Below are 55,703 nucleotides of genomic sequence, written 5' to 3' on the forward strand. Positions count from 1 at the left end.
CTTCGCGGACGTGGACGAAATCCACCTGCGTAACCTGAAGGTGGGCGGCAAGGTCGAGTTCACGTTCCAGGGCAGCCGCACCGTCCATGTCGGCACGATCGCGCGCACGCCGCTCACGGTGAAGCGCACCAAGCGCTCCGAGGCGGACCTGGGTGAATCCAACGCGCGGCTGGTCGAGGTCGAGATCAAGCCCGACGACGCCCAGAGCATCCCGCAGATGCTGGGCCGCGAAGCCCGCGTGATCTTTCAGTAGTGGGCTGAGCGAAGCTCAGCCCAATGAGCGACAGGACATTGCCGTGCAATGTCCGAGAGCGCCGAAGGCCGGGCGAACAGTACTTCGCCCGGAAGGAACGCCAGCGCGCCGCCGTCAGGCGGCGGCTGCCTTCTGCCGGGGCTGCCTGTACTCATAGACGATCACGGCGGCCAGCACGGCAAGACCGATTATGCGCGCGGCGACGAGGCCGCCCACCCAATCGTCGATGATGTCCGGGAAGGTGAGCGCGATACCGGCCAGGCCGCAGAGGACGCGCGTGCCGATCCCCAGGGGCCGCCACAGATGCCCCTGCGCGGCCACCGCGAGCGCCACGATGCCGCCCGCGGCGCCCAGCGTCACCCACGGAATCCACATCCAGCTCATGTCCTTCGGCGTCTCGAGCAGCAGGCCGATGCCGATCGGATCGAGCACGAAGATGAACGGCACCAGGAAGGCAGGTAGCGCATATTTCCAGCTCTGCAGCGTGGTCACGTACGGATCGGCGCGCGTGATCGTGGCGGCAGCGAACGGCGCCAGCGCGGTCGGCGGCGAAACCTCCGAGAGCACGGCGTAGTAGAAGATGAACATGTGCGCGGCATAATCGGGGATGCCGAGCTTGATCAGCGCCGGTGCCGCGATGACGGCGCACATGATGTAGGATGCCGTGACGGGCACGGCGAGGCCGACCACCCAGACGATCAGCGCCGTGTACATCGCCGTCCAGAAGACCGAGCCGCCGGCCAGGTCGATGACGATCGACGAGAACTTGAGGGCGAGACCGGTCTTGGTGATGACGCCGACGATCAGGCCGGCGCAGGCGCAGGTCGCCGCAACGCCCAGCGCCTGGATCGAGCCATCGGCCAGGGCGCGGAAGAGACGGCTGGGCCAAAGGGCGGTATCAGCGCGGATGTAGCTCACCAGGATGGCGAGCAGGATCGACCAGAACACGGCATAGGTCGCCGAGAAGCCCCAGACCATCAGCACCACGACCGAGATCAGCGACGTGAAGTGGAAGCCATAGCGGGTGATCAGTTCCCGCATCGTGAGGTCGACCGTGGGATCGACGGCGCGCAGACCGTACTTGCGCGAATCGATCTCGGTCATGATCAGCAGGCCGAAGTAGTAGAGGCAGGTGGGGATGAGCGCCATCCGCACGATGTCGAGGTACGACATCTTCAGGTATTCGGCGATCAGGAACGCCGCGGCGCCCAGTACCGGCGGCGACAGGATGGCGCCGAGGCCGCCCGCCGCGAGCAGGCCGCCCGCCGCCGACTTGCCGTAGCCCGCCTCCTTCATGATCGGCCAGGCGACGGTGCCGATGGTCACCGTGGTGGCCACGCCGGAACCCGACGGGCCGCCCAGCAGGAACGACGACAGCACGACCGCGCGGCCGGCCGCGTTGGGCTGGCCCTTCATGGCGCGCAGCGAGAAATCGATGAAGAATTGGCCGGCGCCGGAGGCCTGCAGGATGGCGCCGAAGATCGTGAACAGGATGATCAGCGTGGCCGAGACGTCGATGGCCGAGCCGAAGATGCCGTTCAAGGTCATGTATTCTTCGGCGATCATGTCGGACAGCGGATAGCCCTTGTGCTTCCACGGCGACGGCAGGTAGTTGCCCCATAGCGCATAGGCGAAGAACACCATCGACAGGATCGGCATAATCCAGCCGGTCGCGCGGCGCGTCGCTTCGAGAACCAGCAGGATCAGGAGGCCGCCGATCACCAGATCGGTCTGGGTCGGCGAAACGTAGCGGTCGAGGAAATTGTCGGACTCGGCAAAGTCCGTCCAGCTGCCGCCCGTCATCATGTACCAGATGACGGCGACCGACACGACGGCGGCCGCAATGTCCCAGGGGGCGACCCTGTTGCGCCAGCTCTTCACCGCCGGGAACAGCAGGAACACCAGCGCCAGTGCGTAGGCGACATGGATTTCGCGCAACGACTGCGTGTCGACGGTCGAAGCCGCGGCATAGAGATGGAAGATCGTCATCGTGAAGGCGATGAAGGTGAGGAACTTGCCCCACCAGCCCAGGAATTTATGGACGCCGCCCTCTTCCTGCTCGACGAGCTCCTCGATCTTGCGCTTTTCCTCGTCGCTCAGCAGTTCGGCCTGGACCGTCATCGTTCTTCCCATCCCCAAAATGGAAACGGGGCCCTCCTGTTGGAGAGCCCCGCCAGTCTTGCTTGTCGTTACGACAGCTTGATGCCCTTCTCAGCGAAGAACTTCACAGCGCCCGGATGGAACGGGACCGACGAGTTGGCGGCCTTCTGGTTCTCCGGGGTCATGTCGATCGCCGCCTTGTGCGTCGCGACCAGGTCGGCCTGGTTGTCCCACAGCGTCTTGGTGATCGTGTAGGCCTGGTCGTCGGTCATCGAGGCCGGCACGACCAGGATGTTCCAGATGGCGATGACCGGCACCGCCGCGTCCTGGTTCGGATAGGCCTTGGCCGGCACCTGGCTGGCGGCGAAGACCGGGCCGTACTTCTTGTTCAGCGCCGGCACCAATTCGGCCGTCGAGATCAGCTTCATCTTGATGCCCTGCGTGGCGGCAAGATCGGTGATCGCCGCAACCGGCGGGCCACCGTTGAAGAAGTAGCCGTCGAGCTTGCCGTCCTTCATGGCGTTCGTGCTCTCGGCCGGCGACAGGCGCTCGCGCTTGATGTCGCTGAGCTTGAGGCCCAGTTCCTCGATGATGCGCAGCGCGGTGACTTCCGAGCCGCTGACCGGAGCGCTGGTCGAGATGCGCTTGCCCTTGATGTCGGACAGCTTGTTGATGCCCGTGCCTTCCATGGTCACGAAGTGGACCAGGTTCGGATAGACGACCGCCAGGGTGCGCGAGTCGACCGGCTTGCCGACGAACTTGTCGAGGCCCTTGATGCCGTCATAGGCGGTGTCGCACTGGGTCAGCGCCATCTGGGCCTTGCCGTCGCGAATCATGTGCATGTTGGCGACCGAGCCGGCCGTGGCCTCGGCGGTGACCGCCCAGCCCGGAACCTTCTTGCTCAGGATGTTCGCCATCGCGCCACCCAGCGGGTAGTAGACGGCGCCCGTGGTGCCCGTGGCGATCGAGAACTGGGCCTGGGCCGCGGCCGGCAGCGACCCGCCGACCAGACCGAAAGCGCCCGCCGCCGAGCCGGCAGCGATAAACTGACGTCGATTCATATTGAAGCTCCCTATTGGTTCGTTTCACTCCCCGAACTGGCGCGGAAGAAACCACGACTGCAGCAAGAGGGCAACACGCACAAAAGCGCGCTATTTCGGAACTTCGGCTTCGCTTGCCGGAATCGCCCGGGAACTAGGCAGATGGCCCCGCCGCCACGCGCGGCACGGTGAACTGCAGCCGGCAGCGCAGGCCCGCCGGGGCGAAATCCATCTCCAGCCGGGCATCGAGCTGCCGCGCACTCGCCTTCAGCAGCCGCGACCCGAAACCGGTGCTGGCCGGCGCCACGACCGGCGGCCCCCCGCTCTCCTGCCAGACGAGATCGACGTCCGCCGCAACAAGGTCGCTGCCGATGGTCCAGCCGATCGAAAGCCGGCCGTCGGCAGCCGCCAGGGCGCCGTACTTGGCGGAGTTGGCGGCCAGTTCGTGGAGCATCAGGCTGAGCGTGATGGTGGCACCCGCCGGAATGACGACCGGATCGCCGGCAATGTCGATGACGCGGCCGCCATCGGCGAACGGCGCCATCGCGGCATCGACGATGTCGCGGAGCGACGCCCCCGTCCACGATTCGCGCGTGAGCAGATTGTGGGCACGCGCGAGGGATCCCAGCCGGTCCTCGAAGGCGCGGGCGAATTCCTTCGGATCGCTGCGCGTGCGCAACGTCTGCTGGGCCAGCGACTGGACGATCGCCAGCGTGTTCTTCACGCGATGGTTCAGCTCGTCGAACAGCAGGCGCTGGCGCTGCTCGGCCTCCTTGAGGTCGGTGATGTCGAGCAGCACACCCACGACACGCGCGATCGCGCCGGTGGCGGGATCGGCCACGGCCTGTCCCCGGTCCATCACCCAGCGCACGGCGCCGTCGGGGCGGCGAATCCGGTATTCGAGCTGATAGGGACCTTGCGCATCGGCGAGGATCTGCCGCTTCCGCCGGCCAATCTCGTCGCGGTCCTCGGGATGGACGAAGGCAAGGCCCGACTCGAAGGGCGGCGATACATCGGATTCACCGGCGCCGAGGATACGCCGAAGCTGCGGCGAGCGAATCACGCGATCGGCCGCCACATCGTATTCATGGGCGCCGAACTGCGCCGCCTCCGCGGCCGAGCGGAGTTGCTGTTCGCTCCGGCGCAACGCGCCTGAGCGGGCGGCCAGCTCATCCCTTGCCGCACTCAGCGCCTCATTCACCGCATTGATCTCGACGACCCGCGACGGACGGACCTCGAATGGTTCCTCCCGACCGAGCGCCCGCGCCGCCGCGGTCGCCGCCGCCAGGGGCTGGGTGAGCCGCCGACCGAACAGCGTCGCCAGCCCGAGTACCAGAATGGCCACGGCCACGATGGTGCCGCCCCATAGCCAGAGCGATCGCAACACCTGGCCCTGGATGGTCCCGGCCGGTGCGTTGACGCCGACGCCCCAACCCGAGAACCGGCTGCGGGCAAAAGCATGCAGCACGTCGACGCCGTCGAGGCTGGTCGTTTCATAGGCCTGGAGCACACGGGCTTCGTCGCGTAATCGCGACGGCACCCTCGTCCCGATCATGCGTCCGTCATCGCGCGATCGCGCGACCACCAGCCCGTTGCCGTCCCAGATCGTGGTGTTCCATTGCGCCGGCAGTCCCTGCCCGGCCAGCAGAGGCTGGAAGGCGGACGGGCGCAGGCTGAGGCTCAGCACATAGCGTAGCTGGTCGTCCTCGAGGATCGGGATGGCGATGCTGAACACGACTTCGCGCGAGGCGAGGCCGGTGAAGAGATTGGAGACGACGGGCCGATGCGTACGCCGGATCGTCTCCAGCATCTCCGGATTGCCAGTCAGACGAGGCGCATGTCCGAACGGCAGGTAGGTGTTCACCAGTTGCCGCCCCTGCGGATCGATCAGGACGACACCTCCCTTGTCCCGCAGGCTGAGCGTCGCGCGGGCATGGAAGCCGGCATAATCCTCGCCGGCCAGGGACCGCGAACTGATCAGGGTCTGGAGGATCGTGAAATGCCGGTCGATGTCGCGATCGAGATCGGCGACGAGATCTTCCGCCACCTGCACCAGCCGCTGTTCGATCTGCTGCCGTTCGGCGGTGACCGTGCGGTAGAGCAGCACGCCCAGCAGGGCCAGTAGCGGCAGAGCAATGATCGAGGCCAGGAGCGCGAGGTGAATCGCGGCCGGCCAGATGCCTGTGGAGAAATGAACCGGACGGGAGGCCATATACCGATGATGTCGCCGCAGAATGCTGTCCCACGACAGTTGTAGCCGGGACACAGCCGCCCCGATACCGCCCCATTCCGGAACAGAATATCCCGGAGAGCGTTACCCAACGCATGTTGGCTGTGTGGGCCAACTGCAATAATTGCAGTGTAAGTCTAGAGCGTGATTCACAATCTGACCTTGGTCCATTTGCTGCTGGTCGCCGCCGCCGGCGGCTGCATCTACCTTTCTCTACGCGAGGTGCGTCGCCGCTATATTTCGACGTGGCGTCTTTTTGCCCCTGCCTTCCTCGCCGTCTTCGTCGGGATCGTCCTCTCCCTTCTCCAGTTCTCCGAGCATCAACCGCCCTGGCTCTTCGGGTCGGCCATCGCTGCCGGGTTCGCGATCGGCAGTGTTCGCGGCATGACGATCGGCATCCAGCACGACATGTACCGGCCGCAGGTGAACCTCACCCATGCCTCCAAGCTCCTTCTCCTGTGGGTCGCCATCGTCGTCGGTGCGGCGGTTGGCGTGGAGTGTGTGGGCGCCTTCTTCGACCGGCCGGAACTGGAGGTCTTCCGCCTGCTGGCGGCCCTCACGGCCATGTTCTGCGGCGGCGCCATGCTGGGCCGGGCCTTGCTCCTCACCATCCGGCTGCATCGCGCCAACCGCGGGGCCGCCTGAGGCTGTCCGGCGAAAGGTTGCACGCCCCCTCTCACAAAGAGGGGGATGGATCGGTGGAGAGCGGGGAAAAACCCCGACCTGCCAGCCCTACTTCGGCGCCAGGCTGAAGGAATCGAAGAACCGACGGGTTGCCGGCGCGGTCTGGACGCCGGCCTTCCCCACCACGATGAGCTGGTAGAGCGTGTCGCCCGCATAGATGGCGCGGGTCGCCAGGATCCAACCGTCCTCCTCGTGCACATAGTCGCGCGCCGGGGCGCCGGAGACGGTGAGCGAGCGATCCGACAGGAGATGGCCCGGCCGGCCATCCCGGCTGTTCAGCAGCATTTAGGAAGGTGACAAGTGTACATCATTTTCCCAAACGTGCCCGAGGATTGCTCGCGCGGCGATAAATACGGGCCAAGTATTCCGTGTAATTCACTTCTCCGCAGTCACGATCAGCAAGGGAAGCGGAGCTTTAGCTCAACTGTTAGTCTATGTGCCGCGCAGAAGAAAATTCAGGCTGCACTACAGGAACAGATAACCAAGAAAGTAGCGAGCCTCTAGCCAGTTTCATCGATGATGGGAACGCTTGAGCGTCGCCGACGGCGTAATTCCAAAGCGACCAGCACAAATATAAATGATGCAAGCGCCACCCCGGCCAAGTTTGCCAGAAATATTGCTAGCTCATTTATGTTCCCCCAAGGCCGGAGAATTCCGTACCAGACCTGAAGAAGCACGAGTGCTATGGGAGCCAAAGCAAACAATGTCGAGAAAGCACAAGCAGCAATTTCTATCGAAATACTAGTCGCATCGGCACCAGTGCGACTGACCAGGGTCCATGTAGACGTGGAAGGCATCTCCCTGAAGGCGACGAGTTTGCGAAGAGGCCCAACCATTGCAAAGCTCAAGAACACAACCACCGCGCCAAATACAGAAGCAAAAAGCTGCAAATCAGCGCTTAAACCAAAAACTGTCACTTTTGGCGCATTGGCGAGGCGTTCAGAAAGCCACTTGTCAATTTCCTCGAACTGCTTCGCTCTTCCTTCAGGCGTGAACCTAGGAGCCAGTAACTCCCGCTTTTGGGCTCTCCAAAGAACACGATCATCGTGTCCAAAATTACTCGTGCCTGGCATGGGAAGGACGTTCGGGGATTGAACATTGCGCAATAGATCTATTGTGCCTGCGATGGGCAATGTAATTGGCGTGGGCCGCGAATCAGGTTGGCGCATCATTGCCAGAGTGTACTGAGCTATCGGCACAGGAAGCAGGTGCGAACCAGAAATACAGCCTTTGGAATTTGTATCCAAGGCTACGAAGTAAGGAACTAAAAGCTGCTCCGCAGTAGGCAGTTGGGCGACATCGATCGAGTAGAGCAAAAGCAGATGTCCAATTTCTTCCCCCGGTAACCGAGCATCCAAGATTACATCGGGGCACTCGTTTCGATATTTTACGTTCGGCATTCCTTCTACATGGGTCCTTTTCCATTCCGGCAAACAAGCCGAGTGGCGATCGGTAAGAAGCACTGAGGACTGTGCAGAATTTGCAGCGCCAACACATGGCATGGAAAATCTGCCGACTTTCCCCTGTTCTGTAGCGACACGGGACATCATGCTTTCGAGGCCCGCCCAAATCTTGAGATGCGGGATTGTCTGCTCTTCGTCAGAAACCTGTATCAGCTTTGGGAATGCCAATATCAAAACTAACAGAGCAATGAGGCAGCTGCTTGTCGTTGTGCGCAGCGATGAAATAGCATCCTCAAGTGACTTTGCATCGTCAGCTGGATTGGTCATCGCCATCTATTCCACGGCGTTCCGCCTGCTCTCATCCAGCCCGCATAGATCGCGTCCATGCGTTTTGGCGAATCAGGATGCGACTCACTTCCGACTAAATCGAACATAAGTCTTGTGGCCCGCAAGGCATCATCAGGACTGGCGCGGAGCCTTGCCAAAGCAAAGCCAGATACAAAGTCGGCACCTAGTTCCCTTTCCCAAGGATGGCTATTAGCGCTCCGCCACGATGTATCACCATTAGCGTGATGTCCGACTTCGTGGGCAATCACACTGAGAGAGGCATAAGGCCCGCCTTGATAGTCGAGTGCATTGAGAAAGTCAGGATTATACCCAATAACAAAGTGTGTTCTAGTACCCTGCTGGTCTCTGAAAGCCATTGCATTTCCCACAGGGATTCGCACAACATCCAGAGGAAGCTCTAAATTAATAGCTTGCCGAACTCTTTGAACTTCACTCATTGCTCTTGGCGAGGGTGGACTAAACATCGAGTGCTGGAAAGGCGGCACGCCTCCTCCAAAAACACAGATTGCACTAATCTGTGCAGAAGATGGTCGCGAAGTAGTGATTGCTCCGGCACCCGCAGCAACTGCGGCAATGACTTGCATGAAACCACGCCGCGAGAGACGCCGATCGGGATGGAAACAAAGGTTGCACATCTACAATTCTTCCGGGAAATATTTATACTATCACCATCAACGCATATTTATCAATAAGCGACTTTGTTTGAGTTAGCTCGGACCGAGTGTGCGTCACATTGCGGGGGAGGAATGGTTCTGTGGAGAGTCGCGACAAGTTGGAACCGTCGTCGTCTATTTCGGCGCCAGGCTGAAGGAATCGAAGAACCGACGGGTTGCCGGCGCGGTCTGGACGCCGGCCTTCCCCACCACGATGAGCTGGTAGAGCGTGTCGCCCGCATAGATGGCGCGGGTCGCCAGGATCCAACCGTCCTCCTCGTGCACATAGTCGCGCGCCGGGGCGCCGGAGACGGTGAGCGAGCGATCCGACAGGAGATGGCCCGGCCGGCCATCGCGGCTGTTCAGCAGCATCTGCGACGGCGACAGATCGGCCGGCATCTTCCGGTAAGGCGTGTGCGAGAAGAAGTACTCGGTGGCGCCCAGGGTGACGCTGCGTTCGATCTGGTCGACGACTTCGCCGGTGCCGTTGACCGTGACTTCCTGGACCGATTCCTCGGGCGCTCCCGGCATCTCGACCTTGAAGCCGTTCTCCTTCACCTGGACCCATTGCTGCGCCATCGCGGACGTCGCAACGCCCACGACAAACGCCAGACCCGTCAGCGCGGCGCAAACCGCCCGCGCGAAGCCCAACGACGCCATTCCATCCCCCGCTCTCCCCAGAGCTGAAGACCAGTTTCACACGATCATGCCCGTCCGCGCAAAAAAGCCCTGCTTTTCAGTGGAAAATCCGCTGTCCGTCTTCAGGGGTGCGGACTTCAGGGCGCGGCGTTGAGGAGTTTCACGGCTTCGCCCATCTTGCCGACGTAGAGCGTGCAGGTGCGCAGTTCGTAGAGCGCCATGAGCGTGCCCTTCCCTGTTGTGTTGGCGAACTCTATTCGACAGGCTCACGGAATGGATGTCGAACTGAACCGTGATGCGAAACATATCGTCGGCGACTGGCTCGCCGGCCTGAACGCGGCCCTCCAGGCACACGACGCCGAACGGGTCGGCGCCCTGTTCCGCCCCGATGGCGACTGGCGCGACATCATCGCGCTCACCGGCACGATCGAGACCGTGAGCGATCGCGCCGAGATCGCGCAACGTCTGATCGAGGCCGTCGCAACGAGCGGCGCGCACGGCTTCGCCATCGACCCGGAACGCTATCCGCCGCGTGACGTCGAGCGCGCGGGCGAAGCCTGCGTCGAGGCGATCGTGACCTTCGAGACCAAGATCGGCACCGGCGCCGGCATCCTGCGGTTGAAGCGCAGCGACTGCCGCGTCGGCGACGCGCAGGCCTGGACTCTGCTGACGTCGCTCGAGACGCTGCGCGGCTACGAGGAAGAGACGACCATCGAGAGCACCGAGGAGTCGGCCTTCGAACGCGATTTCCACGGCCCCAACTGGCTCGACCGCCGGCGCGAATCCTCACGCTACGCCGATCGCGATCCGGCGGTGCTGATCGTCGGCGGCGGCCATGCCGGCATCACCGCGGCGGCGCGACTCAAGGCGCTAGGCGTCGAGGCTCTCGTCGTCGATCGCATGACGCGCATCGGCGACAACTGGCGCAAGCGCTATCACGGGCTGAAGCTGCACAACCAGAAGCACTCGAACCACTTCCCGTACCTGCCCTTTCCGAAGACCTGGCCGAAGTACATTCCCAAGGACAAGATCGCGAACTGGCTCGAATCGTACGTCGAGACCATGGAGATCGATTTCTGGACCGGCACCAGCTTCGGGGGCGCGACCTGGAATGCGGCCGAGAAGCGCTGGACGGCCGAGCTCGACATCGATGTGGCCGACGGCGTCCATCGCACGCTCCATCCGCGCCACATCATCATGGCGACCAGCGTCAGCGGCACGCCGAACATTCCCGAGATCCCGACCCTGGAGAACTTCAAGGGCACGGTCGTCCATTCGAGCAAGTTCGCCAGCGGTGCGGAGTGGAAGGGACGCGACGTCTATGTCTTCGGTACGGGCACCAGCGCGCACGACATCGCGCAGGACCTTCACGGCAACGGCGCCCACGTCACCATCGTGCAGCGCAGCCCGACCCTCATCGTCAACGTCGAGCCGGGTGCCCAGCTCTACGACGGCATCTACTACGGCAAGGGCCCGACGCTCGAGGACCGCGACCTGATCAATGTCTCGGTGCCGCTCAGGGTCATGAAGCAGGCGCACAAGATCCTCACCGACCAGGCACGCGCGCACGACGCGCCACTGCTCGAGGCGCTGGAACGTGTCGGCTTCCGTCTCGAATTCGGCGAGGACGGCACGGGCTGGCCGCTCAAGTATCGCGGCCGCGGCGGCGGCTACTACTTCAACGTGGGCGCGTCGGATCTGATCGCGAAGGGCGAGATCGGCCTGATCCAGTACGCCGACATCGCCTCCTTCACCCCGACCGGCTTCACGATGAAGGACGGCAATGAACGGCCCGCCGACCTGATCGTGCTGGCGACCGGCTACAAGGGCCAGGACCACCTGGTGGCCCAGCTCTTTGGGGCCGACATCGCCCGCAAGGTCGGGCCGGTCTGGGGCTTCGACGACCGTACTCAGGAGCTGCGCAACATGTGGCTCCCCACCGCCCAACAGGGGCTGTGGTTCCAGGGCGGTTCCTTCGCCCAGTGTCGCATGTACTCGAAATACCTGGCTTTGCAGATCAAGGCAGCAGAGGTCGGCCTGCACTGACGGCGGCAGGCGGGTACCGGCGAACTTAGAGCCGGAACCCGGTCTAGGGGGTCCCGTTGCATGCTCAGCCGGTGCCTGAAGGGGCCGGCCATGCCCCTCCACCACCGGATTCAAGGAGCCGCGAGTCATGCCGACCGCACAAGTGCGGATCAGCGCAGAGGAGCAACGTCTTCTCAGGGCGCTTTCCGTCGGCCAAACCGTGAAGCTGCCCTCGGCGCACCGGCTGCGCCTCGAATTGCTGGGTCTCCTGCATGACGGCCCCAATGGCCCGCGCTTGACTCCATTGGGCCGACGCCACGCGGAATCCGCCGTCACCGACGAGGAAACCAAAGCCCGAAACTCCGACACGGACGCGGCGGTCAAACGCGACCGCTTGGGCCGGCGGATGCCGCACGGCCGTGCGCTCCCTTTCTGAGTTTATGTCATGCCAATGAGACCTGCCCCCTCATCTGCGTTCGTTAGGGAACAGACCGACAAACGCGCACCTGCGTACAGTCATGCTCTTCCCAAGGCCGATCAACAGGCTGCTCGTAAGAGTCACCGCGGTGTCCCGGCGAACGAGGAAACAAACGCAGTGACGTCTGTCTTCGAGCCGAAGAACCTTTTCCTGTCCGCTCTGCCCGCCGCCGAACAAACCCGGTTGCGGCCCTTTCTCGCCTTCCATCGCTTGCCCCAGGGTCTGGTCCTGCAGGAGCCGGAGCAGCGGATCGAGCACGTCTACTTCGTCGAAAGCGGCATGATCTCGCTGGTCGCGATGATGCAGGACGGCGCTGCCATCGAAACGGCGACGCTCGGTCGGGAAGCCATCCTGGGATCGCTCTCGGCCCTCGGCAATCATCGCGCCGGGACGCGTGCGATCATCCAGATCGACGCCACCGCATGGCGGATGACGGTCGCGGATTTCCGCACCGCCGTCGGGCAAAGCCCGGTGCTGCGCAAGATGGCGCTGCTCAGCAGCGAACTCACGCTGGCCCAGATGCAGCAGACCGCGGCCTGCAACGCCCTGCATACGGCGGACAGGCGGCTGTGTCGGTGGATCGTCCAGGTGCGCGACCGCATCGACGACGATGTCATCCGCCTCACTCACGATTTCCTGGCGCAGATGCTCGCCGTCAGGCGGCCGACGGTCAGCCTGATCGCCTATGGTCTCCAGCAGGCGGGCCTGATCCGCTACCAGCGCGGCAAGATCACGATCGTGGATCGCGCCGGCCTCGAGCGCGGCGCCTGCGAATGCGTGGGCGCATTGCGAGAGAAGACGAACCGGATCATCGCCGAGCTACCCTGACTGAACCTGACCGGTACGACGCGCCGCGCTATCAGCGATCGCGGTTGGTGAACCGCGCATTGCCCAGTCCCGTCCCGATGGTCAGGACACCCCAGCGACCGACATCCTGCATGTGAGGGACTTCGCTCAGTCCCTGCACGACGGCATCGTTGTGGAGCACGATCGCGGGCTCGTGGCCCTCGATCCTCGGCAGACGGCCGGCCAGCGCCGACAGGAGGTTGAAGCCGTCTTCCTGCCAGTTGCCGGGCAGGTTCTGTCCGCCATTGAGGATCGTCCCATGCTCGTCGATCAGGCCGGGGCAACCGATTCCCATGAAGGGCGCGAGCTTGAGCTTCTCGGCGACGGCACGCTCCATCAGGCTGCCGGTCATCTCCGCCAGCCGCGTGATGGCCTCGTCACGTGACGGCTCGTCGTCGCGATGGCGCCAATGCTGGAGTTTCCAGACGGCCGCCTTCGACACATCGCCCTTCTTCATCCTGAGCTCGACGATTCCCACCCGCAGGTTGGTGCCGCCGATATCGGCGGCGATGATCGCGTCATGACCGGCCAGCACCCAGCTCGGAGCGAGCTGCACGGCGCCGATCAGACCCGCTTCATCGGGATGGTTGCCGATCGGGCGCAGCTCGATGGCAATGCTTTCGCCGGCAAGCAGGACCTGCGCGCGGCCCATTGCGAGCTGGCCGAGATGGCTCGAACTCAAGCCACCGCCGATCACGATGCGCTCGGTGCCGCGCCAATCCTCGAGACGCAGGAAGCGACGCACCACGGTGGCGAGCTCGTGAGCGAACTCTTCAATGGCGGTGTGGACCAGTCCCGCCGCCACCGTGTCGGTGCCGGCAAGCACCTTGTCGAGCTTCGATTTCGAGATCTGATTGGTCGGCGTGTCGCCGAACGGATCCTCATCCAGCGACGAGGAGACGCGCTCGCGCCAGTCGTCGAGGATCGCACGAAAGGCTCGGCCGCTGGCGCGATCGCCAACGAACCCTTCTTCGTCCCTCAGTTCCTCGTTGTAGGTATCGACCGTTACGGCCGGCAAGGTTCGGGCGCCATGGCCGAGCACGGCGGGCGGCGGCTCCGTCGCCACGGGCGAGATATTCACCGTCTGCCCGACGACGTCGTCTTGAGGGCCGATGCCATCCACTATTTCCTCCCTCGCGGCGACCGGTCAGGACGCACAGGACACAAGAGCCGCACCAGGAGTGAAACGGATGGCAAGCTCGGGGGTTGCCCGCAACGTCATGCCTGCGACGGCGTTGCAGCCTCATGTCCCGTCCTTCCTCGACAGCACGACTGATGCGCGATCATGGGCTAAAGCACGGGACGCCGGCGATGCTTGTGCTTCGCCGGCAGCGATCCGGAAAGTCCTTCCGCTTCATTAATGCCGACGGGAAGACCATCAAGGATCCCGATACGATCGCCCGCCTCAAATCGCTGGCGATGCCACCGGCCTATGAAAACGTCCGTTACGCCGCGCATCGCGCGCTGCATCTCCAGGCAATCGGCGAGGATGCCGCCGGCAGACTTCAGTATCGCTACCATCCCGACTGGCTTCAGGTGAGGGAGGGACTGAAGGCGCAGAGGCTCCAGAACATCGCAAAGACGCTGCCCCTGATCACGAAAGCCGTCCGGCGATTCCTGCGGACGGAAACCGCCGATGCAAGCCAGGCTGCCGCGGCCGCCGTGGTCTATCTCGTGTCGAAGACGGCCCTGCGGGCCGGCAGCGATTCCTATGCGCGCGAGCGGGGAACGCGCGGCGCGACGACGTTGCTGAAGTCGAACATCCAGATCGACGGTGTCGTCGTACGGCTACATTTCCGGGGCAAGGGCGCGAAGATGGTCGCGCGCGAAGTGCGCGACCGTGTCCTCGCGAACACCTGCCAGGACCTGATGGGCCTGCCGGGTCGCCGCCTCTTCCAATATCGCGGCGCCGACGGCGCCATCCATGCGGTGCGTGCGGCCGACGTGAATGCGTTCCTGCGCGAGGTCTCCGGCGTCCGCGTCTCCCTCAAGGATTTTCGCACCCTCGTCGCTTCGGCGGGCGTGATGAAAGCGCTATCGGCAGCGCCGCCCGCGGAGACGAAGCGCGCGCGCAAGGCGTTGCTGCGCGACGCCATCGCCGCCGCGGCCGAGACCCTGACCAACACGCCGACTGTTTGCCGCAAGAGCTACGTGCACGATGCGGTTATCGCCGCATTCGAGGACGGAGGATTGCCGCCCGAAATCGGCCGCACCCTCGAAGGCACCGCGCAGGCGCTCGCCCGGGTGGTCGCCCGCCATCGCTGAGGCGGCCGGAACAACGACCCTTCCGTCACGTTGCCTTTTCAACCACAGGAGGCCGTCATGGATGACACGACCGCCACACCCGGCACGCTCGAGAAGTTTCACCTCGGCATCAGTGCCGACGGGGACAATTGCCTGCTGATGTTCATCGACGATCGCGAGCGCGCGATCAGCTGTGTCGCCAACTTCGAAGACTTCAACGCCTTCATCGCCTCTCTCATGCGGACAGCGGCCGAGATGTCGCGCCGCCGCAACGGGCTGAACGACGCCGTCCGCTCGAGCCCGGGCCCCGAGATCACCGTGACGTCGGCCGCCTTTCACATGCAGGACGAATGCATGATGGGATCGCTGATGGGCGATGGTGGCGAAGTGGTGGGCCTGCGCCTGCACCCCAGCATCGTCAACGAGATGACGCGCGCCATGCTGCTCGCAACGCCGCCCGCCAGCGCTTGCTAGAAGGCGGCCCTAGATCGGGCCGCCGCCGCGGAACAGGCTCTTGATCCGGCGCATGGTGGCTTCGCGATCAGCCGCCTTGCGCGCGCGATTCTCGAGCCATCTCTGGCCAACCGGGAAGGCGAACTTCATTGCCAGGCCATAGGCCACGGCAAAGGTGAACGAGCTGCCCAGAATCTTGGGCATCGACACTTCGAGACCGCTGGCACAGATCGAGTAGACGAACGCCAGGGCCGTTCCCTGCCGCACCATCCATGGGACGTCGAACGAGAAGAAGAAGCGGATCACGAGGGCCACGATCAGGCCGACCAGAAAGACGCCGGCGAGCATGCCCGGGAAGCCCAGATCGACGTAGTTCTCAGCCATGTAACCGACGCTGATCGAGGTGCCGCCGCGCATGTTCTCCATCACGTCGGCCTTGGTCAGGCGGATGAACACCTCGGTGTCCGATAGGGCCTGCTTGTCGGGGAACAGGAAGCGCGGCTGGAAGACGTGGGCGAGCGCATCGCCCCATTGACGCATCTTCGGCTGCTCGGCGCTGGCGAGGTCGACGTTGATGACCAGGCCGGTGATGTCGACATAGGCCAGCCGCTCCAGGAGGGCCTTCGAGGCCAGGCTCCAGTCGATGTCGGCGGCGCCGACGATGCGGCCCATCATGTATCCCGCTCGGTCTCCCAGGGACGTCTGGAAGGCCTGCGATTCGGAGCCGCCCGTGGCGATGTCGCGATACTCGACCTTCACCGACGTCCAGAAGAGCGCGAGCGCCACGAGGGCGAAGGTCGCCAGGGTGGCATACCCGGTCGTGCGGGCCGTCCACTTGATCTGCGCCGCCAGCGCCGCGGTCCCAAGGAACACGAAGACGCCGCGGAAGTCGCCCAGCAGGCCGGTCATGCCCGACAGGATCTCGATCCCGAGCACGGCGAACAGGAAGGTCCAGCCTCGGGACACCGACATGACCGACGTGAACAGCAGGAACGCCGCCATGATCTTGAAACGAGCGATGGCGTCGAAGAACTGGAACAGCGCACCGCCGAAGGTGAGGCCGGCGAACTGGGTGACCAAGTTCGAGCCGAGGTAGATCAGGAAGACGTCGACGGGACGCCAGTAGAGATGCGCCGACCAGTCCTCTTCGGTCGGCGGCTGGATACCGCCCAGCACCACCTTGCAGGCTGCCGCCAGGGTGACGGTGCTGGCGAGCATGTACCAGTAGGCATCCGCCACCCAGGGTCCGTAGATGCTGTGCGCCATCGGCTCGCCGTCGACCAGGGCGAGGAAGGCGCGCGCGAAGACCTGCAACCACTGCGACAGGAGATAGTAGGCGATCGCGGCCGGCATGGTCGGCGTGCCCACCAGGCGCAGGATGAGCCAGGGCGTGAAGGCGCCGACGCCGAGCGCCAGCGGATCGGGCGAGGTCGGCGAGATGAAGACGAAGAACAGCCCGAAGCCGAACGCGCCCTTGCGCAGCATCGAGTAGTCGAGGCGCGGAGCGATCCGGATCGGAGAAACGAGGGTCGAAGCCATGTCTAAGCGGTTCTGCGCCTTCGAGTGCCGGAGGGGAAATTAGACCATTGATCGCATCGAGACAGCAGAAATACGAATTCTGCCTGCGCCATGCCCTTACAGGGGCCGGCCGGGCACCGCCAGTCCCGCGATACTGTACGCAATGCCGCAGTCGCTGGATCGGTCAGCCGGTCCACAGCTTCGGGCAAAGAAAAAGGCGGCCCGTGAGGGCCGCCTCTTCCTTGTCTCGGGTCGTCCAGCTTACTGGATGACGATCTCGACGCGGCGGTTCTGCGGCTCGCGGACGTTCGGGCCGGTCTGCACCAGCAGACCCTGCTCGCCACGGCCAACCACCGCGATCGCCGTCGCCGGCACGCCTTCACGCACCAGCGCATCCTTGACCGCGTTCGCGCGACGCAGCGACAGCGCCATGTTGTAGGCCTCGGTGCCCGAGGTGTCCGTGTGGCCGGTCGCCGTCACGCGGGCATTGCCCTTCGCCTTGAAGGCGGCGGCAGCCTGCTTGATCGTGTTCAGAGCCTGGGCCGACAGGTTCGAGCGATCCCAGTCGAAGAACACCATGAACGACGGCGGGGCAACCATCGGAGCCGGCGGCGGCGGAGCAGCCGGCGACGAGCCGAACTTGAACTGCAGGCCCAGCATCACGCTGAAGTTGTTGTTCGTCCAACCCACGCCGTTCACGGTCGGGTTCGACGTGCCGTAGTAACGGCCGTCCAGGTTCACGCGGAAGTTCGTGTCGGCGTTCCAGCCGAGACCGATGATGCCCTGATAGGCGAACACCGTGCTCGACAGCGACGAGTTGCCATCGACCAGGCCCAGACCGGCGCCGGCGCCGATGTACGGGGTGATGACCGAACCCGGCATGAAGTCATACAGCAGGTTCGCCATGATGCCGAGCTGACCGACCTGGTTGTTCACCGCGGTGCCCGGGACGCCGACGTTCGTCGGGTTCCAGCGATAGATGCCTTCCAACTCAACGCGCGGACCGACAAAGTCGTAGCCGATCACGCCGCCGGCCATCCAGCCGAGCTGCGGGGTCACGCTCACCGTCGGGAACGCCGGGATGTTCGTGTTCGCCGTGAAGTTCGTCAGCCAGTTGATGCCGCCTTCGGCACCAATGTACAGACCCGGCTGCGGCGACTGCGCCTGCGCGGCCAGCGGCAGCGCTACGATGGCGGCGGCCGCCAGAAGAGCCTTCTTCATCAGATATCTCCCTTACCTTACACAGCCCCGTCGCCATGGCGGGTGGGGCAAAAATTCGTCGCGATAACGGGGTGAATGTACCCGAGCGCTTCCGGCCTTGCCACAAAGTAAGGCACTCCCGACTCTTTGTTGCCGCCACTGTGGCACCCCAGCCACAGTGAGGCGTTTCGAACGCAAACCCACTATAGTTTCTTGATAAAACTATATTGAAAACTGCACACATGCCGCGCTCTAGAGGGTGTCTTTGGCACCGCGGCGTAGCTCGTTCATGAGGCTGGAAGAGTGTGAGGACGACCGTTGCATCCCTCATCGCGACGTCGCAGGATCGGTCCGTGAGGGCGGGAAGACGGATGAAGTTCGTTTCAGTGGTTTTCGTGTTGGTTGCATTTGCGGGAGTCGCCGCGGCCCAACAGCGGAGCCCGGAGGGCTTTCGGGCCTGCAATCTGACGGGCCGGGAGATCGAGGTCGCGAAGGCACTGGAGGCCGGCGCGAGCGACGGCACCGGCCGCGTCGTCATCTCGGAGGGCTGGTACAAGCTTCCGCCCAATGCCTGCACCTTCCTGTGGAGCGGCCCCCTGCAATACGACCGGTATCTGGTCTATGCGCAGGACAAGGTGTCGGGACGTGAATGGACAGGGACCGTTCCGGTCTGCGTCAGTCCGCAAGCGTTCACGATCCGCGCCAGCACCTGTGGTAGCCAGTACCAGCGTCGCCTGTTCAACGCGGTCAATGTCGGGCGCCAGAACGGCTGGACCCATAACTTCACGCCATGAAGGCGTTCCTTCTCGACCATATCGGTCTGTCGCGCCCGCGCCATTTCGAACGGACCATCGCCTTCCTGGTCGCCTGCCTGCTTGCGATCGTCGTCGGCGCGGTGGCGTTGCGACTGACGATGAAGGACGAGTTCCATTTCGACTCGCCGCGCTTCTGGTACTTCACCTACCTCGCCGTCCTGCTCCTCCTCGCGATCGCTTGCACCCGCCTGCCGAAGGTGACGATGGTGCTGCTGTCGCTGGCGACCCTGGAGATCGGCCTCGGCTTCGGCACGGCCCTTCTCTACAAAATGCGCCTCGCCTCTTCCGATACGCTGTTCGCGCGCGATTACGTCAGGCCGCACTACGACTGGCATCCCCTCCTGCAGGTCCGCCAGGTCCCGTCGGCCGTCGCCCGCAGCACCCGCGAAGTGGCCTACGTCAATTCGGAGCGACGCCGGGGTCGCGAGCGCGATCCGAACGAGCTGAGAGCCAAGACTGTGATCGCACTGATCGGCGGTTCGACGACGCTGGATATCCTCTCGCGCGAGGGCGAGACGTGGGCCGAGCAGTTGGAACGCTTGCTGGGCCCCGACCGGTTTGCCGTCATCAACCATGGCGTCAGCGGCTACACGACGTCGGAGCACGTCATCCAGACGGCTTTCTATCAGGACAGTTTCGGCGTGCCCGCGAACTGCGCCGTCTACTACATCGGCTGGAACGACCTCCGGAACGCCCACGTCCGCGATCTCGATCCCGCCTATGCCAGGAACCATTTGCCGGGACAGATCGATGCGCTCGACGCGCGTCGGATCAACGGACCGGCGATATCGGTGTCCCCGATCCTCTCCTTCCTGGCGAAGCTTGCGATCCTGGCCTTTGACACCGTGCGGCCGCCCGAAACGATCCGCGGCGACTCAGGGCACGGCCCCGATCCAGCCCTCGAGAAGATCTACGCCCGCAATGTTGCGACCATTTCCGCCATCAACCGTGGACGAGGCATCCGGACGGTCTGGATCGGGCAGCTCATGAACAAGGCCAGCCTGAAGGACGATCAGATGGAAGGGTGGCTGCCCTTCGTGAAGGATTCCGAAATCCCCGCCATGATCGCCTGGCTGAACGGAATCGTTAAGCGCGAGGCGGAACGGCTGGGCGACACCTACATCGACGTGCCGACGGACGCGTTGCAGCCCGAGGATTTCGGCGACGTCGGACATTTCCGGGCCAGCGGTTCGCGCAAATTCGCCGAACTCATCGCACCGGAAGTAGGCCGAGCCTGCGGGGCCGCCGCTCCCTCCCGCTAAGGCTGCGGCCGCAATATCGACCGGGTGATCTGCCGCTACACACACGGCGTAGACAATCGCCTTGGCCGCGGGAATCTCGGCGACAGAATGCTTGTTAACAGAATTTGCAGATTGGTCGCAAAATTGCCTTACCTTAGTCAGCGACCCGTAAGCACAAGTAGCTTAAGTTCGATACCGTGCTGAAACTCAATGTCCTTCACCTGATTGTCGCCGTAACCGCTGGCGCATCCATTTTCGTGTTGCTGCGCGAGGCGCGAGGCCGCTCTCTGCCGCCCGGTCAGCTGTTTGCCGCCCTCCCCTTCGCGCTCGGCACGGCCATGCTCCTGCTGGCGATGCAGGCCCCTGAAATCCGCCAGCCACGCCTCTGGGTGGCAGGACTGGCCATCGGTATTGCGATCGGTGTGGCACGTGGCGTCTTCCTGCCGCTTCAGCTCGATCGCATGTACACACGCCTGCGCCTTCCCAAGGGCCGTGACGGGCTTTGGGCGGCCTGCCTGCTCGCCTTCTTCGTGATCGTGGCCTTCGGCGCGTCATTGGCCGGCTTGCATGATCCCATGCTCGAGGTTGGCGCCACCAGCGCAGTCGCCGCCTGTGCCGGCTATCTCGGCGGACGCGCCGCCGCGGTTTGGCGGCGCTCGCTGACGGCGCCGCACCACACGTTGCATCACACTTCGCCTTAAGGGAACGACCGCGGGGACGGACCGTTGAGAGGTCCCTTCCAAACGGAGTCTTTCCCAATGCGCACCCTTCTCGTCACGGCCGCCCTTGCCGCGGCCGCCGCTCTCGCCACGCCGGCCATCGTCCTGGCCCAGGGCGCGCCGCAGACCGTCCAGCTCATGAAGGTCGACGTTCTCAAGATCTCGACCGGTTATCGCGCCAGCAAGGTGATCGGCTCCTCGGTCGTCAACGAGGCCGGCGACACGGTCGGCAAGGTCGACGAAATCATCGTCGGCCCCGACGGCAAGGCTCCCTTCGTCGTCCTGTCGGTCGGCGGCTTCCTCGGTGTCGGCAACAAGCTGATCGCGCTGCCCTATGAGCAGATGAAGACCGACGGCAAGAAGATCGTCCTGCCGGGCGCCACGAAGGATTCGCTGAAGGCCCTGCCCGAGTTCAAGTACCAGTCGTAACGATGGGCGCGCTCGCGGAAGAAATCGCGCACCCGACGTTCCTCTCCTTCCCGGTCATCGCAGCGCGGCTCCTGTTCGCCGCGCTGCTCGGTGCATTGATCGGGTTCGAGCGCGAATGGCGGGCCCGGCCGGCAGGCCTGCGCACCCACATCCTGATCTGCGTCGCTGCCGCGACGTTCGGCATCCTCACGGTGGAGATCTCCCATTCCACCGCCTTCACCGGACGGGAGATGACGGTCGACCCGGTCCGTGCCGTCGAGGCGGTGACAGCGGGCGTGGCCTTCCTGGCCGCGGGCTCGATCCTGTTCACACGAGGCGAAGTTCAGGGTCTGACCACCGGTGCCGGCATGTGGCTTGCCGGGGCGGTCGGACTCTCCTGCGGCTTCGGTCTCTGGCAGATCGCCGGGCTGGGCACGTTCCTGATCCTGGTCGTCATGGGATTGTTGCACACATTCGAGGTGCAGCTCGGTCTGGCGGCCGACAAGAAGGAGCATGGCGGCAAGGAAGCCCGCGCAAAGAAGCATGCAGGAAAGGACGACTCCGGCGACCGGTGCTAAGCTCGGCCGCCCATGAGTCGGTACACTTTCCTCTCCCTCCTGTTTGTCGTGACGGCGGCTTTGCCCGCCACGGCGCAGACCTCGCGACCGGTGCCTGAACTCGGGACGGCTCCGGTCCCGCGCCAGCTTCCGACCTTGCCGACACCGGGTCAGCCACCGGCCGCCAGCGACGAGGTCAAGGATCCAAAGACCGGCTGCGGCGTGGTCATGATGAATGCCGAACCCAATCTCAGCATCAGTTGGTCGGGCGCCTGCGACTTCGATCTCGCGCAAGGCAAGGGCGTGCTTCAGTGGTTCAAGGGTGGTGTTCCGACCGATCGCTACGAAGGCGAGATGAAGGACGGCCTCTACGAGGGCCAAGGCAAGCTGAGCTACGCCAACAAGGCCCGCTACGAAGGCGAGTTCAAGGCCGGCGAACGCGACGGCAAGGGGACCTACATCTTCCCCAGCGGCGCCAAGCTGATGGTCGAGTTCCGGGAAGGCCGCCCGCAGGGGCATGGCATGTACATCTGGCCGAACGGCAATCGCTACATCGGCGACTTCCGCGACAACCAGCGCACCGGCCGTGGCACGATCCTGTTCGCCGACGGCGGCCGCTACGAGGGCGAGTTCGTGAACGGCAAGATGCAGGGCCGCGGCGTGCGCGTCTGGGCCAACGGCTCGCGTTACGAGGGCGAATGGTCGAACGACCAGGCCAGCGGTTGGGGCACCAAATCAGGCGGCCCCGACGGTCAGGTCTTCACCGGCACCTGGGTCAACGGCTGCTTCCGCGAAAACCAGCGCTGGGCAACTGTGGGCGCCACGGCGTCGTCCTGCGGCTTCCAGTGAGCGCGTCATGTCGGCCAGCCCTGACCTCATCATGATCCAGTTCCTCGAATGGGTGGCGGCGCGACCGCGTCGCCGCGAGGACGTGCTCGACGCCTGGCAGAGTTCGTGCCCGCGTTTTCCCGTCTGGGAGGACGCACGCGCCGATGGGCTCGTTTGCCAGAGCGGCGGGGCGGCGGGCGAACATCGCGTCGAGCTGACCGAGCGCGGCCGGGCGAAGCTCGGGCGCGCCTAGCTTCCACACATCGGACGACAACGCCTATAGTGCCGACATGACGCTGCAACGCGCCGCACTATGGGCCGTCGTTATCGCCGCGACGATCTTCCTGCTCGTCGCCGGGCGCGGCCTCCTGCTGCCGTTCGTCCTGGGCATCGCGCTTTGGTACATGGTCGACTCTCTGGCCGACACCTTCACGATGCCGCGCCTCGGCAAGCTGCGCCTGCCGCAGCCGCTGGCGTTGGCGCTCGCAGTGTTGGTGATCGGCGGCCTGTTCTGGATCGTCGGCCGCACGATCGGACGCAACGTGCAGGCCGTCGTCGCGGCCGTGCCCAACTATGAAGCCCGTCTCACCCATCTGATCGAACAGGCCACGCAGATGGCCGGCATCGAGCAGGCGCCGACCCTGTCGGAGCTGGTGGCCCGCATCAGCCTCGCCGACACGCTGGGCAGCGTCGCGACCGCCGCCGCCTCGGTGGTGAGCGTCGCCGGCCTCATCCTGATCTACACGCTGTTCCTCTTCGTCGAGCAGGTGCACTTCAAGCGAAAGCTGGGTGCCATCTTCCACGGCGACGGACAGGAGGCGCGGGTGCTCTCCGTGCTCGACCGTATCGATCGCGAGATCCGGGTCTACATCCGCATCAAGACCACGCTCGCGACGGTCACCTCGGCGCTCGCCTATGTCCTGATGTCCTCGGTCGGAGTCGACTTCGCGGGCTTCTGGGCGGTGATGGTGTTCTTCTTCTATTACATCCCCACCGTGGGCTCGATCCTGGCGATCATCGCGCCAGCCCTTCTCACCCTGATCCAGTTCGACAACCTCACGCCCTTCCTGATCGTGCTGCTGGTGTTCGGCTCGATCCAGGTCGTGACGGCCAATGTCATCGAGCCGGCGATCATGGGCCGCTCGCTCAACCTCTCGCCGCTGGTGGTGATCGTCTCCCTGATCGTGTGGGGCACGATCTGGGGCGTCGTCGGCATGTTCCTCTGCGTGCCCATCATGGTGGTGGCGCTGATCGTGCTGGCCCAGTTCGAGACGACGCGGCCGGTCGCCGTGCTATTATCCGCCGACGGTCGCATCCCGGAGTCGACGCCATGAGGCGATTGATCCCACTCCTTCTCCTGCTGGCCGCGGCGCCGGCCGCCGCGCAGGCCCCGTCGTCGGACCAGCCTCCCCCCGGCGGTCCCGCGCCGATGCCGGCGCCACAGGGCGACGTCCTCTACTCCTGTCCCGGTGGCATGGACTTCGCGTCGACCTTTTCACGCGACGGCGAACTCGTGACCCTGCGTATGCCGGGCCAACCCGACATCGAACTGTCGCGCCAGAACTCGGGGACCGGCTTCGCCTATTCGGATTCCTACTACGAACTGCGAGGGCGCGGCCGCGAAGCGACGCTGACCGCGGCAGGGCGCTCGATGCGCTGTCACGCCGCCGGCCGCCCCGGCGAGCCGCCGCGCACCTTCGCGGGTGGCGGCATCACGATCACACTGTTCCCGGACGGCACCTTCCGGCTGCGCGAGAAGCGTGACGGCTCGACCGAGCCCACGCTCGATCTGGGCCAGTGGGCGCAGGAAGTCGAGGGCGGCGTGCGGCTGGTCCTGCGCGGCGGCGACAACAGCCGCCGGGCCTTCCGCGAGATCGGCGCCGGCAAACTGGTCGCCGACGACGGCACCGAACTCCTGCGCACGGAAAAGGCCGATCCGATCGACGGCAAGTTCAAGATCACCGGCATGTATCGCGACGCACAGGATGGCGGTCTGTTCGCCGCCTGCCTGGTCGGCCGCACCTATGGCGTGGCGCCTGGTGGTGGCGAGCCGGATCTGGAAAAAGCCTGGGTGGAAGCGACGCCGTCGCGCGACGCGAGCCTCTATGTCGAGATCATCGGCGGCTTCGACAACAACAACTCCGTCACCGTCGATCGCTTCCTCACCCTGAAGCGCAACGGCGCCTGTCCGTCCCTGGCATCGCGAGGTTCGGCGCTGCGCGACACGGAATGGCGTCTGGTCGAACTCGACGGCGAGCCCGTCTCGTTCGACGACTGGCGACGGCGGCCGTTCATTCGCCTCGACGACGCCGGTAAGTTCACCGCGGCGACCGGCTGCAACACGACGGGCGGCGACTATGTGCTCGATCCCGATGGCCTGCGTTTCACGTCCGGGCCGACGACGCTGATGGCCTGCCCGCCGGCCGAAACGGCGGTCGAGAAACGTTTCATCGCGGCGCTGGGTGCAGTCCGTACGGCGCAGATCGCCGGCACGACCCTCGATCTCAACGACGAGACCGGCAAGCGACGCCTGCGTCTCGAAGCGCGCGGCCGCTAGGGAACCGCGTCCGGATCGGCACGCAGCGTCAGGTTCTTATCGTCGAAGGTGATGCGCAGGAACGGAATTTCCGGAAGCGCGGCACTGCCCTGGGCCTGGCCGTCGAATTCGCGATCGACCTCCCCGAACAGGCGGATGTAGAGCTTCCATTCGATCATGGTCGAATCGATCGGCACGCGCACCGTGTCGTTCCAGTCGAGTGCTCGGATGCCGCTGCGCACGACACCGTCGATCGGGCGGTCGCGTACCAGCGTGGCCTCGAACCGGCCGATCGTCGCGGTACGCGCGGCCTTCGTCACCGGCTTGGCGACGACGGAGATGCAGATCTGGCCCGGTGCATCCTCGCGCACGAAGTCGACGCCGCCGCCGTTCATCGTCTCGTCGGGGATGTCGTCGAGCCAGCCCAGGCGCTCCACGATGACGACCCGCCTCTTGTCGTTATCGAAGCGCCAGCCGGGCGGTGGATCGAAACAACGCCGGACCGTACGCGATTCGCCGACAGGTGCGCGCGCGAGGATCTCCGGCGACACCAGCGTGTTGGATTCCGGCGTCGTCGTCCGCACCTTCTGGTCGAACGCGAACGAGCCCGGCTTCTCCGGCAGCGAAGCGAACAGAAGCTGGAACACCTGGGTTCGCGATGCGTGACGCAGGAAAAGCGATCCGGACGCCAGCCTGGTGCGCGTCATGTCCGTCGCGAATGCGCTGCGCGGCACGCTGAAACGCAGACGCTCGGGCGTCACGCTGGCCTCGCCGCGCCACGTGCCCATCGTCAGCACCGGCGGCGTCGGGCCAGTCGTCAGGCGCAGGCCCACGATGTCGATCTCGACCATCGGATCTTCCAAAGCGGGCGCAACGAAGCTGGGAGCGAACCGTGGCACCGTGGCGTTCGGCGTCTCGCCTTCGGCTGGCGTGGCGCTCGCGCCGACACGCAACGCACCTTCGGAGGGCGGAGCGACCGGCGCTTCCGGCGCCAGCGTGAGTTCGCCCGTCGAGCGGCGCGGCGGCGCCAGGATGCTCGGCGTGTAGGACAGGATGACCGGAGAGAGATCGAGGGACGCCAGCCGCTCAATATCGGCCGGGATGCCGCTCACCGCCTGAGCGACGGCGACGCCGCGACCGGTCGCACCGGGACGATCGAGGGCCGCGTGCATTGCCATGTTCACGGCTTCCAGCCTGGCGAACATCTCGCGCCGCGCGGCCGGCAGGCGGTCGAAAGGCTGTTCCCGTTCGGATTCGTAGCGTGCGGCCAGAGCATCCAGGAGCAGGCTGGCGACACGGAATGACGACAATAGTTCGAGCCGTGCCATGCCGTCGGCGCGCGCCTGCAGATCCGCGCGTTCAGCGCGCAGATTTACGAGCTTCTCCGCGATCGTCGGCGCGTGCAGCGCATCGCGATCCTGATGCAGAAGGCCGAACGCCAGTGCCGCACCCGCAATCAACACGACCGCGACGATCGCCAGCGTGCGGCCCCAGAGGGATTCCTTGGGTTCGGTCGGACCAGCCGTCATGCGGCGCGTTCTAGCACGACCGCCGGGCGAAGCACGGCGGCGGATTGTCTAAATCAGTACGAGAAGAGTACCGGAATAGGCGATGTCAGGATGAGATCGCGCGTGACACCGCCGAAGATCATCTGGCGAAGCCGGCTCTGCGTGTAGGCGCCCTTCACGATCAGGTCGGCGCCCAGTGCCTGGGCACGATCGACGATCGTCTGGCCGGCCGTCTTCGCGCCCGGCTTGACGTGCTGGCCCGTCACGTTGAGCCCGTGGCTCTTCAGCGACTCGGCGATCTCCATGGCCGTGGGACCGGGCACCATCGCGCCTTCGACGCTCAGCACCTCGATCGTCTCGGCGCCGCTCAGCACCGGCATGGCAAGCGAGATCGCGCGCGCGCTCTCGGTCGAACCGTTCCACGCAAACAGGATGCGCTTGCCGACCATGCCGGTGAAAGCCGGCGGAACGACGAGGACCGGTCGGCCCGAATCGAACAGCGCGGTCTCGAACACGCTCTCCGGCATCTTCGGCAAGGCGCCGGGCTGCGGCAGGACGATGAGATCGTACGCGCGCCCGATGGTGCCGATCGCGGTCGGGCCGCTGTCGTCGGCGGAGCGCCATTCCGAAGCAAGGCCGGTGGCCCGCTCGTCGAAAGCCTGCTTGACTGCCGCGACCCTCTGGCGCTCTTCAGCATCCTCGGCGAGGCCGCCGCCGATCGGCGCGCCCATGCCGGCATCGGCCCAAGCCATGCTCATGACGCCATAGGAAGGTGGCTCGAGGCCGATGAGGCGGGCGCCGAAGGTCCGCGCGATCTTGGCAGCCAGTTCGAATGCGGACGGATCTTCCGACGTCCAGGCCATTGTCAGAATGGACTTCATGGCGTGCCCTCCCTGTTTGACCGACGATAACACGGCGCCCGCGACGGTGCGCGCCATGATGGACTTGATACAATTCTCACATTGAATCGGTGCATCAGTCCAATAGCTTGGGCGGGATTTTTCAAGAAGTCATTCAAGATGGGCCGGCGATCGGCCCCCAGGTATTTTTCCTTTTGGAGCCATGCATGCTGTCGATTCTTCGCCGCCTGCTGACGGACGACAAGGCTGCCACCGCGATCGAATACGCGTTGATCGCTTCCCTGATCGCAGTCGCCGCGATCACCGCCATCAGCACGGTCAACGGAAAGAGCCTCTAGGGCATCAGCCCGAGGCCGCCGCCGGCGCACTCTCGTGCACCGGCAGGCGCGAGTTTGCGATCAGGCGATCTGCTTGGCCGTCGGCACGATCCAGGCAAAGCGGTCCGACAGGGCCGCGAGCGTGATCTTGTTGATGACATCGGCGCCGATGACACCGCCGCCCGTGGCGTCCGGCAGGTCGCGCGTCGCCACGGTGTCGGCTGCGATCGTGCTCATGAAGCCCTGATCGGTCGCCGCACGCACCGTCGCCGACACGCACATATGGGTCATGAAGCCGCCGACGATCAGATTCTTGCGGCCGATACCGGCAAGCTGCGTGGCAAGGTCGGTGCCCGCGAAGGCATTCGGCAGTCCCTTGTCGATGATCGTCTCGCCGCTGCGCGGCGTGAGTTCCTTGACGATCTCGTAGCCCGTCGACGTCGGATTGAACGCCTTGCCCTTGGACTGGTGGCGCACATGCACGACCGGCGCCCCGGCCTTGCGCGCGTTCTCCAGCAGGACAGCCAGCGCATCCACTGCGGGCTGCACGCCGGTCAGCGGCAGCAATCCATCGGTATATTCCCTCTGTGCATCGATGATCAGCAGGATCCCGTCGGCCATGGTGGCGGGCGTCGGTGTCGCGCCTGCCATCTGCAGCATGGTCATCGCCATGTTAATTCCTTCGACAATTTCATGGTTGTGTAAGCCTCGGCGCCATCAACGCCTATGACGGTTGAATTTGCAACACCTTCAAGAGGGGGTCTCGATGTCCCTTCGGGTACTACAGCGCAAACGCAAGTGCGAACGGCCTATTATCGAAAGGCCGCAGCTGCGCTAGTGAAGCAATCATGAAAGTCATCGTCATCGGCGGCGGAATCATGGGCCTCGCGACAGCCTGGGGACTGTCGCGCCAGGGCCATCAGGTCGATTTGTTCGAGCAGGGCCCGCTGCCCAATCCGCTCGCCTCGTCGATGGACGAGCATCGCCTGATCCGCCACCCCTATGGCTCCCACGCCGGCTACGCCCGGATGATCGACGACGCTTACGCCGCGTGGGACCTGCTGTGGACCGATCTCGGCCAGACGCTCCACGAACCGACCGGCACGCTGGCACTGAGCGGCAACGGTGCGGACTGGGCCGAGAAATCGGCCGCCGCCCTCGCCTCGATCGGCAAGCCGATGACCGAACTCTCGATGGCGGAGCTGCCGCAGCGCTTTCCCCTGCTCGACACCAAGGGGCTCGAGCGCGCTTTCTGGATTGACACGGGCGGCGTGCTCTTGGCGCAGGACATCGTGGCGGCGCTCGCGCGTCACCTCGGCGCGCAAGCCAACGTGGCGCTGCACGCCGGAACGCCCGTCCGCTCGGTGGACCTCGAGCACGGCCGCATCGTGACGGCGGCCGGCACGACGCACGCCGGCGACGTCGTCGTGGTGGCGGCCGGCGCCTGGGCGCCACGACTGCTGCCTGCCCTCGCCGCTCGCGTCGTGCCGTCGCGCCAGGTCGTGATCTATTTCGACCTGCCGGAGGACCAGCGCGCGGCCTGGGCGAAGGGACCGATGATCATCGAGAAAACCGGCGATGTCGGCCTCTATCTCGTGCCGCCCGTGCGCGGGCGCGGCATGAAGGTCGGCGACCACGAGTTCAGCCGCAGCGGCGATCCCACCGCGCCGCGCGACGCGCAGGAAAGCGAGATGCGCGCCCTGCTCGACCGCTGCGGCAGCCTGCTGAAGGGCTTCGATCGCTGGCAAGTGCGCAACCTCAAGGTCTGCTTCTACAGCGTCACCGACGACGAGCGTTTCGTGGTCGAGAAACAGGGCGCCCGCGGATGGGCGATGTCGCCCTGTTCGGGCCACGGCTTCAAGTTCGGCGCGCTGATGGGGCTCGAACTGGCGAAAACCATCGCCGAGGGTCGCGACTCCACGGCGCACGCGCACTGGGCCGCCGGTCTGGTCGGCGATGGGCCGACCTGACAAAATACAGTGAATCTGGGAGAGAAACCGACATGGCATCCGCCAAACGCCGCCGCACGTCGAAGACCGCACCGAAGAAGGAAACCGGCCTGCGCCAGGGCCTCGCCACCTATGGCGACGCCGGCTTCTCGCTGTTCCTGCGCAAGGCCTTCATCAAGGCCGGCGGCTATTCCGACGACGCGCTCGACCGGCCGATCGTCGGCATCACCAACACCTTCTCCGACTTCAATCCCTGCCACGGCAACGTGCCGGACCTGATCGAGGCGGTGAAGCGCGGCGTCATGATGGCCGGCGCGCTGCCGATGGTCTTCCCGACCATCTCGATCCACGAGAGCTTCTCCCATCCGACCAGCATGTTCCTGCGCAACCTCATGTCGATGGACACCGAGGAGATGATCCGCGCGCAGCCGATGGACTCGGTCGTGCTGATCGGCGGCTGCGACAAGACCCTGCCGGCCCAGCTCATGGCCGCCGCCAGCGCCGACCGCCCTGCCATCGTGTTGCCGGTGGGACCAATGCTGGTCGGTCATTTCAAAGGCGAAGTGCTGGGCGCCTGTACCGACTGCCGTCGCCTGTGGGGCCAGTATCGCGCCGGCACCTTCTCCGAATCCGACATCGAGCAGGTGAGCGAGCGTCTCGCGCCGACCAAGGGCACCTGCATGGTCATGGGCACCGCCAGCACCATGGGCTGCATCGTCGAGACGCTGGGCATGGGCCTGCCGACCAGCGGCTCGATCCCGGCGACGCATTCTGATCGCCTGCGCATCGCCGAGCAGACCGGCCGACTCGCGGCCGAGATGGCCGTGAAGCAGGGCCCGAAGCCCAGCGAGATCATGACCAAGAGCGCCTTCCGCAACGCGCTCACCGTGCTGCAGGCGATCGGCGGCTCGACCAACGCGCTGGTGCATCTCACCGCGGTGGCGCGCCGGCTGGGCATCGACATCGAGCTCGAGGAGTTCGACGAGATCGGCCAGAACGTGCCGGTGCTGGTCGACCTCAAGCCCTCGGGCGATCACTACATGGAGCACTTCCATTGGGCCGGCGGAAATTCGCGCCTGATGAAGGAGATCCGCAAGAACCTCGACGAGAAGTGCAAGACGGTCGCCGGCAAGACGCTGAAGCAGGTGATCGACGCGGCCGAAATGGTGCCGGGCCAGACCGTGATCCGCACGCCAGCGAACCCCATCAAGCCGACCGGCGGCATGGCCGTGCTGCGCGGCAACCTCGCGCCGCGCGGCGCCGTCATCAAGCATGCGGCAGCCTCGCCCGCGCTGATGACCCATACCGGTCGCGCCGTGGTGTTCGAATCGCTCGAGGATCTCGCCGCGCGCGGTGACGATCCCAACCTCGACGTCAAAGCCGACGACATCCTGGTGCTGCGCAATGCCGGCCCCAAGGGCGCGCCCGGCATGCCCGAGGCAGGCTCCTTCCCCATCCCGATGAAGCTCGCGCGGGCCGGCGTGAAGGACATGATCCGCATCTCCGACGCGCGCATGAGCGGCACGGCCTTCGGCACCATCGTACTGCATGTCGCGCCCGAGGCCGCGGTCGGTGGCCCGCTGGCGCTGGTGAAGACCGGCGACCAGATCACGCTCGACGTGCCGAAGCGCAAGCTGGAACTTCACGTCGACGCCAAGACACTGGCGGCCCGCAAGAAGACATGGAAGGCGCCGCCGCCGCATCCCGGCAGCGGCCGCGGCTACACGGGTCTGTTCTTCAAGACCGTGCTGCAGGCCGACGAAGGTGTCGACTTCGACTTCCTCGGACCGGAAAAGTGACCGAGGCCAAGCTTCCGTCCATCTCGGTCGTCGTCACGTGCTTCAATTGCCGTGACTACATCGCCGACGCCATCCGCTCGGTCGCGCGCCAGACGTTGCGCGACTTCGATTGTGTCATCGTCGACGATGCCTCGACCGACGATTCGGCTTCGGTCATCGAGGGTACGCTCGACGAACTTGCCGATTCCCGCTTCAAGCTGATCCGTCTGGAGAAGAACGTCGGACAGACCGGCGCCACGCGCCGCGGGCTCGCCGAAACTCGCGCGATGTTCGTCTGCTTCCTCGACTCCGACGATCTGTGGAACTCTGATTTCCTCGAACGCCACCTCGCCGCGCACCTGAACGAGACCTATGCGGTGGGCTTCACGGCGTGCAACGCGCGCCTGATCAACGGACAGGACGAGCTGATCGCCGGCGGCATGTACTGGTTCGGCAAAGACCGCGCCCGTGTCGACCGCGACCAGGCATTCCTGTCGATCGATCCGTCGCGCGTGCCCACGCTCGATGCGGCGCGCGGCACGGCCGGATGGGAGAGCCACACGCCCTACCGCCTCTACACCAAGCGCGTGGTGCACTGGGTCTGGGTCAGCACCTCGTCGATGATGTTCCGGCGCTCGCTGATCAATCTCGTCTTCCCCGAGGACGACGAGGTGTTCCGCCTGCACATGGACTTCTACGTCGTGGTCATGGCGCAGATGGTGGCGGGCTCGCTGCTGATCGACGACGCGCTTTATTCCTACCGACTGCATGGCCGCAACGGTGCTGCCGACAACCCCGTGCTGGGTGGGCGCCTCCACCTGTCCAGTCGCAACTGGGGCGACACCTACTCACGCATGCTTGATCGCATGCTCGATGCAATGATCAAGGGCAAAGAACGCTTCGTGACGGCCCTCGGAGATCGCCAATATCGCCGCATGGTTCTGCGGATGCGGGCGGCTCGGGCCACTCCTCTGGTGAGCTGGGCGCTCATCGTCCGGAGTTGGTTGATTTAGCACCCTTTCTGCTTCATTTTCTGCAGTGAGAGAGGCCCGGAAATACCGGGAATCGGGGGAGAATTCATCTTGAGTAGGCTCGGACGTGGCGTGAGCGTTGTCGCTCTGCTGGCCGTCGTCGCTGCCGCCGCGATGGTGAATGCGCGTCCGGCCGTTGCGCAGCAGACGCAGGCTGTCTCGCCCCAGGAAGAAGCCGAATACGACGCAGCCTTCCAGGACATGCTGAAGCAGCCGTCCGATCTCGATGTCCTGTTCAAGTTCGCCACGATCGCCTCCAAGACCGGCGATCTCGAAGGCGCCATCTCCGCGCTGGAGCGCATGCTGGTCGTCGACCCGAACCTGCCGCGCGTCCGTCTCGAGCTGGGCGTGCTGTACTACAGGCTGGGATCCTTCGAGGTGGCGCGCACCTACTTCGAAACCACGCTCAAATCCGAATCGCTGCCGCCGGACGTGAAATCCCGCGCCGAGCAATTCCTCGTGGAGTCGGACAAGCGGCTGACCAAGTCGCGGTTCGCCGGCGAGATCTTCGCCGGCATGCGTTACCAGTCGAACGCCAACCTCGGCCCGCCGACATCGAGCGTCCGCCTGTTCGGACAGACCGCCAACCTCAACCAGGCCGCACTCGGCACCGCTGACTGGGGCGCCGTGACCTCGGGCTTCCTGCGCCACACCTACGATCTCGGCCAGAACAACCGGGCGCAACTCGAGACCCAACTCTCGGGCTACCTCAACCGGCAGTTCCAGATCCAGGCGGCCAACGTGTCGATCCTCGACCTGACATCCGGCCCGCGTTTCCAGGCGTTCCAGGGCATCTTCGAGGACGTGACCCTGAAGCCGTTCGGTTCGGTGGGCTACATCTGGGTCAACGACGTGCCGTATTACGGCAGCTTCGGCTCGGGCCTCGAACTGGGCGCCCTCCTCTCGGACAAGCTGCGCAACACCACGAACGTCGTCTGGCGCCGGCAGATGTACCAGAACACCTGGTACATCCCGACCAACAACCAGTTCACCGGCGTCGAATACTCGGCCAATTCGACTTTCCAGTACCAGCTGAACGACGCCGTGATGCTTTATGCCAACGGCAATCTCCAGCGCTATCAGACCGACAGCACGCCGTGGCAGAATTACATGCTGTACGGCGCCGGCGGCGGCATGTCGTTCTCCTTCGCCGACCCGCTGTTCAAGAGCGAGATGCCCTGGAGCATCAGCCTGTTTGCCAACGTCCAGTGGTGGTACTATGACCAGCCCGACGCTGTCGTGGATCCGACCGTTACCAGACAACAAATCGACACGATCCTGAACCTTACTCTGTCCGTTCCCTTCGATCAGCGGACGATGTTTACGATTTCGGGCGGGCGGTTTGTGCGATCGTCGGACCTGCCCAACTACGCGTTCACGAACAACAGTGCGCTCATCGGAGTAACTTGGCGCTTCTAGCGCTGCTTCAGGAGACCATCGTGGCAACTGCACTTCCCAAGGCAAGCCTGTCCCTGCTGACCGCCGCCCTGCTGGCCGCGGGCGCATCTTCCCTGCTTCCCGCCGTTGCCAATGCGAAGGTCGGCGTCACCTCGGCCGCCGACGGAGATCCCACCGGCAAGCCGCCGAGCGAGGCCGAGCGCGTGTTGCGCGTGGGCGTCGACGTGCAGGCCAACGAGCTGATCACGACCAAGGCCAACGACCGGGCCCACCTGATGTTCCTCGACGGCACATCGCTGTCGGTCGGCCCGAACGCCCAGCTCACGATCGACAAGTTCGTCTACGACCCGACGACCAAGACCGGCGACCTCGCCATCAACGCCAGCAAGGGCGTGTTTCGCCTGGTCGGCGGCAAGATCAGCAAGACCAACGCGATCACCGTGACGACGCCGTCGAGCACCATCGGCATCCGCGGCGGCATCAGCGTCTTCAACGTCGACCAGAAGGAGACGCTGTCGATCTTCGTCTTCGGCATCAGCATGACGGTCGGCGCCGGCGGCAAGATCGAGATCGTGACGCGCCCTGGCTTCCAGGTGGCGACAATGTTCGGCGGCCTGCCGGGCCGGCCGGGTGCCGTGCCGCCGGGCAGCCTGAGCGCCGCGCTCAGCCAGCTCGAAGGCAGCAAGGGCGGCAGCCAGTCGGGCGGCGCCGATCAGTCCGCCAAGAACTCGGGCTTCTCGGATTCCAATTCGGGCCAGGGCTCCGGCAAGACGCTGGGTGACCGCTTTGGCAGTGGCCCGGGCCCGCGCAACACCAACCCGAACGACACCACCACCAACGCGATCACCCAGGCCGGCCAAACCGCGCCGTCGAATCTGCCCAAGATCGTCAGCGACGCCAACCAATCGCAACGAACCATCACCTACAACGGCACGATGGCCGGCTTGGTGAGGAACAATGGCCAGGTTTCCTTCGGCACCGGCAGCTATCAACAGGTCTGGTCGACGAACACCAATAGCGGAACGACCACCGCGAACTTCAACAACAGCAGCTACAGCGGCACCATCAGCCGCACCGGCAATTACGGCTTCAACTCGTCGATGCCTTCGACCACCAATCCGGGCCGCACGATGACCATGAACGGTGCGTTCGTGGGTCAGGGGACATATCCGAACAGCCAGGCGGGCACCTTCACGGTCAACGGCCCGGCCTATCAGGCCGCCGGAGCCTTCGCCGGCCAGAAGGCGCCGTAACCCTAGCCGATCTTCGTTTGGATGAAGTCCGCGATGGCCGAAATGTCGTCGCGGCGGAACCACGGCAACGTATTGTCGATTGGCTTCGCATCAGCCGCGATCGCCACGATCGCGGGATCGTTCGGCGCCATGGGCTCGGACTTGTCGGAAGACCGGACCTCGATCTTGAGATGCGCCTCGCGCTTGTAGCCTTCGATCAGCACGAGATCGGCAGGCGACAGTCGCGACAGCACTTCCGCAAACGAAGGCTCTACCGTCTCGCGCATGATGGCGTAGCGCAGCCCGCCAACGACCGCGACCTCGCCCGCACCGGCCGCGCGATGGCGATAGGAATCCGTGCCCGGCTGATCGATGTCGATGTCATGATGGGCATGCTTGATCGTCGCCACGCGCCAACCGCGGCGCACGAACTCGGCCACCAGCCGCTCCGTTAAAGTCGTCTTGCCGGCATTCTTCCATCCGGTGACGCCGAAGACGCGCTGTGCGCTCATGCGACGATCCGATCGGCGTGGGCATAGGCGGTCAACCGGCCTTCACGCACGAACGCGACCAGCGCCACGCCCGCCTGCCCGGCCGTTTCGATGGCGAGCGACGTCGGCGCCGAGACGGCGGCAATGGCCGAGGCGCCGATCGCCGCGGCCTTCTGGACCATCTCGTAGGAGCACCGGCTGGTCACGACCACGAAGCCACCGGCTTCACGCACGCCACCCCGCGCCAATGCGCCGGCCAGCTTGTCGAGGGCATTGTGGCGACCGACGTCCTCGCGCACGGCGACGAGCATGCCATCGGCCGATGCCCAGCCCGCCGCGTGCGTGGCGCCGCTCGACCGGTTCATCTTCTGATGCTCCGGCAGGCTGGCCATCGCTCGCTCGATCGACCGGCGCGACACCGGCTGCGGGTTCACGACGCCGGGAACGGCACGTAGCGCCGCATCGAGGCTGTCGACGCCGCACAGGCCGCAGCCCGTGCGACCAGCCAGGTTGCGCCGCCGCTGCTGGAGTGCCGCCATCCGCTGCGCGGCGATCTCGAGTTTCACCTCGATGCCGCGCCCCGCCGACTCGACCTCGATGTCGTAGATTTCCGAGGGCGCCTCGACGATGCGCTCGGTGAGGGAAAAGCCGCGCGCGAAATCCTCGAGATCGTACGGCGTGGCCATCATCACCGCGTGGCTGATGCCGTTGTAGACAAGCGCCACGGCCACTTCCTGGGCGATGCTTTCCTCCAGCATCTCCCGGCCATGGAGAGTGAGGCGATGGGCGGGAAGTCTCACCGAGCCGTCGCTATTCATGTCGGGATCGTCCATCGCCGCGCCTAGAACTCGACCACGGGAACAGGCGGCACTTGGCGATCGAAGACCTTCAGGAAGGGCTCGCCCCGCTCCGCCTCGTACCAGGCCTCGAAGGCACGGAACGCCGCGATCGGATCCGTGATCGCTGGCGGCTCCACCGGTACGCCGTCCTCGGATTCAGGGGGATGCGCCTCGGCGTGCAGCACCTCGGCAATCGGCCTCAGCCAGTCGAGCAGAGGCCGTGCACCCTCGCCCAATTCGGCAAGGCCGTTGTCGATCCAGCCGATATCACGGAAGAGCGCTTCCAGCTGGCGCTCGACCGCGATCTCGCGATCGGGCTCGAGGGCGGCGACCCTTGCCATGTCAGAAAGCGCGCTGAGGCGGCGCCACGCAAAGGTGCGTGCCCGCTCGGCCTCCCTGATCTGGGCCTCGACCGAGGCCCGCACCTTGCGCTCGGCCGTTTCGGCCGCGGTGCAGTCCGCCCGAAGGCGGGCGATCAGGGAGTCTACGGCAGCCGGCATTCCAGGAGTTGACCCGACCGGCGGGGCCGCGGCAAGCCTGTCGGGCTTGCCGCTCCCTTGCCTCTTACTTGGCGTACTTGAGTTCGACCTCGGCCACGCCGGCAGCGACGTTCAGTCCGACGCTGCCTTCGACACTGACCGGCTGCAGGGTGATCTGGCCCGAACCGCCGCCCAGCAGGACGTTGGCGCCGACACCGCCGCCCACCGTGGCCTGCGCCGTCGCACCGACATAGCCGCCCTGCAGGGCGCCCGGCGAGATGCTGCCGGGGGCGAACACCAGCCACACGATCTGCGATTCCTTGGTGAAGCCGATGTCCACGCCGTAGCGCTTGATCGCACCGGTGTACTTCTCGCCGACGCCGTCAGTGCGCGCGAAGATGCAGTCGAGGTCCTTGGACGATCCGAAGATGAAGCCCATGCCGCCGGCCACCTTGCAGGTGAGCGAGCCGACATTCGCACCGGACTTGCCGGTCGCCTGGGGCGTGCCGGGAGCGGCCGGGGTCTGCGCCTGGGCCGCGGCGCCGAAGCCCGCCAGGAGAGCAGCGGCCGCGGCGGTCGTCAGTATGGATCGAAGCATGTCCAAATCCTTTCCGGTTGAGAGTCAGTCTTCTTTCTTCGCTCGCTCGATCGCCTCGATTATCTCGCTGAGGCCAACGTTGTAGACGACACCATGCTTGTACATTTCGTGCCGGATCGTGCGGATGAGGCCCGCCTTCCGGATCATGAGATTGGCCAGCGCCATCTTCGCACTCTCGGCCGGTGAATCCTCGGTCGTCACGTCGTCCTCTTCAGCCCGCGGGCCCGTTCCTAGTTGCTGTACTGACCGCGGGCCTTCAGGACATAACCCGTCGCCCTGAATTCCGAGTCCTGCCGGATTGCCGCCGTAACGGCCGGATCGTTGTGCGGGTTGCTGCTGGCAATCAGCGCATTGGTCTCGGCCTGGCAGTTCGAGCTGATGGTGCGCCCGATGCTCGTCGCATCCGAATTGCCCTCGATATAGGGAACGGCGTGTTTGAGCAGGCAGGCATCCCGCGCTTCATAGGTCTGCTTCACGGATCGCACGGTCCACGGCTCCGAATACTGGGAATTGGCCGAACAAGCCGCCAGCGACAGCATGGCGACGACAATCAAGGTACGCATCGGTTGCCCGGACTCCGGAAAACGAGAAGATGGCGGAAGAGAGCGGGAGTCGAACCCACTAAGAACCGGCTAACGGCCCTCTCTGGCTTTGAAGGCCAGCCGCCCCACCGGGAGCGCTTCCCCTCCAAGGCGGATGATTCACCATAACCAATCCCGTGTCACCTGCTCGTGCTAGGATGAAATTCCTCAACGGGATCAAAGTCATGTCAATCGAGCTGAAGTACGTCATCGCGAACGTCTCCGATCTTGCGGCAGCGGTTGCCTTCTGGCGCGATACTGTTGGCTTGAAACTCAAGTTCCAGACCCCTGAATGGGCAGAATTCGATACGGGCGCGACGAGGCTGGCGCTCCAACCAGCATCGACCGCAAATCCGGCGGGGACATGGCAGCCCGGCCTGCGGGTGTCCGACCTTGCGGAAAAACGCGCCGAACTCGGCGCACGGGGCGTGAACGTCGGCGCCGCGCCGCATGAGGAGCACGGCTTCCTGCTGTCCCTCTTCACCGGTCCCGACGGCGCACCGGTCAGCCTGAGCGGCCCCGTCCCTAAGGCGTAGCCGGCGGCGGCCCGTACTGGCCGCTCTTCTGCGGCACCGCGCGACGCAGGTCGCCGCGACGGATGGTGATGCCGTGGCGATCGAAGAACTCGAGGATCTGGATCGCGAGCTTGCGGCCGTTGTCGAGCTTGTCGCGAAATTCGGCGGCACTGAATTCGTGGCCGAAGCCGTTGGCGATGCCGACCATCTCAGCCACCACGGGCCGCAGGAAATAATGGTCGGGCGCCACTTCGACGACGCGCCCCAGCTTAGAAAGCCGCTGCAGCAGCTTGCGCGTATCGGTCTCCGACGCATCGTAGGCTTGGGCGAAATCGCGGACGCGCGGTGGCTTGAAGCGATCGCGCGTCATGTCCGCCGAGATCTTCTTCCATAGCGCTTCGTCGCGAGAGCCCAGGGTCAGCGAATGTCCGGGCAGGCGCAGGAAGGCGCCATCGACGACGACGGTCTTCGCCCGGATCGCCTGGTCGAGCAGCGCCTTGAACACCGACGCCGGCCAGCGACGCTTCAACGTCACCCGCAGGCGCTCGGCCTGCAGGCCCGCCGCATCGGCCTTGGTGGCATGGAACGTCTTGAGCGTGTCGACGATGTCCTGGCGGGCCGCGGCAAGCGTCTCGGCAAGAAAGCCGAAGCCTTCCAGCTTCTCGCCGCCCGACGCCTGAAGGAGCCGCTCCACTTCGGCGGGCCTCAGATTCCGCGACAGGCCAAACCGGGCAAGGTCGACGAACCCGCTTTCGAGACGCAACAGGTGCGGCATGGCTTCCGCGTCGGGGTGCGCCAGCGCCGCCAATTCCCCAAGCCGCCGCTCGGCGCGCCGGTTGCGCGGCGGTCCGAACGGATCGATCGTCGTCGCGCCGGCCATCGTGCGGGTGGCGGAAGGATCGCGGAGAATGATCCTGTCCCCCGCCAGGGCGCCGACCTTCTCTTCGAGGACGAGCTGCGCGAGCGCGGTATCGCCGGGCGCAAGCTTCTCGCCCTCGAGCAATGCCACGCGCCCCATGACATGGGCCGAGCCCAGGTGAACATGGACCGGCGACCAGTGCTTCAGCGGCTGCCCTTCGGAGGAAAGCAGGCTGAGACTCACATCGATGCGGTCGGTCGGTGCATGCAGTTCGGGACTGACCACCCAATCGCCGCGCCGGATCGCCTCCCTGGAAAGCCGGGGTCCCGCGAGGTTGAGCGCGCAACGCTCGCCCGCGCGTCCGATCTCCGCAGCACGATTCTGAGCGTGCAGCGACCGCACCCGCGCCTCGATGCCCGACGGTGTGAGCAGCAGCCGGTCGTCGACCTTGATCTCGCCGGCATGGACCGTACCCGTCACGACCACGCCCGCACCGGAGAGCACGAAACAGCGATCGACGGCGAGACGCGCGAAACCCGCGGCGCCCTTGCCGCTCTCGCCGAGAACCAGCAGCTTTTCCTTCAGCTCCTCGATGCCCTGCCCCGTCACCGCCGAGACCGGCACGATCTCCGCACCGCGCAGCGAGGTGGTGGCGAGCAACGTCTCGATCTCGGCCATGTGCTCGAGGAGCTGGTCGTCGTTGGCGAGGTCGGCCTTGGTGAGCGCCACGATGCCGCGATCGAGGCCCAGCAGGTCGAGGATCTGCAGATGCTCGACGGTCTGCGGCTTGATGCCTTCGGCGGCCGACACGACGAGCAGCGCCGCATCGATGCCGGTGGCGCCGGCCAGCATGTTGTGCACGAAGCGCTCGTGGCCCGGCACGTCGACGAAGCCGAGTTGCCGGCCGTCGCCGAGATCGCTGTAGGCATAGCCGAGGTCGATCGTGATGCCGCGCGCCTTCTCTTCCTTGAGGCGATCGGCGTCGACGCCGGTCAGCGCCTTTACCAGCGCCGTCTTGCCATGATCGATGTGGCCTGCTGTTCCGACGATCATGACGCGGACAGATGGCCGAGTTGCGCCGCGAAGGCCGCTTCGTCGTCGAGTGTGCGGAGATCGAAATAGAGCGTGCCATCGCCGATCCGGCCGATCACCGGAATCGGCAGGCCGCGAAACAGGTCGGCGATCCTGTCGATTCCCTTCGCCTCGATCGCCAGTGCGAAAGACGGCAGCAGGTCGACGGGCAGCGCGCCCGACCCGATCTGCCCGCGCACCTCGGCCACGCTCACCTTCGCCCGCCCGCCCAGCGTCGACTGGACAGCCGGCAGCAGCCGCTCCGCCACCGCGCGCACGTCCGCGGCGGGGCGCGCGAGGGCGCGTATGGTCGGCAGGCGGCTGGCAAGCCGCGCCGGATCGCCATAGAGCCGCAGCGTCGCCTCGAGGGCGGCGAGGCGCACCTTGTCGAGGCGCAGGGCCCGTTTCATCGGATTGCGTGCAATCCTCTGGATGAGCGCCTTGCGGCCGACCAGCAAGCCGGCCTGAGGTCCCCCCAGCAGCTTGTCGCCCGAGAAGGTGACGACGTCGACGCCGGCGGCGATCGCCTCGCGCGCCGTCGGTTCGTGCGGCAGGCCCCAGGTCTCGAGATCGGCCAGGGTGCCGCTGCCGAGATCCTCGATCAACGCCACGCCTTTTTCCCGTGCCAGCGGGACCAGCTCGGCGGCGGAAACCGTCTTGGTGAATCCCTGGATCGCGTAGTTCGAGGGATGGACCTTCATGATCGCGGCGGTGTCGGGGCCGATCGCCGCCGCGTAGTCCTTGAGGTGTGTGCGATTCGTGGTGCCGACCTCGACCAGGCGGCAGCCCGCGCGCGCCATGATGTCGGGAATGCGAAAGGCGCCGCCGATCTCGATCAGCTCACCGCGCGAGACGATGACCTCGCGGCCGGCGGCAAGCTCGCTCAGCACGAGCAGCACGGCGGCGGCATTGTTGTTGACCGCGGTCGCGGCCTCGGCGCCAGTCAGGCGGCAGAGCCACGGCGCGATGTGATCGTCGCGCTCGCCGCGCGCACCGCCGTCGAGATCATATTCGAGCGTCGTCGGCGATCGCATCGCCTCGACGGCCGCCGCGATCGCTTCCTCGGCCAGCACGGCACGCCCGAGATTGGTGTGCAGGACGGTGCCGGTCAGGTTGAACACCCGGCGTTGCGAGGGCTGCAGTAGCGAATTCAGTCGCGCAGCACACCAGCGCGCGCAGGCGGTTTCATCCGCGACTTCGGCCAATCCGCGTTTCTCTGCGACCCAGGCTCGCAACGCCTCAATGACGAGTGCACGGCCGGCGCGTTCGATCAGCGGCCCCAGCGAGGGCCAGCCGGCCATGCGATCAATCGAAGGCGGACGGATTTCGGATGCGCCATCGGCGCGGTCGGCACGCGACACGGGTTGTTTCCCCACAAGAAGATGGCCGGACGTCTATCGGCCATCGCGAGGATGGCTCAGGGCCAGCAGCCGATCAATGGAGGCGGCCGGGCTGCGAAATTCCGGCGGACAGCCTCAGGGCTTCTTCTGAAATCCCCACTGCTCCGCAAGAATCTCACCCATCCGGGCCGCGATGATGCGATTGCCGGGGCTCTCGTTCGCCGCGTCGCGGGCATAGTGGATGTGATCCGCGTAGATCGTTCCCTTCTCCTGGGCGAAGATCTGCGTCAGGTCATAGATCGGCGTGCCACCGTCACGCAGGGTCATCAGGCCTTTGACGATGTTCCCGTACATGTCCTTGTAGGAGAGATCGCCGACGAGGCGCTTCTCCTCTTCGGTCAGTTCCTTGCCGATCGCCGGCGCCGGCTGGATGAAGTAGGCCGACTTCACGTTATTGTCCTTCGCGACCGCGATCGTGGCCTTGATGTACTTCTGGTACAGGCCTAGCTGGGTGTCGAAGGCGAGCTTGTGGTTCGACCGGATGCTCTCAGGCATATGGAACATGCTGTTCAGCGTCGTCTTCTTGGACGACTTGAAGATGTCCTTGCCCTTCGCGGCCTGTTCGATACCGCGAACCACCATGTAAGCGGCGTGCGAATGGCCGAGGATCGGGTTCAGCGCCAGGGTGCCGGCGATTCGTCCCATGACCCAGCCGATCGCGGCGTCACCGAAATTCTCGTCAGCGACGAAGGGGTTCACGTCGAGGAAGTTGCTGAGCGGCCGTTCGAGCCGTTCCTCGGCACCAGGCCAGAAGAAGTAATGCTCGTTGAAACCGCCCAGAACGGCGACTGCGTCAACCGACGAAGCGTAGAGCGCGAACAGGATGAACGGCTGCGGCTCTTTCCACGCGCCGTCACCGCCGTTCAACACCATGAATGGCTTGCCGTTGGGGCTGATGTATTTCTTGTTGAGTTCTTCCTCGAAATAGCGCGGCGCGGGCGGCGCCGCATTCTGGCCGAGTTGCGAGGCCACGGAGCCGCCGGTCAGCATCACCACATAACGGTCGGTGGGCTTCAGCACCGGATAGTCGGGCCCGAACAGGCCGACATTGTTGACCCAAGGCATGCCGCAAGGCGGGTTGGCGTGATGGACGAAGCCAACATAGGGGTGCGGGAAGAGCGTATCGACATAGCGGCACGCCGTTCCCTTGGTGGCGTCGCGCACGTAGGTGTTCTGCGTGCGCTCGAACAGCTCCTCGGCCGAGGTGTAGCGGCCGTCCTCCAGGTAAAGCCAGACGATCGCCGTGACTTCGAGCGCGGCGAGCGAAAGGACGATGCCGAAAAGGACGGAAATCCAGCCGAAGATGCGTTGCTTCATCGCCTCCCCGCTACTTCCGGGTGCCCTGGATCGCCTGCCAGACACGCTGCGGCGTGGCCGGCATCTGGATGTTGCGCACGCCGAGCGGCCACAGCGCGTCCATGATCGCGTTCATGACCGTCGGGGTCGAACCGACGGTGCCCGACTCGCCGACGCCCTTGGCGCCGATCGGATTGCTCTTGGCCGGCACCGTGTCGTCGAGCTGGTTGTTGAAGGTCGGGAAGGTCCCGGCGCGCGGCATGGCGTAGTCCATGAACGAGCCGGTCATGAGCTGGCCGCTCTCGCGGTCGTAGACGTTCTCTTCCAGCAGCGCCTGGCCGATACCCTGGGCGCAGCCGCCATGGATCTGGCCGAACACAATCGGCCGATGCAGAGGCTTGCCGACATCGTCGACCGTCGTATAGCGCTTCAGCTCGACCATTCCGGTATCGGGATCGATCTCGACCTCACCGACATGGGCGCCGTTCGGCCAGGCGATGCCGTCGACCGTGTTCACGTTCTCGATGAAGATGCGCTTGTCAGGCTGCTTCGCCGCCAGCTCGCCGAGGCCGATGCCGCGGTCGGTGCCGGTGATGGTGAAACGGCCGGCCGAATAGACGATGTCGGCGGTCGCCGCCTCCAGCGCATCGGCCGCCAGTTCCTTGCCCTTGTCGACCAGCTTCTCGCTGCCGCTCAGCACGGCCGAGCCACCGATATAGGCCGAGCGCGAACCCATCGAGCCGACGCCGCCGACGCGATCGGAATCGCCCATCGCGATCTCGATGTCGGCCGGGTCGATGCCGAGCAGTTCCGAGGCGAGCTGGGTGAAGCTGGTCTGCAGCCCCTGCCCCATGCCCTGGGTGCCCATCCAGATCACGACCTTGCCGTTTTCCTTCACCTCGTAATGCGCCATCTCGTTCATGACGTTGGCCGAGGTCCATTCGACGTAGGAAGCGAGGCCGCGGCCGTAGAGCTTGCCGCGCTTCTCGGCCTCCGCCTTGCGCGCCGCGAAGCCGTCCCAGTCGGCCGCTTCGAGCGTCTTGGTGAGGAAGAGATTGAAGTCGCCCGAATCGTACTTCTCGCCCATCGCCGTCGTGTAGGGCATCTGCGCGGGCGTCACGAAATTGCGCCGGCGCAGTTCGGCCGGGTCCATGCCGATCTGCCGCGCCGCCGTGTCCATCATGCGCTCGAGATTGAAGATGCACTCGGGACGGCCGGCGCCGCGATAGGCGCCGATGGTGGCGGTGTTGGTGATGACGCAGGTGATCTTGAGATCGATCAGCGGGATGTCGTAGGTGCCGGTCGTCACCTTCGGGCCGACGAACAGCGGAATGACCACGCCGCCGCGCGACGGATAGGCGCCGATGTTGGCGAAGGCTTCCATGCGCAGCGCCAGGATCCGGCCATCCTTGTCGAAGGCCATCGAGGCCTTGTGGAACTGGTCGCGGCCGGCGGTCGTGGCGGCAAACTCCTCGCCGCGCTCGGCGCGCCAGCGCACCGGACGCTTCAGCACCTTGGCGGCCCACACGGCCACCGCTTCATCGGGCTGGATGCCGACCTTCATGCCGAAGCCACCGCCGATGTCGCGCACGACGACGCGCACTTTGTCCTTCGGCATCTTCAGGATGACGTCGCACAGCGTATCGCGCGTCACGGAGGGGTTCTGGCTGCCGATATGGACGATCAGCCGGTCGTTTTCCCACTCCGCCATGACCGCGCGCGGCTCCATGGCATTCACGATCAGGCGCTGGTGAACGATGTCGAGCGATACGACGTGCGCGGCGTTCTTGAACGCCTCCTCGGCCTTGTCGTTGTCGCCGAACTTGTTGTAGCCGGCGATGTTGCCGGGCGCGCCCTGCCAGACCTGCGGCGCGTCGGGCTTCAGCGCATCCTCGATCTCGGTGACCGACGGGAGCTGCTCGTACTCGATGTCGACCAGTTCGACGGCGTCCTGCGCCTGCTCGCGCGTGTCGGCCACGATGGCCGCGACCGCTTCGCCGACATAGCGGACGACCTCGTGCGCCAGCGAGCGGCGGGGGGTCATCTCGGGCTTGCTGCCGTCGGCCGCCGGAAACATCGTCGGGAAAGCGAAATTGCCGACGCCTTCCTTCTCCATGTCAGCCCAGGTGAAGACCGCCACCACACCCGGCGCCTTCTTGGCAGCCGAGGCATCGATCTTCAGGATTTTTGCATGGGCGTGCGGGGAACGAACGAGGACCACATGGGCCTGATTCGGCCTCGAGAGGTTGTCGGTGAAGCCACCCGTGCCCGTCAGGAGCCGGTCGTCTTCGACACGCTTGATGTACTGAGCCTTGCCAAACACCGCCATACGCCACTCCCGCCGCGAAATCCCATCCGGATCGGCCGGACTATAGCGGCGGAGGCGCGTCCTACAAGCCAGCGCGACGCATGGCCCCGGCGCTCAGTGGCGAAGGCTGGGCATTTCCGGCAGCGGGACGATGCGAATACCCGCCGCCTCCAGCCCTTCACGGACGGCCGTCGAGACAGTCACGGCCGTCGGACCGTCACCGTGCACGCAGATGGAATCGACCTGGCAGGGGATGCGCTTGCCCGAGGTGGAGTAGATCGCCTGCTCGTCAACCATGCGGCGGACATGCTCGACCGCCTTGGCCGGGTCCTTGATCATCGAATTGGCTTCCTTGCGGGGCGTCAGGAAGCCGGCATCGGTGTAGGTGCGGTCGGCGAAAACCTCTTCGGCGACGCGCAGGCCAAGCTTGCGGGCGGCCTTGCCCTGCTCGGTATTGGCCTGGGCCAGGAAAATCAGGTCGCGATCGACCGCGCGCGTGGCCCGCGCGATCGCCTCGGACATCTCGACGCTTTCCGCCGACATGTTGGCCATCATGCCGTGCGGCTTCATATGGGTGACCTTGGTGCCGTGGAGGGCCGCGATCGCCTGCAGGGCGCCGATCTGGTAGGCGATATTGGCCTCCAGTTCCTTGACCGACAGGTTGATGACGCGGCGGCCGAAACCCTGAAGGTCGGCGAAGCCCGGATGGGCGCCGATCGACACGCCGTTCTGCACGCAGAGCTTCACCGTATCGACCATCACGCCCGGGTCGCTGGCGTGAAAGCCGCAGGCCACGTTGGCCGAGGTCACGATCTTCAGCACCTCGTTGTCGTTGCCCATGACCCATGGCCCGAAGCTTTCGCCCAGGTCCGAGTTGATGTTGACGTGTCCGGCGTTGGTGGCTGCAGCCATGGGAGACTCCCTCAATCTGACGCGCTATCCTAGCAGATGTGAGCGTTCGGTACCTCTCCTGCGGCGACACCGCCTTCACCGTCGAATTCGGCAACGAAATCTCCCCCGAGATCAACGGCAGGGTCATGGCGCTGCATGCCGCCATCGGCCTGGCCCGCGAGGCCGGCGAGATTTCCGGGGTCGTCGAGACCGTTCCCACAATGCGGTCCCTGATGGTCACCTACGACCCGCTCGTGACCTCCCGGTCCGATCTCCAGCCCCAGGTGGATGCGCTGGTCGCCCGCGGGCTTCCCGTAGGCGCGAAGAGCCGCCGGCTCACCGTCCCCTGCTGCTATGACGATCCGGAATTCGCGCCCGACCTCGCCGAGGTCGCCGAGCGCACCAAGAAGACACCCGAGCAGGTGATCGCCGCCCATCTCGCCTCGCCGTTCAAGGTCTATGTGCTGGGCTTCATGCCGGGCCTCGCTTATGTCGCGGGTCTGGAACAGTCCCTCTTCCTGCCCCGCCGCACCCAGCCGCGGGTCCGCGTTCCGCGCTCGTCGGTCGCCATCGCCATGGACATGACGACGATCTATCCGTTCGAGAGCCCGGGTGGATGGCACCTGATCGGTCGCACGCCCCTGTGGATGTTCGACCAGCGCCGTGAGCAGCCGGTCTTCCTGTCGCCGGGCGATTCGCTGGCCTTCCAGCGGGTCGATCGCAAGACCTACGACCGTATCGCCCGCGAAGTCGAAGCCGGCACCTTCGACTGGGCGAGCCTGGTGAAGACATGAGCGAGACCCCGACCGCGAGCCTGAAAGTCGTCCGGGCCGGCCTGTTCGATACGCTGCAGGATCTTGGCCGCATGGGCTTCATGGCGCTCGGCATGCCGACGGCCGGCGCGATGGACCGTATCGGCCTCACCCTGGCCAATGCCCTCGCCGGCAATCCGGCGAACACCGCCGGGATCGAGATCGGCGTCATGGGCCCCGATCTTCTGGTCGAGGCCGACAGCGTGCGCGTGGCACTCGTGGGACCGCTCTCGCCGATGCTGCTCGATGGACCCAACGCCACGCCGAAGCCGCTGGAGTCGGACCGCAGCCATCTCCTGAAGCGCGGGCAGATCCTGCGTGTCGGCACGATCGAGGGATCGAGCTCGGCCTATATCGCGATCGCCGGCGGTTTCGCCTTGCCGCTCTTCATGGGCAGCCTGTCGACCTATTCGCGGGCCGGCGTCGGCGGCTTCGACGGCCGCAAGCTCGCCGCCGACGACGTGCTGCCGCTCGCGCTCGCGAATGCGCCGGCGGGCAACCAGCGCAAGCTCGCCGAGCCGTTCGACTATGGCAGCGGGCCGCTGCGCGTGATCTGGGGCCCGCAGGAGGAATATTTCAGCAAGGAAGGTCGCCGCACCTTCGTGGAGTCCGAGTACCGCGTCTCCAAGGAAGCCGACCGCATGGGCATCCGCTTCGAAGGCCCGACGATTGCCCACGCCAAGAGCATCGACAAGGGCGGTGCGGACATCATCTCGGACGGCATCGCGCCCGGCGCCATCCAGGTGCCAGGCGCCGGCCTCCCCATCGTGCTGATGGCCGACCGGCAGACGGTCGGCGGCTATCCCAAGATCGCGACCGTGGCTTCCGTCGACCTGCCGCGGCTGGGTCGGGTGCTGCCGGGCCAGACGGTGCACTTCACGGCCATCACGGTCGAGGAAGCCGAGGCGCTGCGTCGCGACCAGGAGAAACGGTTGCAGGCCGCGATTGCGGGCTTCGTCGTGGCGCGCCCGCCAGGCGGTATCGACCTCGCCCGGCTCTACGAAGAGAACCTGATCGGCGGTATCGTCTACGAAAACGCATACGAGGAAGCGCCGTCATGAGCTGGCAACCCGAAATGGACGAACTGCGCCGCCGTCAGGAGATGACGAAGCGCATGGGCGGCGCCGACAAGGTCAAGCGCCAGCATGATGGCGGCCGCCTCACGGTGCGCGAGCGCATCGAGCGGCTGCTCGACAAGGATTCCTTCCGCGAGATCGGCAGCGTCGCCGGCAAGGCCGAGTATGACGGCAAGAACGACCTGGTCGAGCTGACGCCCGCCAACGTCGTGATGGGCCGCGGCAAGATCGACGGCCGGCATGTCGCCGTCACCGGTGACGACTTCACCGTGCGCGGCGGCTCGGCCGACGCCACGATCAAGGAGAAGTCGAACTACGTCGAACGCTACGCCAACCAGTACCGCATTCCCGTCATCCGCCTGATCGAAGGCTCGGGCGGCGGCGGCTCGGTGAAGACCATCGAGACGACGGGCCGCGCCAACGTGCCCGGTGTCGCCGGCTGGGAATGGGCCGTGCGCAACATGGGCGCCGTCCCGGCCGTGGGTCTCGGCCTCGGCTCCGTCGCGGGCCTCGGCGCCGCGCGCCTTGCCGCCACGCATTACTCGGTGATGGTGAAGGAAGTCTCGGCGATGTTCGTCGCCGGGCCACCGGTGGTGAACCGCCTCAGCCCCAAGCAGTACGACAAGCAGGAACTCGGTGGCTGGGAGATCCAGCTCCGCGCCGGCGCGATCGACGAAGCGGTCGACAGCGAGGACGAGGCCTTTGCCGCCGCGCGCCGCTTCCTCTCCTACCTGCCCTCTTCCGTCTACGACGCGCCGCCGCGCGGTCCCGTGACCGACGATCCGGCGCGCCGCGAGGAAGCGCTGTTCGACGTGATCCCGCGCGACATCCGCAAGGTCTATCGCATCCGACCGATCGTCGAGAAGGTCGTGGACCAGGGCAGCTTCTTCGAGATGGGCAAGCTCTACGGCCGCTCGGTCGTGACCGGCTTCGCGAGAGTCGACGGCTGGCCCGTCGCGGTGATGGCCAGCGACCCGATGTTCTATGGCGGCGGTTGGACGGCCGATGCCTGCCAGAAGGTGACGCGCTTCCTCGACTTGGCGGAGACTTTCCATCTCCCCGTCGTCTATTTCTGCGACTGCCCCGGTTTCCTGATCGGCCTCGAGGCCGAGAAGAGCGGCGTCATCCGCCAGGGCGTGCGCGCCATGTCGTCGATGTTCCAGACGACCGTGCCGTGGTGCACCTTCATCATCCGCAACGCCTTCGGCGTGGCGGGTGCCGCGCACCAGAACGGCTCGCGCATGAACTGGCGCTACGCCTGGCCGTCGGGCCGTTGGGGTTCGCTGCCACTGGAGGGCGGCATCGAGGCCGCCTATCGCGCCGACATCGACGCCGCCGACGATCCCAAGGCGAAGATGGAAGAGATCGGCGATCGCCTGAACAAGCTGCGCTCGCCCTTCCGCAGCGCCGAGAGCTTCTGGATCGAGGAGATCATCGATCCGCGCGACACGCGCAAGATTCTCTGCGAGTTCGTCGAGCTGGCCGCGCCGGTACGCGGCAGCGGCCCCGCAAACATGTGGATGCGGCCTTAGGTTCCCTCGCCGGACAGGCGAATACGAAAAATTCCGCGGTTGTCGGACGCGTGGTCTGACTCCATCTTCGGTGCGTGCCGCTTCATGTGTCGTCGTTCCTCGAACCGGTCCTGCGGCTTCCCGCGCTGACGCTGCGGCTGCTCTGGCGCTACTGGCCGCAATTGATGGCGCTGTGGGCCGCCGGGATCATCGGCAATCTGCTGCTCAACGAATTCGCCGCGATGATCGGCCGCCTCAACACCCTGGCGGGCCTGTCGACTCTGTCGCTGGTCGTACTGCTGAAACTCGTCATCATCGTCGGTTTGTTCGAGATCGTGCGGCCCGCCCTGCCCGCGCTCGATTCAGCGGCGCAGGGTACGACCAACCAGGCACCGCCCGCCGAGACCGCTGCCTCAGAGCCTGTCGGCTTCGCCTCCGTTCTCACCCTGACCTTGGTGCCCTTCTTCGCCTTCTACGCCGGTTGGGGGTTTCTCAGCGACACGATCCGGGATTACTCGAAGCTGTCGCTCGACCTCATGATGGCCGGCGAAAGCGGCAACCTACTTAAGGTGTCGGGCGGCACCTGGCTGTTCGTCTCGGTGGCCGTGGCCTGGGCCGTGAGACGCTTCGCGAAGTTCATGCACAAGCGCTCGAAGGCGGCGGTTTGGCCTCTCGTCATCGTCATCTGCGAAGCCAACTGGGCCTTCATCGCCCTCTTCGTCGTCTCCAACTGGGAGGGCGAGATCCGTGCATGGATCGGCCAGATGGCTGCGCGGATCGGGGTGTTCCTGGGCTTTCTCGATCCGATTCGCGAGGCCGCGGCCAACACGCTCTTCCCGCCGCCGCCCGAAGCGACGACGGCGCCGCTCTCGAAGCGCCTGACCTCGCTCTTCTTCTACGGCCTCTATCCCGTCGTGTGGATGACGCTGGCGGCGGTCGTCTACGGCTACGACATCAGCAATGCCAGGCCGCTCGGCGAAGGCCGCCTTTCCCGCGCGATTTCGCGCTGGCAGGCTCTGCCGAAAGCGGTGCGGGACTTCGCTGCGCATTTCATTGCCGGTACCATCAAACGCTACCGGGCGCTTGCCGAGGGCGTGGGCCTCACCTTGCGCTCGGGCCTCGGCCTGTTGCTCACGACCATCGTGCTCTTCCGACTGCTCGACTGGGGTTCCGCCTGGGCTTGGTACGGCATCACCCAACTCGTCGGGCCGCACGAGTTCCGGCTCTGGCAAATCATCGCCCAGGGAATCTCACTGTTCCTCGGCGGCCCCAGCGCGCCGGGTGACGGGTTGCTCGTCATGCCGATCAAGATATGCCTGCTGGCCGCCGCCCTCGAGATCGGCTTTGCGCAGGGCCGCGAGTGGCACAGCCGACGCTGAAGATCAGTCGAACTTCAGCGGAAAGGCGATCGCCTCGGGGCGCGTCCCGACGAAGCTCAGCCGGGCCTTCAGGGACGGCAGGATATCGGCCGGCACGACGAACTTCTCTTCGATCGTCACGCTGGCGCCCTTGGCTGGCGGATGCAGCGAGGTGATGCCGCAGCCATCGACGGGCTTGGCCTTGCGGTCGAGGTCCCGGCTGATGTCGCGGGAAAGGATCGGATCGAGCGGCAGCCAGCGACGCCCCTGATCGTCCATCAGCGTGAACCGGCACTGCGACCATCCCTCGCCGATCTGGTCGCGCGCGATTGCCGTCAATTGCACGATCACCAGACGCATCTGACCGGGAAACGTCACCTTCGTATCGCGCCCGTCCCCGATCAACCGGACCTTCTCGACCTGCCATTCGGCGCCGGCATAGGCCTGTCCGGCGATGGCCGGCCGCGCGCTCGTTTCGATCTGCTGAACGTAGTCGCCGACGTTGCGCCGGGCATTCACCGCGAAGGCCGCCACCAGCAACAGCGGCAAGGCGATCAGCGACAAAAGCCGCAGCTTTTTCTCCCGCCTAGAGTCCGTCATTGCCGATCACTGCCTTGTCGCGCACCGCGATCTTCTTCGTGTCGAGAGCGATCGTGATCTCGTCCTGGAGCTGCGGCCCATACTGGCTCGACAGCAGCAGCGCCATGTCGGAGGTTTCCTGTTCCGGCAATTCGAAGACGAGAAGACCGGTCGTCGGCAGGCCCGGCTGTACCGCTTTCATCGACAGGAGCTGCGGCGCCCCGTCCGCGCGACGCGTCTGCCGGTAGAGGCGGCCGGAAGCGCCGCGGATCGTCGCCGCTCGGATCGGCATCGTCTGCTGGCCGACCCGCGTCTCGACGGCGAGGAGCAGCCAGACGCCGCCCGTCTCCCGTTCCACGTCCTTGCCGAAGCGCTTGTAGGCGATCGTCTTTGCCTGCACCGCTTTGTCGACCCGGGCGCTGAAGGTCCGACTGGCAACGGTGTCGCCCTGCCCGCCCGACGTGCTGATCGGGCCGGTCAACATCGCGTAGGGCGGCGTCGTCGATTGCAGGAACAGCAGGATCGCACCCGCCAAAGCGACCATCAGCACCGACGACAGCAGGCGCCTCATCGACCGGCCTCGGTGCCTGGCGCGAGGGGCAGATCGACGACGGCGACCGGCTTGGCAGGAAACCAGCCGGGTGCCGCGTAAAGATTATCCTTGGGCTTGAAGGTCGCGCCGACGACAGCGAGCTTCACCTGCGCCGGCAGCGCCTGGTCCTGCGGGACCTGCCAGACCACCTTCACCTGCTCCGGCATCATGGGCTGCATGTCCCAGAGCAAGGCCCGATCGCGCATCAGGTAGAACAACGGCTTGGGAGCGTCCGCGACGTTCTCGATCTTCAGCGCATCGCCATAGATGTTCGAACTCTCGGCGGACCGATTCTCGAGAACCAGATCGACAACCAGCGCCTTCTTGCCTGCCGGCACGTGCGACCCGTCGGGCATTTGCGGTGCGACGCTCGCCGACGTCACGGTGACGTTCCAGCGGCCCGCATCGATGGCCTTGCCGGGATCTACCGTCGGCACCTCGCCCGCCGTGCGGCTCTGGTAGATGGAAAACGTGAATGACAGGAAGGCGGCAAGCAGTCCGCCAATGCCTGCCAGAATCTTCGTCGTAAACGCTCTGTTCGCCTTGCCGAACAAAGATTCCTTCATCGTGCGATGCCTGTGATCCTCGACGGGGTCCGAAGCGCGAGCGGTCACTTCATAGATAGGCACTCGCGCCGGCGCGGCAAGCTCAGCTTCGCCAGCTATATCCCTTCAGCTTCGGCAGGAGTCCGCAGGCCGGCTCGAACGGCGGATTGCTGAGATAATCCTGGTCGGAGACGACGTAGGACTGGCCGGGTGAACGGCTGACGACGGCGCTCAGCGCCGGATAGGTCCAGTCCTGGAAGAACAGCTTGTTCGGCCAGTCATGCAGCGGCAGCGTCTCGGCCCGCACCAGGCCGTGGCTTTCGTTCACGACGATGCGCAGCCGCTCGATATAGCCGTTCCACAGCCGCGTCAGCGCGACGTCGGGCACCGCCGCCGCCGCGACGAGAACGGCCAGCAGCAGCACCATGCGCCGCGCCACTTCGGGCTGACGAACGACCGCAAAGACCCGCGGCGGATCGCGGCGCGCCACCTGCACCCACATGCCGACCAGCAGCGCCGCCAGCAGCATACCCGCGGCCTGGCGCGCGACGTAGTGCGACGGTGGATAGAGGATCGACGGGCTGTGCACGACCCGCCACCAGGGCGACAAAGCGAGCAGGATTGCGATGACGCCCATGACGATGGTCGGGCCCCGCCCCTGCAGCCAGCGCGGTCGCCACAGGCCCGCAAGCGCGCAGATCAGGAAGCCGATCAGCGGAATCTCGAATTGCATGTTCTGCCAGAAGTCGACGCTGGTGGACCGCACCTTCATGAAGTGCGGATGGTCCCAGTAGTCGACGATGGTGATCGCCGAGATGAGCGCCGCGCCGCTGAAGGCGAGCGCCGCCAGCGCGCTCAGGGCCCTCGTCGGTCCGTCGCTGCCGCGTCGCATCGACCACAGGATCGCGGCCGCCACGAGGGGCCCGAGATAGATCATGGCCTCGTAGGACCTGAGGCACAGCAGGCCGAAGGCCAGCAGCATCACGGCATCCCGGCGGCTGTTGCCATCGGTCGTGACCAAGATCGCCATGACCGCCGTGATGCAGGCAAAGGCCACGTTGTACTCGCCGACGATGAAGAACGAGGTCGGCAGGTAGACCGCGGCGATGATCGCCAGGATCGCCGCCAGCAGCACGGGATCGCGACGCACGCGCATCACGGCCAGGTGATAGAAAGCCGTCGGCAGGGCAAACAGGGCCGCTGAGTAGGCCATGGCCAGCAGCCTGGTGTCGCGCACGCCCAATTTGTCCAGCAGGAGGACCGGGGCCTGCGTCACCCAATCGACATGGGCACGGGCGGCGTAGAAGTCGTGGAAGCGGCCCTGGTCGATCAGGTTCACCAGGAACGACGCGCCGTCCCAGAACAGGGCACGGCACGTCAGCGTGTTGTGCAGCGCGAGTACCCAGAGAAGCAGGATGACAACCCGGGCGGCGGCGACGGGCGACATGGCGGCCACGCTCAGTCGCGCCAGATGTAAGAGCCGAGGGGATAGGGCTCGGCCGGCGGGAAAGGCTGCCAGGAATTGAAATCGCGCGGCGGCGCGATGATGCCGTCGCCCTTCTTGGCGCGCAGGATCAGACTTTGGCTCGGCAGGATCCAGGACTCTACCAGCGTCTCCAGGGGCCGGCGGGCGAGCGGTGTGTCGTCGAATTCGATGACCCCACTCTGGTTGCGAACGATGGTCCGCACTGTCTCCAGATAGGTGCGCCACTCGAGCGTCAGGTACGCATTGGAGGGCAGGATCGCGATCACCATCAGGCAGCCGAAGGCGAGCATGCGGCGAGACACTTCGGGTCGGCGCAGGGCGACGAACGAGGCGATGCGGGTGCCGAGCGGCGAGGTGTAGATCCAGATCAGCACGACGATGGTCGCCGAGACGAGGCCCGCGATGCTGCGTGCGGTGTATTGCGACTTGGCGTGCGGCCGCACCAGCGTGTCGGTCAGCACCAGCAGCGGCGACAGCGCCAGCAGCAGCAGGAAGAAACCGGCAAAAAGATAGGGTTTGCGGCCGGCTAGATCCTGCGGGCGGAGCGCCGCCCAGCCGAAGATGACCAGGGCCGCGCACATCGCCAGATCGAACTGGACGTTCTGCCAGGCATCGAGCGCCGTCGCGGCCGTGCGGCTGAGATGATCCTCCGAGAAGGGATGGATCAGCGAGTTGGCGGCCACCAGCATGCCCCCGAGGAACGGCAGGATCGCGAGCAGGTAGAGGGTGGTGGGGACGGCCGGCCGCGACCGCATCCGGTAGACCGTCCAGCCAATCATCACGGCCAGCAGCGGCCCGAGATACAGCATCACCTCGTAGGCGCGGATCGCCAGCAGGCCGACCGCGACCAGGAAGGCGCCGTCGGCTACGTTCAGTTCCTTGGCCGTCGCCAGGCGGACAGCCACGACGATGCCGATGGCATAGGCCGTGTTGTATTCGCCGACGATGAAGAAGGAGGTCGTCATGAACACGACGCCGATGGCCGCCAAAACCGCCGCCAGCAGGATCGGGTCGTCCTTCACCCGCATCAGGGCGAGGTGATAGAGGGCGGTCGGCAGCGCAAAAAGGCCCAGCGACAACAGTTGCGCCATGAGATGCAGGTCGGTGACCCCCAGGAACACCGCC

General features: G+C 65.4%; 55 protein-coding genes and 1 tRNA gene (2 of these 56 cut by a window edge). 27 read left to right on the forward strand and 29 right to left on the reverse strand.

The window, feature by feature from the left end:
• A protein-coding gene (locus tag AC1RP5_RS17460; RefSeq protein WP_493112576.1) for an HlyD family secretion protein crosses the window boundary here: on the forward strand, positions 1–253 show its 3' end. Its footprint begins 680 nt before the window's first position; 253 of the gene's 933 nt are visible here — the last part of the coding sequence; the start codon falls outside the window, past its left edge; its stop codon occupies positions 251–253.
• A 114-nt stretch (positions 254–367) separates the two neighbouring features.
• On the opposite strand, the gene AC1RP5_RS17465 is transcribed toward AC1RP5_RS17460, so the two are convergent.
• The 3 genes from AC1RP5_RS17465 to AC1RP5_RS17475 all read right to left on the reverse strand — a co-directional run bounded on the left by AC1RP5_RS17465 (position 368) and on the right by AC1RP5_RS17475 (position 5,605).
• Positions 368–2,374, reverse strand: coding sequence for a TRAP transporter permease (locus AC1RP5_RS17465; protein WP_493112577.1), 2,007 nt, complete (start codon positions 2,372–2,374; stop codon positions 368–370).
• A gap of 68 nt (positions 2,375–2,442) precedes the next feature.
• Entirely contained in the window at positions 2,443–3,414 is a 972-nt protein-coding gene (locus AC1RP5_RS17470; RefSeq protein WP_493112579.1) for a TAXI family TRAP transporter solute-binding subunit, read from the reverse strand.
• 133 nt (positions 3,415–3,547) lie between these two features.
• Complete coding sequence (locus AC1RP5_RS17475) at positions 3,548–5,605, reverse strand: sensor histidine kinase (protein WP_493112580.1); 2,058 nt, start codon at positions 5,603–5,605, stop codon at positions 3,548–3,550.
• A gap of 162 nt (positions 5,606–5,767) precedes the next feature.
• On the opposite strand from AC1RP5_RS17475, the gene AC1RP5_RS17480 reads away from it, so the two are divergent.
• The gene (locus AC1RP5_RS17480; RefSeq protein ID WP_493112581.1) at positions 5,768–6,268 is read left to right on the forward strand and encodes a hypothetical protein; all 501 of its coding nucleotides are present in this window, start codon (positions 5,768–5,770) and stop codon (positions 6,266–6,268) included.
• Positions 6,269–6,355: 87 nt separating this feature from the next.
• On the opposite strand, the gene AC1RP5_RS17485 is transcribed toward AC1RP5_RS17480, so the two are convergent.
• From AC1RP5_RS17485 to AC1RP5_RS17495, 3 genes are all read right to left on the reverse strand, one after another.
• The gene (locus tag AC1RP5_RS17485; RefSeq protein ID WP_493112582.1) at positions 6,356–6,592 is read right to left on the reverse strand and encodes a hypothetical protein; all 237 of its coding nucleotides are present in this window, start codon (positions 6,590–6,592) and stop codon (positions 6,356–6,358) included.
• 215 nt (positions 6,593–6,807) lie between these two features.
• A complete protein-coding gene (locus tag AC1RP5_RS17490) occupies positions 6,808–8,037 on the reverse strand; it encodes a hypothetical protein (RefSeq protein WP_493112583.1) in 1,230 nt (409 codons plus the stop codon).
• Between the two features lie 809 nt (positions 8,038–8,846).
• On the reverse strand, positions 8,847–9,371 hold the full coding sequence (locus tag AC1RP5_RS17495; RefSeq protein ID WP_493112584.1) for a hypothetical protein: 525 nt from the start codon (positions 9,369–9,371) through the stop codon (positions 8,847–8,849).
• A gap of 252 nt (positions 9,372–9,623) precedes the next feature.
• Between AC1RP5_RS17495 and AC1RP5_RS17500 the strand changes: the two genes are divergently transcribed.
• From AC1RP5_RS17500 to AC1RP5_RS17510, 3 genes are all read left to right on the forward strand, one after another.
• Positions 9,624–11,396, forward strand: coding sequence for a flavin-containing monooxygenase (locus AC1RP5_RS17500; RefSeq protein WP_493112587.1), 1,773 nt, complete (start codon positions 9,624–9,626; stop codon positions 11,394–11,396).
• Between the two features lie 127 nt (positions 11,397–11,523).
• Positions 11,524–11,811 (forward strand): hypothetical protein, encoded by a 288-nt coding sequence (locus AC1RP5_RS17505; RefSeq protein ID WP_493112589.1) that lies wholly within the window; start codon positions 11,524–11,526, stop codon positions 11,809–11,811.
• Positions 11,812–11,970: 159 nt separating this feature from the next.
• A complete protein-coding gene (locus AC1RP5_RS17510) occupies positions 11,971–12,681 on the forward strand; it encodes a Crp/Fnr family transcriptional regulator (RefSeq protein WP_493112591.1) in 711 nt (236 codons plus the stop codon).
• A gap of 31 nt (positions 12,682–12,712) precedes the next feature.
• Here the strand turns inward: AC1RP5_RS17510 and AC1RP5_RS17515 are convergent, their stop codons facing one another.
• A complete protein-coding gene (locus AC1RP5_RS17515) occupies positions 12,713–13,822 on the reverse strand; it encodes an ROK family protein (RefSeq protein WP_493112593.1) in 1,110 nt (369 codons plus the stop codon).
• A gap of 188 nt (positions 13,823–14,010) precedes the next feature.
• Between AC1RP5_RS17515 and AC1RP5_RS17520 the strand changes: the two genes are divergently transcribed.
• Together AC1RP5_RS17520 and AC1RP5_RS17525 are read left to right on the forward strand one after the other, a co-directional pair.
• Complete coding sequence (locus AC1RP5_RS17520) at positions 14,011–14,964, forward strand: DNA topoisomerase IB (protein WP_493112595.1); 954 nt, start codon at positions 14,011–14,013, stop codon at positions 14,962–14,964.
• 57 nt (positions 14,965–15,021) lie between these two features.
• Entirely contained in the window at positions 15,022–15,417 is a 396-nt protein-coding gene (locus tag AC1RP5_RS17525; RefSeq protein ID WP_493112597.1) for a hypothetical protein, read from the forward strand.
• Positions 15,418–15,426: 9 nt separating this feature from the next.
• On the opposite strand, the gene AC1RP5_RS17530 is transcribed toward AC1RP5_RS17525, so the two are convergent.
• Positions 15,427–16,935, reverse strand: coding sequence for a hypothetical protein (locus tag AC1RP5_RS17530; RefSeq protein WP_493112598.1), 1,509 nt, complete (start codon positions 16,933–16,935; stop codon positions 15,427–15,429).
• Positions 16,936–17,175: 240 nt separating this feature from the next.
• The gene (locus AC1RP5_RS17535) at positions 17,176–18,135 is read right to left on the reverse strand and encodes an OmpA family protein (RefSeq protein ID WP_493112600.1); all 960 of its coding nucleotides are present in this window, start codon (positions 18,133–18,135) and stop codon (positions 17,176–17,178) included.
• Between the two features lie 350 nt (positions 18,136–18,485).
• Here AC1RP5_RS17535 and AC1RP5_RS17540 point away from each other — a divergent pair, with 350 nt between their 5' ends.
• The 9 genes from AC1RP5_RS17540 to AC1RP5_RS17580 all read left to right on the forward strand — a co-directional run bounded on the left by AC1RP5_RS17540 (position 18,486) and on the right by AC1RP5_RS17580 (position 25,239).
• Positions 18,486–18,908, forward strand: coding sequence for a DUF1036 domain-containing protein (locus AC1RP5_RS17540; protein WP_493112602.1), 423 nt, complete (start codon positions 18,486–18,488; stop codon positions 18,906–18,908).
• Positions 18,905–20,191: an SGNH/GDSL hydrolase family protein gene (locus AC1RP5_RS17545; protein WP_493112604.1), complete on the forward strand. Its 1,287-nt coding sequence runs from the start codon at positions 18,905–18,907 to the stop codon at positions 20,189–20,191. Before AC1RP5_RS17540 ends, AC1RP5_RS17545 begins: the two co-directional genes overlap by 4 nt.
• Positions 20,192–20,367: 176 nt before the next feature.
• Positions 20,368–20,871 carry a hypothetical protein gene (locus AC1RP5_RS17550; RefSeq protein ID WP_493112606.1) on the forward strand — a complete coding sequence of 168 codons (504 nt, stop codon included), beginning with the start codon at positions 20,368–20,370 and terminating at the stop codon, positions 20,869–20,871.
• Between the two features lie 57 nt (positions 20,872–20,928).
• The gene (locus AC1RP5_RS17555) at positions 20,929–21,318 is read left to right on the forward strand and encodes a PRC-barrel domain-containing protein (RefSeq protein ID WP_493112607.1); all 390 of its coding nucleotides are present in this window, start codon (positions 20,929–20,931) and stop codon (positions 21,316–21,318) included.
• Between the two features lie 2 nt (positions 21,319–21,320).
• Entirely contained in the window at positions 21,321–21,875 is a 555-nt protein-coding gene (locus AC1RP5_RS17560) for an MgtC/SapB family protein (RefSeq protein ID WP_493112609.1), read from the forward strand.
• Between the two features lie 12 nt (positions 21,876–21,887).
• Positions 21,888–22,703, forward strand: a complete 816-nt coding sequence (locus AC1RP5_RS17565) for an MORN repeat-containing protein (RefSeq protein ID WP_493112611.1) — start codon at positions 21,888–21,890, stop codon at positions 22,701–22,703.
• Positions 22,704–22,710: 7 nt separating this feature from the next.
• Positions 22,711–22,935: a hypothetical protein gene (locus AC1RP5_RS17570; protein ID WP_493112613.1), complete on the forward strand. Its 225-nt coding sequence runs from the start codon at positions 22,711–22,713 to the stop codon at positions 22,933–22,935.
• A 37-nt stretch (positions 22,936–22,972) separates the two neighbouring features.
• Positions 22,973–24,016 (forward strand): AI-2E family transporter, encoded by a 1,044-nt coding sequence (locus AC1RP5_RS17575; protein WP_493112614.1) that lies wholly within the window; start codon positions 22,973–22,975, stop codon positions 24,014–24,016.
• Positions 24,013–25,239: an META domain-containing protein gene (locus AC1RP5_RS17580; protein ID WP_493112616.1), complete on the forward strand. Its 1,227-nt coding sequence runs from the start codon at positions 24,013–24,015 to the stop codon at positions 25,237–25,239. Before AC1RP5_RS17575 ends, AC1RP5_RS17580 begins: the two co-directional genes overlap by 4 nt.
• Here the strand turns inward: AC1RP5_RS17580 and AC1RP5_RS17585 are convergent.
• Together AC1RP5_RS17585 and AC1RP5_RS17590 are read right to left on the reverse strand one after the other, a co-directional pair.
• Positions 25,236–26,747 carry a hypothetical protein gene (locus AC1RP5_RS17585; RefSeq protein WP_493112618.1) on the reverse strand — a complete coding sequence of 504 codons (1,512 nt, stop codon included), beginning with the start codon at positions 26,745–26,747 and terminating at the stop codon, positions 25,236–25,238. The genes AC1RP5_RS17580 and AC1RP5_RS17585 overlap by 4 nt on opposite strands.
• Positions 26,748–26,800: 53 nt before the next feature.
• A complete protein-coding gene (locus AC1RP5_RS17590) occupies positions 26,801–27,607 on the reverse strand; it encodes a universal stress protein (protein WP_493112619.1) in 807 nt (268 codons plus the stop codon).
• Between the two features lie 185 nt (positions 27,608–27,792).
• On the opposite strand from AC1RP5_RS17590, the gene AC1RP5_RS17595 reads away from it, so the two are divergent.
• Positions 27,793–27,924 carry a Flp family type IVb pilin gene (locus tag AC1RP5_RS17595; protein WP_493112621.1) on the forward strand — a complete coding sequence of 44 codons (132 nt, stop codon included), beginning with the start codon at positions 27,793–27,795 and terminating at the stop codon, positions 27,922–27,924.
• Between the two features lie 60 nt (positions 27,925–27,984).
• On the opposite strand, the gene AC1RP5_RS17600 is transcribed toward AC1RP5_RS17595, so the two are convergent.
• On the reverse strand, positions 27,985–28,575 hold the full coding sequence (locus AC1RP5_RS17600; RefSeq protein ID WP_493112623.1) for a cysteine hydrolase family protein: 591 nt from the start codon (positions 28,573–28,575) through the stop codon (positions 27,985–27,987).
• A gap of 176 nt (positions 28,576–28,751) precedes the next feature.
• Between AC1RP5_RS17600 and AC1RP5_RS17605 the strand changes: the two genes are divergently transcribed.
• From AC1RP5_RS17605 to AC1RP5_RS17625, 5 genes are all read left to right on the forward strand, one after another.
• Complete coding sequence (locus AC1RP5_RS17605; RefSeq protein WP_493112625.1) at positions 28,752–29,873, forward strand: FAD-dependent oxidoreductase; 1,122 nt, start codon at positions 28,752–28,754, stop codon at positions 29,871–29,873.
• A gap of 32 nt (positions 29,874–29,905) precedes the next feature.
• Positions 29,906–31,651: an IlvD/Edd family dehydratase gene (locus tag AC1RP5_RS17610; protein ID WP_493112627.1), complete on the forward strand. Its 1,746-nt coding sequence runs from the start codon at positions 29,906–29,908 to the stop codon at positions 31,649–31,651.
• Entirely contained in the window at positions 31,648–32,643 is a 996-nt protein-coding gene (locus AC1RP5_RS17615) for a glycosyltransferase family 2 protein (protein ID WP_493112629.1), read from the forward strand. The genes AC1RP5_RS17610 and AC1RP5_RS17615 overlap by 4 nt, the downstream gene beginning before the upstream one ends.
• A gap of 90 nt (positions 32,644–32,733) precedes the next feature.
• Positions 32,734–34,080, forward strand: coding sequence for a tetratricopeptide repeat protein (locus AC1RP5_RS17620; protein WP_493112631.1), 1,347 nt, complete (start codon positions 32,734–32,736; stop codon positions 34,078–34,080).
• A 20-nt stretch (positions 34,081–34,100) separates the two neighbouring features.
• Positions 34,101–35,312, forward strand: coding sequence for a FecR family protein (locus AC1RP5_RS17625; RefSeq protein WP_493112633.1), 1,212 nt, complete (start codon positions 34,101–34,103; stop codon positions 35,310–35,312).
• 2 nt (positions 35,313–35,314) lie between these two features.
• On the opposite strand, the gene mobB is transcribed toward AC1RP5_RS17625, so the two are convergent.
• The 7 genes from mobB to AC1RP5_RS17660 form a co-directional block, all read right to left on the reverse strand.
• Positions 35,315–35,803: a molybdopterin-guanine dinucleotide biosynthesis protein B gene (mobB, locus tag AC1RP5_RS17630; protein WP_493112635.1), complete on the reverse strand. Its 489-nt coding sequence runs from the start codon at positions 35,801–35,803 to the stop codon at positions 35,315–35,317.
• Complete coding sequence (fdhD, locus tag AC1RP5_RS17635) at positions 35,800–36,615, reverse strand: formate dehydrogenase accessory sulfurtransferase FdhD (RefSeq protein WP_493112637.1); 816 nt, start codon at positions 36,613–36,615, stop codon at positions 35,800–35,802. Before fdhD ends, mobB begins: the two co-directional genes overlap by 4 nt.
• 8 nt (positions 36,616–36,623) lie before the next feature.
• Entirely contained in the window at positions 36,624–37,121 is a 498-nt protein-coding gene (locus AC1RP5_RS17640) for a hypothetical protein (protein WP_493112639.1), read from the reverse strand.
• 64 nt (positions 37,122–37,185) lie between these two features.
• Entirely contained in the window at positions 37,186–37,698 is a 513-nt protein-coding gene (locus AC1RP5_RS17645; RefSeq protein WP_493112641.1) for a DUF992 domain-containing protein, read from the reverse strand.
• A gap of 24 nt (positions 37,699–37,722) precedes the next feature.
• Complete coding sequence (locus AC1RP5_RS17650; protein ID WP_493112642.1) at positions 37,723–37,899, reverse strand: hypothetical protein; 177 nt, start codon at positions 37,897–37,899, stop codon at positions 37,723–37,725.
• 29 nt (positions 37,900–37,928) lie between these two features.
• Positions 37,929–38,261 (reverse strand): hypothetical protein, encoded by a 333-nt coding sequence (locus AC1RP5_RS17655; protein ID WP_493112643.1) that lies wholly within the window; start codon positions 38,259–38,261, stop codon positions 37,929–37,931.
• A gap of 30 nt (positions 38,262–38,291) precedes the next feature.
• Positions 38,292–38,387: transfer RNA gene (locus AC1RP5_RS17660), tRNA-Sec, on the reverse strand.
• Positions 38,388–38,464: 77 nt separating this feature from the next.
• On the opposite strand from AC1RP5_RS17660, the gene AC1RP5_RS17665 reads away from it, so the two are divergent.
• Entirely contained in the window at positions 38,465–38,815 is a 351-nt protein-coding gene (locus AC1RP5_RS17665; protein WP_493112644.1) for a VOC family protein, read from the forward strand.
• Here the strand turns inward: AC1RP5_RS17665 and selB are convergent.
• The 5 genes from selB to AC1RP5_RS17690 form a co-directional block, all read right to left on the reverse strand.
• Positions 38,805–40,706 carry a selenocysteine-specific translation elongation factor gene (selB, locus tag AC1RP5_RS17670; protein ID WP_493112646.1) on the reverse strand — a complete coding sequence of 634 codons (1,902 nt, stop codon included), beginning with the start codon at positions 40,704–40,706 and terminating at the stop codon, positions 38,805–38,807. The two genes, AC1RP5_RS17665 and selB, sit on opposite strands and share 11 nt — an antisense overlap.
• The gene (selA, locus tag AC1RP5_RS17675; RefSeq protein ID WP_493112647.1) at positions 40,703–42,085 is read right to left on the reverse strand and encodes an L-seryl-tRNA(Sec) selenium transferase; all 1,383 of its coding nucleotides are present in this window, start codon (positions 42,083–42,085) and stop codon (positions 40,703–40,705) included. Before selA ends, selB begins: the two co-directional genes overlap by 4 nt.
• Positions 42,086–42,199: 114 nt before the next feature.
• A complete protein-coding gene (locus tag AC1RP5_RS17680) occupies positions 42,200–43,441 on the reverse strand; it encodes a hypothetical protein (protein WP_493112649.1) in 1,242 nt (413 codons plus the stop codon).
• Positions 43,442–43,451: 10 nt separating this feature from the next.
• Positions 43,452–45,749: a xanthine dehydrogenase family protein molybdopterin-binding subunit gene (locus AC1RP5_RS17685; protein WP_493112650.1), complete on the reverse strand. Its 2,298-nt coding sequence runs from the start codon at positions 45,747–45,749 to the stop codon at positions 43,452–43,454.
• 93 nt (positions 45,750–45,842) lie between these two features.
• Positions 45,843–46,640, reverse strand: coding sequence for a LamB/YcsF family protein (locus AC1RP5_RS17690; RefSeq protein ID WP_493112651.1), 798 nt, complete (start codon positions 46,638–46,640; stop codon positions 45,843–45,845).
• Positions 46,641–46,678: 38 nt separating this feature from the next.
• On the opposite strand from AC1RP5_RS17690, the gene pxpB reads away from it, so the two are divergent.
• From pxpB to AC1RP5_RS17710, 4 genes are all read left to right on the forward strand, one after another.
• Entirely contained in the window at positions 46,679–47,413 is a 735-nt protein-coding gene (pxpB, locus tag AC1RP5_RS17695; protein WP_493112653.1) for a 5-oxoprolinase subunit PxpB, read from the forward strand.
• On the forward strand, positions 47,410–48,492 hold the full coding sequence (locus tag AC1RP5_RS17700; RefSeq protein WP_493112655.1) for a 5-oxoprolinase subunit C family protein: 1,083 nt from the start codon (positions 47,410–47,412) through the stop codon (positions 48,490–48,492). The genes pxpB and AC1RP5_RS17700 overlap by 4 nt, the downstream gene beginning before the upstream one ends.
• Entirely contained in the window at positions 48,489–50,039 is a 1,551-nt protein-coding gene (locus AC1RP5_RS17705) for an acyl-CoA carboxylase subunit beta (protein WP_493112656.1), read from the forward strand. The genes AC1RP5_RS17700 and AC1RP5_RS17705 overlap by 4 nt, the downstream gene beginning before the upstream one ends.
• Positions 50,040–50,125: 86 nt before the next feature.
• Positions 50,126–51,397 (forward strand): hypothetical protein, encoded by a 1,272-nt coding sequence (locus AC1RP5_RS17710; RefSeq protein ID WP_493112657.1) that lies wholly within the window; start codon positions 50,126–50,128, stop codon positions 51,395–51,397.
• Between the two features lie 3 nt (positions 51,398–51,400).
• Here AC1RP5_RS17710 and AC1RP5_RS17715 read toward each other — a convergent pair whose 3' ends face one another.
• From AC1RP5_RS17715 to AC1RP5_RS17735, 5 genes are all read right to left on the reverse strand, one after another.
• Complete coding sequence (locus tag AC1RP5_RS17715; protein WP_493112659.1) at positions 51,401–51,976, reverse strand: hypothetical protein; 576 nt, start codon at positions 51,974–51,976, stop codon at positions 51,401–51,403.
• Entirely contained in the window at positions 51,963–52,526 is a 564-nt protein-coding gene (locus AC1RP5_RS17720; RefSeq protein WP_493112661.1) for a hypothetical protein, read from the reverse strand. The genes AC1RP5_RS17715 and AC1RP5_RS17720 overlap by 14 nt, the downstream gene beginning before the upstream one ends.
• Positions 52,523–53,113 (reverse strand): hypothetical protein, encoded by a 591-nt coding sequence (locus tag AC1RP5_RS17725; RefSeq protein WP_493112663.1) that lies wholly within the window; start codon positions 53,111–53,113, stop codon positions 52,523–52,525. The genes AC1RP5_RS17720 and AC1RP5_RS17725 overlap by 4 nt, the downstream gene beginning before the upstream one ends.
• A gap of 82 nt (positions 53,114–53,195) precedes the next feature.
• Positions 53,196–54,539 carry a hypothetical protein gene (locus AC1RP5_RS17730; RefSeq protein ID WP_493112665.1) on the reverse strand — a complete coding sequence of 448 codons (1,344 nt, stop codon included), beginning with the start codon at positions 54,537–54,539 and terminating at the stop codon, positions 53,196–53,198.
• Positions 54,540–54,550: 11 nt separating this feature from the next.
• Positions 54,551–55,703 carry the 3' portion of a hypothetical protein gene (locus tag AC1RP5_RS17735; protein ID WP_493112667.1) on the reverse strand. The gene runs 86 nt beyond the window's last position, so only the last 1,153 of its 1,239 coding nucleotides appear in the window; its start codon lies beyond the right edge, outside the window; its stop codon occupies positions 54,551–54,553.

The organism is Reyranella sp. GW821-FHT12G01 (assembly GCF_058806575.1).

Excerpts from the sequence above, each read along its gene's own strand:
- AC1RP5_RS17505 (WP_493112589.1), top strand. The coding sequence starts at position 11,524 with ATGCCGACCGCACAAGTGCGGATCAGCGCAGAGGAGCAACGTCTTCTC.
- AC1RP5_RS17605 (WP_493112625.1), top strand. The coding sequence starts at position 28,752 with ATGAAAGTCATCGTCATCGGCGGCGGAATCATGGGCCTCGCGACAGCC.
- AC1RP5_RS17520 (WP_493112595.1), top strand. The coding sequence starts at position 14,011 with ATGCTTGTGCTTCGCCGGCAGCGATCCGGAAAGTCCTTCCGCTTCATT.
- AC1RP5_RS17700 (WP_493112655.1), top strand. The coding sequence starts at position 47,410 with ATGAGCGAGACCCCGACCGCGAGCCTGAAAGTCGTCCGGGCCGGCCTG.
- AC1RP5_RS17655 (WP_493112643.1), bottom strand. The coding sequence starts at position 38,261 with ATGCGTACCTTGATTGTCGTCGCCATGCTGTCGCTGGCGGCTTGTTCG.
- AC1RP5_RS17500 (WP_493112587.1), top strand. The coding sequence starts at position 9,624 with ATGGATGTCGAACTGAACCGTGATGCGAAACATATCGTCGGCGACTGG.
- AC1RP5_RS17490 (WP_493112583.1), bottom strand. The coding sequence starts at position 8,037 with ATGACCAATCCAGCTGACGATGCAAAGTCACTTGAGGATGCTATTTCA.
- AC1RP5_RS17685 (WP_493112650.1), bottom strand. The coding sequence starts at position 45,749 with ATGGCGGTGTTTGGCAAGGCTCAGTACATCAAGCGTGTCGAAGACGAC.
- AC1RP5_RS17475 (WP_493112580.1), bottom strand. The coding sequence starts at position 5,605 with ATGGCCTCCCGTCCGGTTCATTTCTCCACAGGCATCTGGCCGGCCGCG.
- AC1RP5_RS17540 (WP_493112602.1), top strand. The coding sequence starts at position 18,486 with ATGAAGTTCGTTTCAGTGGTTTTCGTGTTGGTTGCATTTGCGGGAGTC.
- AC1RP5_RS17575 (WP_493112614.1), top strand. The coding sequence starts at position 22,973 with ATGACGCTGCAACGCGCCGCACTATGGGCCGTCGTTATCGCCGCGACG.
- selB (WP_493112646.1), bottom strand. The coding sequence starts at position 40,706 with ATGATCGTCGGAACAGCAGGCCACATCGATCATGGCAAGACGGCGCTG.
- AC1RP5_RS17725 (WP_493112663.1), bottom strand. The coding sequence starts at position 53,113 with ATGAAGGAATCTTTGTTCGGCAAGGCGAACAGAGCGTTTACGACGAAG.
- AC1RP5_RS17715 (WP_493112659.1), bottom strand. The coding sequence starts at position 51,976 with ATGACGGACTCTAGGCGGGAGAAAAAGCTGCGGCTTTTGTCGCTGATC.
- AC1RP5_RS17645 (WP_493112641.1), bottom strand. The coding sequence starts at position 37,698 with ATGCTTCGATCCATACTGACGACCGCCGCGGCCGCTGCTCTCCTGGCG.
- AC1RP5_RS17705 (WP_493112656.1), top strand. The coding sequence starts at position 48,489 with ATGAGCTGGCAACCCGAAATGGACGAACTGCGCCGCCGTCAGGAGATG.
- AC1RP5_RS17580 (WP_493112616.1), top strand. The coding sequence starts at position 24,013 with ATGAGGCGATTGATCCCACTCCTTCTCCTGCTGGCCGCGGCGCCGGCC.
- AC1RP5_RS17585 (WP_493112618.1), bottom strand. The coding sequence starts at position 26,747 with ATGACGGCTGGTCCGACCGAACCCAAGGAATCCCTCTGGGGCCGCACG.
- AC1RP5_RS17570 (WP_493112613.1), top strand. The coding sequence starts at position 22,711 with ATGTCGGCCAGCCCTGACCTCATCATGATCCAGTTCCTCGAATGGGTG.
- AC1RP5_RS17720 (WP_493112661.1), bottom strand. The coding sequence starts at position 52,526 with ATGAGGCGCCTGCTGTCGTCGGTGCTGATGGTCGCTTTGGCGGGTGCG.
- AC1RP5_RS17600 (WP_493112623.1), bottom strand. The coding sequence starts at position 28,575 with ATGGCGATGACCATGCTGCAGATGGCAGGCGCGACACCGACGCCCGCC.
- AC1RP5_RS17610 (WP_493112627.1), top strand. The coding sequence starts at position 29,906 with ATGGCATCCGCCAAACGCCGCCGCACGTCGAAGACCGCACCGAAGAAG.
- AC1RP5_RS17665 (WP_493112644.1), top strand. The coding sequence starts at position 38,465 with ATGTCAATCGAGCTGAAGTACGTCATCGCGAACGTCTCCGATCTTGCG.
- AC1RP5_RS17485 (WP_493112582.1), bottom strand. The coding sequence starts at position 6,592 with ATGCTGCTGAACAGCCGGGATGGCCGGCCGGGCCATCTCCTGTCGGAT.
- AC1RP5_RS17730 (WP_493112665.1), bottom strand. The coding sequence starts at position 54,539 with ATGTCGCCCGTCGCCGCCGCCCGGGTTGTCATCCTGCTTCTCTGGGTA.
- fdhD (WP_493112637.1), bottom strand. The coding sequence starts at position 36,615 with ATGGACGATCCCGACATGAATAGCGACGGCTCGGTGAGACTTCCCGCC.
- AC1RP5_RS17495 (WP_493112584.1), bottom strand. The coding sequence starts at position 9,371 with ATGGCGTCGTTGGGCTTCGCGCGGGCGGTTTGCGCCGCGCTGACGGGT.
- AC1RP5_RS17690 (WP_493112651.1), bottom strand. The coding sequence starts at position 46,640 with ATGGCTGCAGCCACCAACGCCGGACACGTCAACATCAACTCGGACCTG.
- AC1RP5_RS17565 (WP_493112611.1), top strand. The coding sequence starts at position 21,888 with ATGAGTCGGTACACTTTCCTCTCCCTCCTGTTTGTCGTGACGGCGGCT.
- AC1RP5_RS17680 (WP_493112649.1), bottom strand. The coding sequence starts at position 43,441 with ATGAAGCAACGCATCTTCGGCTGGATTTCCGTCCTTTTCGGCATCGTC.
- AC1RP5_RS17560 (WP_493112609.1), top strand. The coding sequence starts at position 21,321 with ATGGGCGCGCTCGCGGAAGAAATCGCGCACCCGACGTTCCTCTCCTTC.
- AC1RP5_RS17525 (WP_493112597.1), top strand. The coding sequence starts at position 15,022 with ATGGATGACACGACCGCCACACCCGGCACGCTCGAGAAGTTTCACCTC.
- AC1RP5_RS17590 (WP_493112619.1), bottom strand. The coding sequence starts at position 27,607 with ATGAAGTCCATTCTGACAATGGCCTGGACGTCGGAAGATCCGTCCGCA.
- AC1RP5_RS17595 (WP_493112621.1), top strand. The coding sequence starts at position 27,793 with ATGCTGTCGATTCTTCGCCGCCTGCTGACGGACGACAAGGCTGCCACC.
- AC1RP5_RS17470 (WP_493112579.1), bottom strand. The coding sequence starts at position 3,414 with ATGAATCGACGTCAGTTTATCGCTGCCGGCTCGGCGGCGGGCGCTTTC.
- AC1RP5_RS17535 (WP_493112600.1), bottom strand. The coding sequence starts at position 18,135 with ATGAAGAAGGCTCTTCTGGCGGCCGCCGCCATCGTAGCGCTGCCGCTG.
- AC1RP5_RS17555 (WP_493112607.1), top strand. The coding sequence starts at position 20,929 with ATGCGCACCCTTCTCGTCACGGCCGCCCTTGCCGCGGCCGCCGCTCTC.
- AC1RP5_RS17545 (WP_493112604.1), top strand. The coding sequence starts at position 18,905 with ATGAAGGCGTTCCTTCTCGACCATATCGGTCTGTCGCGCCCGCGCCAT.
- AC1RP5_RS17530 (WP_493112598.1), bottom strand. The coding sequence starts at position 16,935 with ATGGCTTCGACCCTCGTTTCTCCGATCCGGATCGCTCCGCGCCTCGAC.
- AC1RP5_RS17465 (WP_493112577.1), bottom strand. The coding sequence starts at position 2,374 with ATGACGGTCCAGGCCGAACTGCTGAGCGACGAGGAAAAGCGCAAGATC.
- AC1RP5_RS17640 (WP_493112639.1), bottom strand. The coding sequence starts at position 37,121 with ATGCCGGCTGCCGTAGACTCCCTGATCGCCCGCCTTCGGGCGGACTGC.
- mobB (WP_493112635.1), bottom strand. The coding sequence starts at position 35,803 with ATGAGCGCACAGCGCGTCTTCGGCGTCACCGGATGGAAGAATGCCGGC.